Origin of the sequence: Grimontia sp. SpTr1 (genome assembly GCF_947387585.1) — a bacterium.
GTDB classification, from domain to species: Bacteria; Pseudomonadota; Gammaproteobacteria; order Enterobacterales; family Vibrionaceae; genus Enterovibrio; species Enterovibrio indicus.
Genome location: NZ_CANDOD010000004.1, coordinates 115344 through 173014, shown reverse-complemented (window position 1 = coordinate 173014; position 57671 = coordinate 115344). Strand labels below are relative to the sequence as shown.

Annotated in this window: 54 protein-coding genes (2 of these 54 cut by a window edge); 36 read left to right on the top strand and 18 right to left on the bottom strand. The window is 48.3% G+C overall.

Annotated features, from left to right (window positions below; genetic code table 11):
• The 3 genes from QL223_RS09315 to mltC all read left to right on the top strand — a co-directional run.
• Window positions 1-3541, top strand: the 3' portion of a protein-coding gene (locus QL223_RS09315; RefSeq protein WP_281544564.1) for an EAL domain-containing protein. It extends 227 nt beyond the left edge of the window; 3541 of the gene's 3768 nt are visible here — the last part of the coding sequence; its start codon lies beyond the left edge, outside the window; its stop codon occupies window positions 3539-3541.
• 101 nt (window positions 3542-3642) lie between these two features.
• Window positions 3643-4830, top strand: a complete 1188-nt coding sequence (gene lhgO, locus QL223_RS09310; RefSeq protein WP_281544563.1) for an L-2-hydroxyglutarate oxidase — start codon at window positions 3643-3645, stop codon at window positions 4828-4830.
• A 198-nt stretch (window positions 4831-5028) separates the two neighbouring features.
• Window positions 5029-6144 carry a membrane-bound lytic murein transglycosylase MltC gene (gene mltC, locus QL223_RS09305; RefSeq protein ID WP_281544562.1) on the top strand — a complete coding sequence of 372 codons (1116 nt, stop codon included), beginning with the start codon at window positions 5029-5031 and terminating at the stop codon, window positions 6142-6144.
• Window positions 6145-6187: 43 nt separating this feature from the next.
• Here the strand turns inward: mltC and QL223_RS09300 are convergent, their stop codons facing one another.
• The 5 genes from QL223_RS09300 to QL223_RS09280 all read right to left on the bottom strand — a co-directional run bounded on the left by QL223_RS09300 (window position 6188) and on the right by QL223_RS09280 (window position 11170).
• Entirely contained in the window at window positions 6188-6538 is a 351-nt protein-coding gene (locus QL223_RS09300) for a rhodanese-like domain-containing protein (RefSeq protein WP_281544561.1), read from the bottom strand.
• Window positions 6539-6559: 21 nt separating this feature from the next.
• Complete coding sequence (locus tag QL223_RS09295; RefSeq protein ID WP_281544598.1) at window positions 6560-7036, bottom strand: peptide-methionine (S)-S-oxide reductase; 477 nt, start codon at window positions 7034-7036, stop codon at window positions 6560-6562.
• Window positions 7037-7081: 45 nt separating this feature from the next.
• Window positions 7082-7396, bottom strand: a complete 315-nt coding sequence (locus QL223_RS09290; RefSeq protein WP_002536663.1) for an antibiotic biosynthesis monooxygenase — start codon at window positions 7394-7396, stop codon at window positions 7082-7084.
• Window positions 7397-7628: 232 nt separating this feature from the next.
• Window positions 7629-10127 (bottom strand): EAL domain-containing protein, encoded by a 2499-nt coding sequence (locus QL223_RS09285; RefSeq protein ID WP_002536662.1) that lies wholly within the window; start codon window positions 10125-10127, stop codon window positions 7629-7631.
• Window positions 10127-11170 (bottom strand): substrate-binding domain-containing protein, encoded by a 1044-nt coding sequence (locus tag QL223_RS09280; protein ID WP_002536660.1) that lies wholly within the window; start codon window positions 11168-11170, stop codon window positions 10127-10129. Before QL223_RS09280 ends, QL223_RS09285 begins: the two co-directional genes overlap by 1 nt.
• A 211-nt stretch (window positions 11171-11381) precedes the next feature.
• On the opposite strand from QL223_RS09280, the gene QL223_RS09275 reads away from it, so the two are divergent.
• The gene (locus QL223_RS09275) at window positions 11382-12419 is read left to right on the top strand and encodes a substrate-binding domain-containing protein (protein WP_046303829.1); all 1038 of its coding nucleotides are present in this window, start codon (window positions 11382-11384) and stop codon (window positions 12417-12419) included.
• 248 nt (window positions 12420-12667) lie between these two features.
• On the opposite strand, the gene QL223_RS09270 is transcribed toward QL223_RS09275, so the two are convergent.
• The 4 genes from QL223_RS09270 to QL223_RS09255 form a co-directional block, all read right to left on the bottom strand.
• Window positions 12668-13873 (bottom strand): ATP-binding protein, encoded by a 1206-nt coding sequence (locus QL223_RS09270; RefSeq protein WP_281544560.1) that lies wholly within the window; start codon window positions 13871-13873, stop codon window positions 12668-12670.
• On the bottom strand, window positions 13870-14565 hold the full coding sequence (locus tag QL223_RS09265) for a response regulator transcription factor (RefSeq protein WP_281544559.1): 696 nt from the start codon (window positions 14563-14565) through the stop codon (window positions 13870-13872). Before QL223_RS09265 ends, QL223_RS09270 begins: the two co-directional genes overlap by 4 nt.
• A 32-nt stretch (window positions 14566-14597) precedes the next feature.
• A complete protein-coding gene (locus QL223_RS09260; protein ID WP_002536654.1) occupies window positions 14598-14861 on the bottom strand; it encodes a hypothetical protein in 264 nt (87 codons plus the stop codon).
• An 84-nt stretch (window positions 14862-14945) separates the two neighbouring features.
• A complete protein-coding gene (locus QL223_RS09255; protein WP_002536652.1) occupies window positions 14946-15491 on the bottom strand; it encodes a PepSY domain-containing protein in 546 nt (181 codons plus the stop codon).
• A 212-nt stretch (window positions 15492-15703) separates the two neighbouring features.
• Here QL223_RS09255 and QL223_RS09250 point away from each other — a divergent pair, with 212 nt between their 5' ends.
• The 3 genes from QL223_RS09250 to QL223_RS09240 are packed head-to-tail and all read left to right on the top strand — an operon-like array spanning window position 15704 to window position 17293.
• Entirely contained in the window at window positions 15704-15934 is a 231-nt protein-coding gene (locus QL223_RS09250) for a hypothetical protein (protein WP_002536650.1), read from the top strand.
• A 3-nt stretch (window positions 15935-15937) separates the two neighbouring features.
• Window positions 15938-16750, top strand: coding sequence for a transglutaminase domain-containing protein (locus QL223_RS09245; RefSeq protein ID WP_281544558.1), 813 nt, complete (start codon window positions 15938-15940; stop codon window positions 16748-16750).
• Window positions 16751-16786: 36 nt separating this feature from the next.
• Window positions 16787-17293, top strand: a complete 507-nt coding sequence (locus QL223_RS09240; RefSeq protein ID WP_281544557.1) for a GNAT family N-acetyltransferase — start codon at window positions 16787-16789, stop codon at window positions 17291-17293.
• Window positions 17294-17341: 48 nt separating this feature from the next.
• Here QL223_RS09240 and QL223_RS09235 read toward each other — a convergent pair whose 3' ends face one another.
• Window positions 17342-19549 (bottom strand): esterase-like activity of phytase family protein, encoded by a 2208-nt coding sequence (locus QL223_RS09235; RefSeq protein WP_281544556.1) that lies wholly within the window; start codon window positions 19547-19549, stop codon window positions 17342-17344.
• 251 nt (window positions 19550-19800) lie between these two features.
• On the opposite strand from QL223_RS09235, the gene QL223_RS09230 reads away from it, so the two are divergent.
• On the top strand, window positions 19801-20277 hold the full coding sequence (locus tag QL223_RS09230; RefSeq protein ID WP_281544555.1) for a DUF3291 domain-containing protein: 477 nt from the start codon (window positions 19801-19803) through the stop codon (window positions 20275-20277).
• Between the two features lie 167 nt (window positions 20278-20444).
• Window positions 20445-20798: a VOC family protein gene (locus tag QL223_RS09225; RefSeq protein WP_002536639.1), complete on the top strand. Its 354-nt coding sequence runs from the start codon at window positions 20445-20447 to the stop codon at window positions 20796-20798.
• 28 nt (window positions 20799-20826) lie between these two features.
• On the opposite strand, the gene QL223_RS09220 is transcribed toward QL223_RS09225, so the two are convergent.
• Entirely contained in the window at window positions 20827-21414 is a 588-nt protein-coding gene (locus QL223_RS09220) for an acyl-homoserine-lactone synthase (RefSeq protein WP_002536638.1), read from the bottom strand.
• A gap of 296 nt (window positions 21415-21710) precedes the next feature.
• Between QL223_RS09220 and QL223_RS09215 the strand changes: the two genes are divergently transcribed.
• Both QL223_RS09215 and QL223_RS09210 read left to right on the top strand, forming a co-directional pair.
• A complete protein-coding gene (locus tag QL223_RS09215; RefSeq protein ID WP_281544554.1) occupies window positions 21711-22682 on the top strand; it encodes a hypothetical protein in 972 nt (323 codons plus the stop codon).
• Between the two features lie 376 nt (window positions 22683-23058).
• The gene (locus QL223_RS09210; protein ID WP_062663363.1) at window positions 23059-23799 is read left to right on the top strand and encodes a LuxR family transcriptional regulator; all 741 of its coding nucleotides are present in this window, start codon (window positions 23059-23061) and stop codon (window positions 23797-23799) included.
• Between the two features lie 98 nt (window positions 23800-23897).
• Here the strand turns inward: QL223_RS09210 and QL223_RS09205 are convergent, their stop codons facing one another.
• Together QL223_RS09205 and QL223_RS09200 are read right to left on the bottom strand one after the other, a co-directional pair.
• Window positions 23898-25211, bottom strand: a complete 1314-nt coding sequence (locus tag QL223_RS09205) for an amino acid decarboxylase (RefSeq protein ID WP_281544553.1) — start codon at window positions 25209-25211, stop codon at window positions 23898-23900.
• A 14-nt stretch (window positions 25212-25225) separates the two neighbouring features.
• Complete coding sequence (locus tag QL223_RS09200; RefSeq protein WP_002536626.1) at window positions 25226-25594, bottom strand: hypothetical protein; 369 nt, start codon at window positions 25592-25594, stop codon at window positions 25226-25228.
• A gap of 142 nt (window positions 25595-25736) precedes the next feature.
• Between QL223_RS09200 and QL223_RS09195 the strand changes: the two genes are divergently transcribed.
• From QL223_RS09195 to QL223_RS09105, 19 genes are all read left to right on the top strand, one after another.
• Window positions 25737-26684 carry a hypothetical protein gene (locus QL223_RS09195; protein WP_281544552.1) on the top strand — a complete coding sequence of 316 codons (948 nt, stop codon included), beginning with the start codon at window positions 25737-25739 and terminating at the stop codon, window positions 26682-26684.
• Window positions 26677-28230: an AMP-binding protein gene (locus QL223_RS09190; protein WP_281544551.1), complete on the top strand. Its 1554-nt coding sequence runs from the start codon at window positions 26677-26679 to the stop codon at window positions 28228-28230. The genes QL223_RS09195 and QL223_RS09190 overlap by 8 nt, the downstream gene beginning before the upstream one ends.
• On the top strand, window positions 28227-29216 hold the full coding sequence (locus tag QL223_RS09185; RefSeq protein WP_281544550.1) for a 3-oxoacyl-[acyl-carrier-protein] synthase III C-terminal domain-containing protein: 990 nt from the start codon (window positions 28227-28229) through the stop codon (window positions 29214-29216). Before QL223_RS09190 ends, QL223_RS09185 begins: the two co-directional genes overlap by 4 nt.
• The gene (locus tag QL223_RS09180) at window positions 29197-30732 is read left to right on the top strand and encodes an AMP-binding protein (RefSeq protein ID WP_281544549.1); all 1536 of its coding nucleotides are present in this window, start codon (window positions 29197-29199) and stop codon (window positions 30730-30732) included. Before QL223_RS09185 ends, QL223_RS09180 begins: the two co-directional genes overlap by 20 nt.
• Window positions 30725-31615, top strand: a complete 891-nt coding sequence (locus QL223_RS09175) for an alpha/beta hydrolase (RefSeq protein ID WP_152442348.1) — start codon at window positions 30725-30727, stop codon at window positions 31613-31615. Before QL223_RS09180 ends, QL223_RS09175 begins: the two co-directional genes overlap by 8 nt.
• A complete protein-coding gene (locus tag QL223_RS09170) occupies window positions 31612-32562 on the top strand; it encodes a transglutaminase domain-containing protein (protein WP_002536616.1) in 951 nt (316 codons plus the stop codon). The genes QL223_RS09175 and QL223_RS09170 overlap by 4 nt, the downstream gene beginning before the upstream one ends.
• Entirely contained in the window at window positions 32543-33502 is a 960-nt protein-coding gene (locus QL223_RS09165; RefSeq protein ID WP_281544548.1) for a 3-oxoacyl-[acyl-carrier-protein] synthase III C-terminal domain-containing protein, read from the top strand. The genes QL223_RS09170 and QL223_RS09165 overlap by 20 nt, the downstream gene beginning before the upstream one ends.
• Window positions 33503-33510: 8 nt before the next feature.
• Window positions 33511-34470, top strand: coding sequence for an alpha/beta hydrolase (locus tag QL223_RS09160; RefSeq protein WP_281544547.1), 960 nt, complete (start codon window positions 33511-33513; stop codon window positions 34468-34470).
• Between the two features lie 226 nt (window positions 34471-34696).
• Window positions 34697-34966 (top strand): phosphopantetheine-binding protein, encoded by a 270-nt coding sequence (locus QL223_RS09155; RefSeq protein WP_002536610.1) that lies wholly within the window; start codon window positions 34697-34699, stop codon window positions 34964-34966.
• 137 nt (window positions 34967-35103) lie between these two features.
• A complete protein-coding gene (locus QL223_RS09150) occupies window positions 35104-35859 on the top strand; it encodes a hypothetical protein (protein ID WP_239643943.1) in 756 nt (251 codons plus the stop codon).
• Window positions 35859-36461 carry a hypothetical protein gene (locus tag QL223_RS09145; protein WP_281544546.1) on the top strand — a complete coding sequence of 201 codons (603 nt, stop codon included), beginning with the start codon at window positions 35859-35861 and terminating at the stop codon, window positions 36459-36461. The genes QL223_RS09150 and QL223_RS09145 overlap by 1 nt, the downstream gene beginning before the upstream one ends.
• Complete coding sequence (locus QL223_RS09140) at window positions 36458-37570, top strand: acyl-CoA dehydrogenase family protein (RefSeq protein WP_002536605.1); 1113 nt, start codon at window positions 36458-36460, stop codon at window positions 37568-37570. The genes QL223_RS09145 and QL223_RS09140 overlap by 4 nt, the downstream gene beginning before the upstream one ends.
• On the top strand, window positions 37567-38880 hold the full coding sequence (locus QL223_RS09135) for an MATE family efflux transporter (protein WP_281544545.1): 1314 nt from the start codon (window positions 37567-37569) through the stop codon (window positions 38878-38880). The genes QL223_RS09140 and QL223_RS09135 overlap by 4 nt, the downstream gene beginning before the upstream one ends.
• Window positions 38877-40466, top strand: coding sequence for a class I adenylate-forming enzyme family protein (locus QL223_RS09130; protein ID WP_002536602.1), 1590 nt, complete (start codon window positions 38877-38879; stop codon window positions 40464-40466). The genes QL223_RS09135 and QL223_RS09130 overlap by 4 nt, the downstream gene beginning before the upstream one ends.
• Window positions 40463-41578 carry a hypothetical protein gene (locus QL223_RS09125; protein ID WP_002536600.1) on the top strand — a complete coding sequence of 372 codons (1116 nt, stop codon included), beginning with the start codon at window positions 40463-40465 and terminating at the stop codon, window positions 41576-41578. The genes QL223_RS09130 and QL223_RS09125 overlap by 4 nt, the downstream gene beginning before the upstream one ends.
• Entirely contained in the window at window positions 41575-44772 is a 3198-nt protein-coding gene (locus QL223_RS09120) for an efflux RND transporter permease subunit (protein ID WP_281544544.1), read from the top strand. Before QL223_RS09125 ends, QL223_RS09120 begins: the two co-directional genes overlap by 4 nt.
• Before the next feature lie 261 nt (window positions 44773-45033).
• The gene (locus tag QL223_RS09115) at window positions 45034-45849 is read left to right on the top strand and encodes a helix-turn-helix domain-containing protein (protein WP_002536597.1); all 816 of its coding nucleotides are present in this window, start codon (window positions 45034-45036) and stop codon (window positions 45847-45849) included.
• Window positions 45850-45897: 48 nt separating this feature from the next.
• Entirely contained in the window at window positions 45898-46296 is a 399-nt protein-coding gene (locus QL223_RS09110) for a VOC family protein (RefSeq protein ID WP_281544543.1), read from the top strand.
• Between the two features lie 226 nt (window positions 46297-46522).
• Window positions 46523-46699: a DEAD/DEAH box helicase gene (locus QL223_RS09105; RefSeq protein WP_002536593.1), complete on the top strand. Its 177-nt coding sequence runs from the start codon at window positions 46523-46525 to the stop codon at window positions 46697-46699.
• Between the two features lie 4 nt (window positions 46700-46703).
• Here the strand turns inward: QL223_RS09105 and QL223_RS09100 are convergent, their stop codons facing one another.
• Genes QL223_RS09100 through QL223_RS09080 form a run of 5 tightly spaced genes read right to left on the bottom strand, consistent with a single transcriptional unit; the run spans window position 46704 to window position 51081 of the window.
• The gene (locus QL223_RS09100) at window positions 46704-47333 is read right to left on the bottom strand and encodes a bifunctional 4-hydroxy-2-oxoglutarate aldolase/2-dehydro-3-deoxy-phosphogluconate aldolase (protein ID WP_002536591.1); all 630 of its coding nucleotides are present in this window, start codon (window positions 47331-47333) and stop codon (window positions 46704-46706) included.
• A 25-nt stretch (window positions 47334-47358) separates the two neighbouring features.
• Complete coding sequence (locus QL223_RS09095; RefSeq protein WP_281544542.1) at window positions 47359-48312, bottom strand: sugar kinase; 954 nt, start codon at window positions 48310-48312, stop codon at window positions 47359-47361.
• A gap of 20 nt (window positions 48313-48332) precedes the next feature.
• Window positions 48333-48725: a RidA family protein gene (locus QL223_RS09090; RefSeq protein ID WP_002536588.1), complete on the bottom strand. Its 393-nt coding sequence runs from the start codon at window positions 48723-48725 to the stop codon at window positions 48333-48335.
• The gene (locus QL223_RS09085; protein WP_281544541.1) at window positions 48722-50197 is read right to left on the bottom strand and encodes a D-aminoacylase; all 1476 of its coding nucleotides are present in this window, start codon (window positions 50195-50197) and stop codon (window positions 48722-48724) included. The genes QL223_RS09090 and QL223_RS09085 overlap by 4 nt, the downstream gene beginning before the upstream one ends.
• A gap of 20 nt (window positions 50198-50217) precedes the next feature.
• The gene (locus tag QL223_RS09080; RefSeq protein ID WP_281544540.1) at window positions 50218-51081 is read right to left on the bottom strand and encodes a MurR/RpiR family transcriptional regulator; all 864 of its coding nucleotides are present in this window, start codon (window positions 51079-51081) and stop codon (window positions 50218-50220) included.
• 165 nt (window positions 51082-51246) lie between these two features.
• Between QL223_RS09080 and QL223_RS09075 the strand changes: the two genes are divergently transcribed.
• The 6 genes from QL223_RS09075 to QL223_RS09050 form a co-directional block, all read left to right on the top strand.
• Window positions 51247-52524 carry an amino acid deaminase gene (locus QL223_RS09075; protein ID WP_281544539.1) on the top strand — a complete coding sequence of 426 codons (1278 nt, stop codon included), beginning with the start codon at window positions 51247-51249 and terminating at the stop codon, window positions 52522-52524.
• Window positions 52525-52979: 455 nt separating this feature from the next.
• Window positions 52980-53522: a TRAP transporter small permease gene (locus QL223_RS09070; protein ID WP_281544538.1), complete on the top strand. Its 543-nt coding sequence runs from the start codon at window positions 52980-52982 to the stop codon at window positions 53520-53522.
• Entirely contained in the window at window positions 53522-54796 is a 1275-nt protein-coding gene (locus QL223_RS09065; protein ID WP_281544537.1) for a TRAP transporter large permease, read from the top strand. The genes QL223_RS09070 and QL223_RS09065 overlap by 1 nt, the downstream gene beginning before the upstream one ends.
• 71 nt (window positions 54797-54867) lie before the next feature.
• Window positions 54868-55920: a DctP family TRAP transporter solute-binding subunit gene (locus QL223_RS09060; RefSeq protein WP_002536580.1), complete on the top strand. Its 1053-nt coding sequence runs from the start codon at window positions 54868-54870 to the stop codon at window positions 55918-55920.
• Between the two features lie 150 nt (window positions 55921-56070).
• Entirely contained in the window at window positions 56071-57309 is a 1239-nt protein-coding gene (locus QL223_RS09055) for a DEAD/DEAH box helicase (RefSeq protein ID WP_281544536.1), read from the top strand.
• A 195-nt stretch (window positions 57310-57504) separates the two neighbouring features.
• On the top strand, window positions 57505-57671 hold the beginning of the coding sequence (locus QL223_RS09050; RefSeq protein WP_039849623.1) for a GNAT family N-acetyltransferase. The gene runs 289 nt beyond the window's last position; only the first 167 of its 456 coding nucleotides appear in the window; its start codon is at window positions 57505-57507; its stop codon lies off the right edge, out of view.

Here is a 57671-nt window from a genome sequence, read left to right as displayed (position 1 = left end):
TTTTGTTGCCATCTTACTTTCCAATATTATTTTCGGTGATGACCCTCTACAAAGTATTCAACTCTCAGCCGCAAACAGCACGACCATCATTCTTGGCAGCCTGTCTCTGGTGCTGATAAGTCGATACGCTGAACCTTTCCTTTCTCTTAAAGCGTTTAGCTTTTTTGTTTTATTTACGGTCATCCTAGTGCCGATTTCGGGCGCGGTGCTCGGTGGTTGGGTACTCAATCGAGAATTATCCATTCCTTTTGAAGTCGTTGCTCCGGCTTGGTATCTGGGAGATGTTATCGGTTTTCTCGCCATCACCCCATTGATCTATACCTTGCTGCAGCGAGATAAAGAGCTGCCTTCCAGCATTTATCGACCCACGACCGTCCTCACTATCTTCGCTATCGCAGCGCTTTCTGGGTGGCTGCTCACCCATGTCGCTTTCCCGTTCATTGCTATCGCTATCGCGTTAACATTGGCTGGTGCTGTCTTAGATAGACTCTCAGCGTTTTTTACCGCCTTTGTCGTATCAGTTACCTTGGATTTGCTCTTGGTTAACCCGGGAGAGAATTTATCGCTCTCAGTTGAACCTTCCAACCCAACCGCTCTGCTTCTTCCCATCAGTGGAGCTATGTTACTGGGTGCCATTCTAGCGGTGAAATCAGCACGTCTACTGCACATTCAAAAAATGAGTGATGAGCGCGCAGAGTTGTTTTCAAACGCCATGCAGTCTTCTGTCATCGGTACAGTAATGGTGCAGCCTGATGGCAAAATGAGTAATGCGAATCGAAGCTTCATTGACCTGATTGGCTACACTGGGGAAGAGTTGGAAAACAAAACCTTCCGCCAGTTAGTTTTTCACCGCGACAAAGACACCGCAAATGAAAAGCTCCAACTCCTTGCTCAAAGTAAAATCAGTAACTTCCAAGCAGAAGTCCGCCTGACCCGTAAAAACAAGCAAGTCGTTTGGACACGTATTGCCGTTTCAATCATCCGGGACAAATGGACGGGTAACACCCAGCAATACATCTATCAAGTGCAGGATATTGATAAAGACCGGCGCTTTGATGACGAGCGGAAAATGTGGTCCAAGAAATTTGAATTCGCCCTCGGCATTAACCATACCGCCGTCTATGAAATGGAGTGCCACACTAAATACCTGCAACTTTCCGAAAATTCCGAGCAAGCCATTGGCATTAAAGCCACTGAAGTGAAACGCCTTTACGAATGGATGTCCCGTATTCACCCTGAAGACCTGCGCGAATACCAGCATACGTTAACCCAAAACGGGGGACACTCAGGGGCCATCGAATACCGCTTGTTGGATGATAATGAGCGATATCGCTGGGTAAGGGACAACTGTCAACCTATTGAATATGACAGCCACGGCATGACGACCAAAGTGATTGGTACCATTACCGACATTGATGACGAAAGAGCGTTGTCCCTGCAAGAAGCCATGGCAGCCAAACAAACAGAGTTGGTCGGTCAGGTGTGTGATTTTGGCCTGTGGGAATACACGCCTGAAACAGAACAGCTCTATTGGAACGAAGAAATGTACGCCTTGTTTGAGCTGCACAATGGCGAGCATATGACGACATCTCTTTGGCGGGAAAAAGTACTGCCTTCAGACCGCCATCAGCTTGATTCTATGTTCAACATCACCCGTATGAACAACGATCAACTCAGTTTCAACATCCAGGTACAAAACGCGCATGGACATGTGGTGTACCATCATATTTTGGCCAGGGTCATTCACTCTGAATCGGGATCCCGTTTGGTCGGGCTATGTCAGGAAACAACCTTAATCCAGCGGGAAAACGCACAACTCGAACGTGAAAACCTTTTGCTGGCCACGGCAGCGGAATCCGTCACAGATGGCATCGTCGCGCTGGATTCCCTGCTTCGGATAACCTTTATCAACCGCCATGCTTCGGTCTTCACTGGCTTCTCCCCAGAAGAGCTGGTTGGTACTAACATCGACGAACAGTTCAATATCTTTGATCGCCAGAACCAATACACCTTTGCGCACCTACTCTCGGCCTACCACCAAGACTTCCGTTTGAGGGGCACCTTTACCCTGCAAACTGAACATAATCAGGAGAAGTTGGTATATTTAGAAGCGACCCCTGTCATCCTCGATGGCGCAGCACCCAGCGGCTGGGTGCTGACTTTCCACTATCAAACAGCGACGGTAGAAGAGAGAATTGCAGGGCTGGAAGAGAAGTCAGCGATAGATACGCTCACGAAGTTGCCAAACCAACGCGCGTTTGAACATAGATTACAAAGCCACATCGACAGCTTAAAGGGCACAGAGCCGCATGCACTGGCGGTGATAGAAATCAGTGGGCTCGACATTCTGACAGATGCCTTCGGCGAGCAAATCCGTGATCAGCTCATTAAATCGGCGGCACTTTTAATCAAGGCGCTGGGTAATAAACAGTGCGTTGCCAGAATCAGTGATACCCAATTTGGCATGCTGCTGGAACATGAATCCGTCGAACACGCTCGTTCCTCTCTGGTCACATTGGCAGAAAAAATTGGCGCGTTGAAGTACCAGCAAGGTGACTTTTCCTATCCATTAGGATGCTCAATGGGGTTGACTGCAGCAGACGACCCGAACAACACACCATTCCAGCTCATCTATCAAGCGCAGGTGGCATTGGAGTCGATCTCTGAGGGCAGTCAGCACGCTATTTCAATCTTTGATGCATCCTTGCTTAAGGACGGCATTTCTTTCCGTCGCGACTTTTTGCTGCAGCGTATTGATACCGCCATCTCTACGAATTCATTCAGTCTTTTAAGCATGCCTATCGTTCCTACCAATCAGGAAGATCAAACCTGGCATGAGCTGCTAGTCAGGCTGATCACGGAAGATGGCGATCTCTTGTTACCCGCGGAATTCCTGGCCGCCGCAGAACCTACTGGCCGATTGATCAGCATTGAGCGCTGGGTCTTCAATGAAGTGCTGGTCACGCAAGCGTCTGCACTGGCGCAAACCGGCATGTCGGTCGCGGTAAACATCTCTTCAGGGGCTTTCTACAACGACAGTTTCATGAGCTATTGTCTGGGTTTGGTCAAGAAAAGCGCCTTGCCTGCCCAACAAGTTTGTATCGAAGTAAAAGAGAGCACCCTCTTGATTGATACCGTGCGATCACAACAGATTGTTTCTTCGTTAAGAAAACTGGGTTGTGAAGTCGCCGTTGACAGTTTCGGTGCCGAGTTGACGTCGTTCGGGTATCTGCGCAAGTTCAATATCAGCCTGCTCAAAATTGATGGCAGCATTATCTCCATGATGAAATCGAGCAAGGTCGACAGGCGTATCGTTGAATCCATCAAACAAGTCAGCGACTCGCTCAAAGTCAAAACCGCAGCACAGAAAGTCAATTCTGATGAAGACCTACGCCAGGTGATGGAAGTTGGACTGGATTACACACAAGGCTACATATACGGTGAACCTGTTCCCCTCGCCAGGATCATTTCTTCCTCCAAAGTGGGGCTGGGGAATACACACGCGAAAGAAGGTTTAAGCAAAAGAAAGACAGCGGGTTAACAACCTATCCCCGTCACAGACTCACCGCACATATCTTCCCATCGCTGTCGATTTATCATTCAATCATCACTCTCACGAGCGTCTTTAGCAGGGACTGACACATGGTGAATTGTGATTATTTGATCATCGGCGCGGGTATCGTCGGCCTCAGTGTGGCCAATGAGCTCCAAGAACGTGAGCCCAACGCCAGGGTCGTGGTTGTCGAAAAAGAAACCCAACCCGCCAGTCACCAAACCGGACGCAACAGCGGTGTTATCCATGCCGGTGTCTACTACACGCCCGGCAGTATGAAAGCCCGCTTTTGCAAAGAAGGAAATCAGGCCATCAAAGCCTTCTGTACCGAGCACCATATCCCTTTCGAAGAGTGCGGCAAGCTGCTGGTCGCCACCAGCGAGATTGAGCTTCAGCGCATGGAAGCATTAAAAATCCGGGCGGCTGACAACGAACTGGAATTCGATGTGCTGGACGCCGCACAGCTTAGGGAAAAAGAGCCAAATATCAGTGGGCTTGGTGCCATCTTTGTCCCTTCAACAGGCATCGTCAGCTACCGCCAAATCTGCGAAAAACTCGGAAGTATGATCAAGGAGAGAGGTGGCGATGTGTTCTACGGTCATCCCGTTGAATATATTCAGGAATCTAAAGATGCCGTGACCGTGGTGGCAGGTGAGCAAACTTTCCATACCGGCAAACTGATTTCCTGCGCAGGCATCATGTCAGACCGCATTGTGCGTATGCTGGGTGAAACGCCCGATTTCCAAATGGTGCCGTTTCGGGGCGATTACTACCAGTTGGCGACTGAACACAATGCCATTATCAGCAGCCTGATTTATCCGATTCCTGATCCCGCCTTGCCATTTCTTGGTGTCCACCTGACCAAGATGATTGACGGCTCAGTCACCGTTGGTCCGAATGCGGTGTTGAGTCTTGCCCGTGAAGGATACTCTCGCTTTTCTTTCTCTCCGGCTGACGTGGTTGAAATGCTGCAATACGCAGGCTTTTACAAAGTGATTCGCCGCAACTTCAAATCGGCGATGAAAGAGCTGAGGAACGGGTTCTGGAAACCGGGATACTTAAAAGAAGTGCAGAAGTATTGCCCATCCCTGACCAATCAGGATTTACTTTCTTACCCTTCCGGTATTCGTGCTCAGGCAGTCTACCAAAATGGTGATCTGGTTGATGATTTCCTGTTCCACAAGACCGAGCATGCCTTGGTGGTTTGCAACGCCCCCTCACCAGCAGCGACATCCTGTTTTCCTATCGCGAAACATATCGTCAAACAACTCAACTAAACCTGCTCAAAAAGCGCGCTAACACCTTGTGTGTTAGCGCAAAATTTCTTTCTTTAATTTCATCTACACCGACAAATCTCTTTTCTTTTTTAAAGCTCAGGCATAGCATCATCGCCTAAATCCTGTAGGACGTATCAAACAGGTTTTCACACCCGTTTGTTCACTAACAAAAAACAACAAAGAACAGCCATCTTCACTATGAAAAAAGCCATTCTTCTGCTGTCAGCGACTCTGCTTGCTGGCTGCTCGGCAGCGCCCGAAACCCCGGATTGCAACTGCGATAACACACCGCCACCAGTGACCAGCCAACCCGTGTCTGATGCCAACAAAAAGGCAATCAACGCCCTGTTCGCTTACATTGCTAAAGAAGCGAAAAAGCAATGGGGCGACGATGAGTATGTCGAGTCCAGCAAACACCGCTATGTGAAGTATCTGGACGGTTACCAAACCCGTGCGCACATCGACTTTGAGGCAGGTAAGATCTACGTTTCGACCGTTGCCCAACGCCAGCCGATGGAGAAGCTGCAAAAAGCCATCGTTCAAACGGTATTAATGCCTGCTGATCCGAAGCACGTCGAGCAGTTTACGGACAAAGATATTGAGCTCACCGGAAAGCCATTTTTCCTCGGTCAGATTGTCGATCAGGAAGGCAAATCAATTGAATGGGAATGGCGTGCAAACCGCTTTGCGGATTACCTCATCAACAACAAGCTGCAAAGTAAACCCATCAAACGTGGCAAAGCTTATTACGTGCAGATTGATATGGTGAAAGACCATTTGGAGCAGCGTGAATACCAGTATGCACACTATGTTCGCGACGCCTCAAAGCGTTACGACATTCCAGAAGATCTGATTTACGCGGTAATCAAAACCGAGAGCAGCTTTAACCCTTATGCAGTCAGCCATGCGGGCGCATACGGCTTGATGCAGGTGATCCCGAAAACAGCAGGCGCGGATGTGTTTAATCTGGTGAAGAAAAAGCCGGGAATGCCGACCAAGGAGTACCTGTTCGATCCCGCAAATAACATCGACACAGGCACGGCGTATCTGCACATTCTGAAAACCCGTTATCTGCGTGATGTAAAGAATGCGTCATCCAAGCACTTCAGCATGATTTCCGCCTACAACGGCGGCACAGGCGGTGTTCTGGCGACCTTCCATAACGATCGCAAACAGGCGATGGTAGAGCTTAACCGCAAGTCTCCGCGTCAGGTCTATGATGCCCTGACTACCCGACACCCGAAAGACGAGGCGAGACGCTACCTACAGAAGGTGCTCTACTTCCAAAAAGACTTTAACGAAGGGAAAATCTAGGCCGGTACGTTAGGGACTGTATAACAGAAAAACGCGAAGTCAGTTACTTCGCGTTTTTCATCTCTTCGAATCCACCTGCATTGTGAAGATTGGTGAAGCCTTTGCTCAGCAGGTATTGATACGCCGCACCTGAGCGAACACCACTTCGGCAATACAATACCAGCGGTGTGTCTTTATCTAAACTCTGGATGTGTTTATCCAATTCCGTCACCGGGTAATTCACCGCGCCACTCAGGTGGCCATCATCGAATTCACCCGGAATACGAACATCCACCACCATCGCGCCCTGCTCAATCATTTCCCAACCATACTCGGCGCGCTCCGTTGCCGAAGCCACAGGCGGCACCAGCAAGGCGCTACAAAGTGTCAGGGTTAATGCGATTGTTCTGTTCATTCCTTCATCCTTGGCTTTAATCTATTTCTTCTTATATTTATGCAATAAATCCAGAGGGATATGGCAATAGTCATCAGGAAAACGGGTCAGCCTGTCTTGATGCTCATCATCACTCGGCACATAGTTACTCAGAGGCAATACTTCCACTGCAATCTTTTCCGCATCTTCCCTGGCCGCAATGAATTCGCGGGCAATAGTCAAATGCTCTGGATGGTTGCTGTATATGCCTGTGCGGTATTTCTCGCCGACATCTTCGCCTTGCTGGTTCACACTGTGCGGATCGATGATTTCAAAGAAATATCCCATCAGCGTCATGACAGAGACCGTGGAAGGGTCGAATTGTGTTCGCACACATTCGGCATAACCATCATAAGGTGTGGCCGTTGAATCGCTGGTGCCGTTAGCCCTTCCCGCTTCAGTGGATATCACACCTGGCAAGTGGCGCATAAACTCTTGCACGCCCCACAGGCAGCCACCTGCAAAGTAGATCTCTTCCAACGGTTTTTCTGGCGAAGCTTTTTTCATTGTTAATGAGTATCTTGTTTATTGGTTTAAACGACTTTCAACTACTTCATAGTGAGACACGTGAAAGTCAGGTTTCAGTTCATACTTTTCATCTTCCGGGTACAAACGGGCAATGCCGATATCTTCACCCGCAAAGGCCTTAATGCACTCCAGATCTTTCCAGTAGCTGATTAAAGTGATTTCTGAATTTCCATCCATCTCGCGCTTGAAGATCTGCGCCCCCTGAAAGCCCTCAGTCTCAGACGTTTCTTTCACTCCGGTTTCATAAAGATAAGCGATAAAACCCTCTTCATGATGCTTTGGGCACCGCGCTTTCCATTCCCTTGCGATCATCTCAAACTCCTTGTTACTCGCTGAACTTTGAAAACCTTAACACGGTAAAATCCCACTTGGTGAAATTTGTCCGCTAGTCCTCATACATCTTCATCCTCTCCAACGAAAAACAGCCCTTGAAGGGCTGTTTTATGAATCATGTTTATCGGTTGGAATCGAGAGAAAAAGCTACCTCATAACAATGTACAGAGTGATACTATTCGGCCGCTCAATACCCGCCAATAGCAAGGCTTTATGTCACGGATTTCAGCCTGATAACGTCACTCTGACTGGCCTTGCGCTTATTTTCTTCCAAGTAGTCAAGCCAACCATCAACGGGCAGCGGTTTGGCAAAATAGTAGCCTTGAGCCGAAGCACACCCAAGCTGACGCAATGTATCGACATGCGGTCGAGTTTCTGCCCCTTCTGCCACCACGGATAAATCCAGCACTTTAGCCAGTTGGAGAATCGCTTTGGTGATTTCATAGTCCGACGATGATGAGTGAACGTCTTTGATGAAGCTGCGGTCGAGCTTGATGTAATCGGCGGACAGATTCTTAAGCACAGAGAGCGAGGAGTAACCCGTACCGAAGTCATCAATCGCGATTTTGTAGCCTTTGGCGTGCAGGGTTTCGATTGTCCTGACGCAGGTTTCAAAGTCCCGCATCATGTCGCGTTCCGTGATTTCCAAAATCAGCTGACTCGGCTCGCAATCTGTCTTATCGAGGATTTTTTGCAGTTGCTCTGCCAAATCTGTCATGTAGAACATTCTTGCGGAGAAGTTAACGGAGATAAGGATACTTGACGTGTCGATACCCGCGTTTTTCCACTCTGTGACCAATCTGGCTACCTTGCTAAACACCCATTTGTCGATGTCGACAACCAGATCAGATTTCTCTGCGACTTCCATGAAAGCAGACGGCGGAAGCAAGCCCAGTTTAGGATGCTTCCACCGCACCAAAGCTTCTGCACCAACAATATTGCCGGATGCTAAGTTCACTTTGGGTTGGAAAAAAACAGTCAGTTCATCTCGACGAACCGCATGGTTTAAACCGCGGTTGGTTTCGATGATGTCGTTCACTTCTGTGGTCATTTCATCCGTATAAATACGGTAACTGTCGCGACCATTGCGTTTCGCGTAATACATCGCTGTATCTGCATTCCGGATCAGTGTTTCACCATCATGTCCGTGGTCAGGGAACTCACAGATACCGATACTGGTTGATACAAAAATTGTATTTTTTTCAATGTAGTAAGGCTGCTTAATTGCCTTATTAATTCGCTGCGCGATGAGCTTCCCTTGCTCTAAGTGAGTGTTAGGAATGAGGATCATAAACTCATCACCCCCCATGCGCGCGACAAAGCCGGAATCACCAATCAATCTGGTCAATTTCTCCGCCACGTTAACCAGCAAATTGTCTCCCGCGGCATGTCCCAGGGAGTCATTAATGGTTTTGAATTCATCAATATCCAGATAAAGAAGCAGGAATTTGGTGCCATTCTCCTTGGAGTCAGCGATTTGGTTACGCAGCTCTTTCGTCGCGAGTAATCTATTCGCCAGGCGGGTCAACGGGTCATGATGGGCAAGAAAGTCGAAGTTTTTTTTCTCTTCGGTAATGGCCTGATAAGCCTCAGACAATCTCGCTGCCATGTTGTTGTAGGCATTCTCAATATGCCCCCACTCATCCGTACGTCCCAAATCAATGGGCCGTTTGGTTCCATGGGAAACCAAGCGATCGAATCCATCTTTAAGATCGTCCAAAGGCTTCTGGATATGTCTGCTGACAACGTGATTAACCAGCAGTACAGAGAACAAAAATGCCAACAGACTAATGATGATAGCGTTGAAGCGAGACTCAGTGATCACATCTTCTAACTGGGTGGTGAGCTGTAAGGTTTGCTCCTGCACACGGGATTCCGTGCTTTCCACCATTTCAAGCAAACCTGCCTGAGCCTGAACAAGTGCCGCCATCACAATCCAACGCTGGTCCAGGTTGGCGCGGATTTTCCTGAGCGTCGCATGGTATCGCTCTAAGGTCCGCTTAATTGCGATTTTCTGCGTTCGGACTGCCATGGTGGATATGTCCACGTTTTCCAGATGAAGCTGAAGAATATCCAGCTCCTTTTCAGCCTCTATGAGCAGCACTTTTTCGGTTTCGGGCGTAATGCGGCTATGAATATCCCCCAACATTTTGCCAACCATCAGAAATGACTCACGAAGCATGGCGATAATATCGAGCTCGTTGTTGTAGATAGTCACCTCTTCTTCGCCGAGGTGTTCTAACTTGCTCGCTGCCACTGCCACCTCAAGCGCGTCGAGTTGATCGGCCAAGGTCGCATCAATGGTTTTGGTCTGTTTTAGGATCCGGTTCAGCGCCAGAGAGCTGCCGAGAAAGCGGTGGAAGTTGTCGATGAACGCATCTATTTGATAGGAAAAATCCTGATTCGTAGAGAGATCTCTTAGCCTTTGCAGTTGGAAATCAATGTTAAACGCTTCTTCAGAGAGCGCAGTTTCACTGTACAGGAAGGTTTGTTCCAATAGCTTGACCCGTGAGGTCAATGCAAAGACGCGACGACTGATTTCGGAGTTCACAATCAGCTCAGAAACGTGACGGGAAGTTTCTGTTTTCAGCGTGGATTCGACATAGAACAGGGAACGAATGACGATCAGAACAGCGAAGCTCACCATCAGGAGAGAGATGAGGCTTGAGATGATAAGCCTTTGGGTAATGCTGGTATTGTTCAGATTCATCATGGCTTCCATATCTTGAGGTAGGCATCGCGGTAGCCATTTTTCGGGTCGTACACACCACGTTCTTGCTTGCCAATCAATTCACTTACATTATCTGGTGTCACCATGTGTACAGGCGCGGAATATCCACTCGGGGGAAGTTGGTTGAATGCGCGGTTCAGTTCATCCGTGATCTGCCAACCATGCAAGTAGAGAGGCTCTGGAACTGTTGCTAACTGGAAGCTGCCATTATTGATGCGCTTATAGGCCGCACGGCTTCCGTCACCGGCAGAGATGTTCTGCGGTATATGAATTTGCTGTTCAACGTTTGTTTCTAGCGAAGGGATAACATAGTCAATATAGAGGTCGTTGATGGCGAGGATGTGCGTAATATCTGCGCCATATTTCTTCCAAAGGCCTTCAAACGTTACTGGCATCTGCTCGGCAATTTTATCCAGCGGCAGCGCGTTGACCTCCAAAACTTCACAGTTTGCACAACGCCGGATGGTGTCCGCCATGGCGTTCGCTTTGATGGTGGCAATTTTATAGTTGGGGTCTGTGAATATCAGGGTTTTTGCACGCCCTTTGGAGTTGACGATAGCCAGCATGGCGGCAATCTCCGCAACAGCGAGCGGATCTGTAGTGACGTTCATGAAAAGACCCAGTTCGCTGTTCCCACCTGCTAACTCGGTTGCATGCCAACCAATCACCACGATCCCTTGGCTCTTGGCTATCTTAAGAACGTCTTTGTGATGCTGGGCGTCGATGCCACCGAGCACAATCGCATCCGGTTTGAAACTGATGGCTTTCTTGATGGCTGCTCCTTGTCGAACCTCTGAGCCAAACCCATCAATAAACCTAAGGTGCCAGTCGATATTGGAAATGGCTTCAGACATCCCTTTCCCAACGCCGTACACCCCACCATTTCTCAAGTCAGAAGCAACGAAAATAATGTTTTTGTCGCTCACGATACTTGGGCCGGTCGTAGGGCCACGCCAGACAGCATTCTCAGATATCGCTCTTCTCACTTTTTCCTGCGCATAAGCAACGTAGTACGCTGTCATCGTTTCGGCAGAACACGTTGTAGCGAAGAAAAAGATGATAAAAGTCTTGAATCGGGAAAAAATATAAGCACTCAAAGAATGAAACCAGTCCGATTTATAATTCTCATGTATCATTAATAAGCATGTTAATAGAGTTTTTCCAGTTGGTAAACCACAAGGAAGGAAAATGAAAAGAAGTATAGTGGCAGGCCTGGTTTTTGCTTTATGGGTGATGTCTTTTTCAGTTTCATCTAAAGAAAACCTAAATAACTCGAATAATGAAAAACTTAAAACATTTCAGAAAACCGTTAGTGAACCACCATTACCGACGAATATAGAAAAATTAAGCAAACCTATGCGTATTGCAGTTATTTACCCGAGTGCAGACATCTCTGATTTTTGGGTGAAAAATTTCAAAGCGATGACCAAACGCTTACTGGACTTAAAACTACCCTATGAGGTTCATGAGTACCCCTCAAAGCAAATCGAGCACTCATTGCAATCGCAATATACAGATCAAGTGCTTAATGCTGAGCCGCCGTATGACTTCGTGATTTTCGGCCCTTCCGAGCTGGACTTACAGGCGGACAACATCCAGAAACTCTCGGCGTCGGACAAGTTCAAAACCTTCATTTGGGCGTTCCATACCCCAGACAGCACATGGACCCATCAGCCTGACGCCTGGTTCGACTTTTCGAGTGCCATGGGCGCTGATGTACTTTGCGACCATGTGATAAAGCACGTGGGCAAAGAGGTGGAATTTGCTGCCAACCGAGGTATTCCTGGCATTACAGATACCCAACGTTCTCAAGGGTTTATCGACTGCGTACAGCGGAAAGGTAACTGGCGCAATATCTACGAACACTTTGGCCAATATCAGAAACTCGGAGGGGCTGACGGTGTGCGATTGGTACTCAATAATTTTCCCGAAGTATCGATGATACACAATGCCAATACCGCCATGACCATGGGGGCTGTCGAAGCGCTTGGTGAAGCAGACAGATTGTCTGACATTTATGTGACGGGCTGGGGTGGCACCGCAAAAGAGATCGAAAAAATTCGGGCGGGTGAGTTAGATGCGACGCCAATGCGGATGAGCGATGATCTGGGTGTGGCCACCGCTGAAGCCATTAAATTTCACCTCGAAGGCAGGGCTTCTGAAGTGCCTTTAATTTACCTCGGACGCATCACCGTTGTTCATAACCAAATGAAAGAAAGCGAATTAAACCGCCTAACCAGAGAAGCATTTCGTTATTCTGGCATTGAGTAGAACATATCAACAATCGACACCTTCAATTCTCACAAGTGAGAATTGAAGGTGTCGTAGAAATAAATGAGACCCGGATTAAACAATCGCCAAAGAAATATCCAATTGAATTACTTTGATTAAATAAAAGAAAAATGAAATCTGTTTCATAAAAAAAGAAAGGTGACAGTTTAAGAATTATTATTCCCGAACCTATACACCTCCCACTTTCTTTATTAATAAAAACAATCTAATAGTGCGTTTAATTAACCCTAGCGAACCGGGATAGCTACCCTGACGCCCAACCCCGGTTCTGCATCAAACAGCTCAATATGGCCGTAATGCAAACCAGCCACGGCTTTTGCCAAGGACAACCCTAGACCAAGGCCACCATCGGTGCGGCTTTTGTCGACACGGTATAAACGCTCGAACACGCGCTCTTTTTCTTCATCAGAGATGCCGGGGCCATTATCGCTCACTTCGAGCCACACATTGCCGTTTTCCGGATTTTCACCGCAGCGAAGCTGGATTTGACTACCCGCTGGACAATAACGCAGCGCGTTCTCAATCAAGTTAGCTACCTGCTGGATAAGCAGCTCTCGATCGCCTTGAATCATCAGTGGTGAGTCAGGCTTCTCTACCGTCAGCGTCATCTCTGCATCTTCGGCGACATCGACGTAAATCTCAGCCACCGTCTCGATGACATTATTCAGGTCAAGCGCCATAAAGCGGCTTCGGCGTGCACCGGACTCAATCTGGGATATCCGCAGCAATGCATCAAAAATAGAGGCCAAACGCTGCGAATCTTCCAGTGCTCTATCTAGTTCCTCGATAAAAGCGTCATCGAGGTTTGGCTCAACACGATCGGCGTCTTCCCGCAGTGTCAGCAGGTTATGGCGCAAGCGGGTAATCGGTGTTTTTAGCTCGTGAGCGATGTTGGCAGAGATGTCGCTCATTGCCGCCACCGAGCCTTCCAGCCGTGACAGCATGTCATCGACAGAAACTGAAATGCGCGCCAAATCGTTGTGTGTGTATTTCACGTCGCTCCGAGCGGAAAGATCGCCCTCAGCCGCCGCATTGAGCACGCTTTCGATGCGATTGATGCGTTTTTGGCTGATACGGCTCATCGCAATAACCAAAGCAACGGTGAAAATCGACACCAGTACGCCAGCAAGCACAAAACCAGACGCCAGCACCGCAAGAATCTCGTCATCTTCAATCGGGTCATCATCTACTTTTTTATGGTGACCGGTAGCTAGCTGTTGGGACTCTTTCACTATCTCGCGGTTTTGATCTTTCAGTTCATGCTCGACATAGAAGAAAGTCACGGTTGCCATCAGTACCAGACTGATAATCGACACGCCACCAAACATCAAACCTTGCTGGGTAGCAGAACTTTTCATCCATGACGGCAACACCGACAACAGTTTGCGCTTGGAAAAGTGGCGATGGAAAAAGTCCGTCACTCTGGCTTTCATTTCGCCTCACCGCCTTTTTGTTCAAGCTTGTAGCCCACACCACGGACGGTCTGGATCAGCGTATCGCCAAATGGCTTTTCGAGCTTGTTGCGAAGACGGCTGATGTGGGTTTCCACCACACTGGTTTGCGGGTCGAAATGAATATCCCACACGTGTTCAAGCAGCATGGTACGGGTGATCACTCTCCCAGGGTGGCGGAGGAACAGCTCCAGAATACGGAACTCTTTCGGCTGTAAATCGAGTGGCTGCCCCCGACGGGTGGCGGAATGCTCAAACAGGTTCAGCACCACGTCGCCATAATTGATTTCAGGGCTGGCTTCGGTGGACTTCAACACAGAACGGCGGGAAAGCGCGGTGACGCGAGCCAACAGCTCAGAAAACGCGAAAGGCTTGGTGAGGTAATCATCACCACCCGCTTCCAAACCCTGCACGCGATCGTCTACACCGCCTAGGGCGGTCAGAAAAAGAATCGGCGTGCCAACCTGAGCCGCACGCAGCGCTTTTACCAAAGAGAGGCCATCCAACCCCGGCAACATTCGATCGACAATCGCCACGTCGTAGCTTTCTGCCATACAAAGCGTGAGCGCATGCTTACCATTGTCGGTGACTTCAACCTGATGGCCTGCTTCACGCAGGCCTTTTTCTACAAAACTACTGAGGCTGGTATCGTCCTCGACCAACAACACGCGCATAGCGACTCTCTCTGTTTGAAATAAGTTGCGGCTTACATAGCCGCAATGGGTTCTTCGTCGTTTCTCTTATCTGTTGGGTTGGCAATGTCGTTCGCCATCTTGCGCTGTTGCCATTTTGCCATAATGATGGCGGCAACCCCTGCCATCAAACTGATTCCCAGTGTAACTAGTCCCAGCATAAATAGTAGTGAGAAACTCACAACACCCAGAATTGCCATAGGTGCCTCTTGAACAACACGTTTCACCATCTCTTTTGCGCGTTGCCACATTGATGTGTTTTTGTTTTCGTCGCTCATGTGTACCTCCAATCAGGGACGGCATCGCCCCTACAGATAAATTCGATAATGACGTTTTAGGGTCTGTTGACCTTTGGAGAGGGCTTATTTAGAAGCCATCGCATTGATGCGGGTTTCAACGCGTTTGCCATTTGCATCCAGAAGCTCAACTTCATAAGAAGGCTGGCCACGGTGGTCATCTTGCTCAATGCTCCAGGCTTTACCGCCTACCTGGGTTTCTGCTTGCATCAGCGCTTGTTCCAGTGACAGGTAAGTCCCGTCTTTGATACCTGACAGCCAGATCGCATCTTCTACGTCGTCGTCATCGTGGTGATCGTCATGGTCGCGGCGGGTTTTCGTCAGGATCACTTCTCCTGTCGTCGCGTTCACCACGGTTTTGATTTCTTCGCCGGTTTCACTTGCCAGTTCAATCTCGTATACCGCCTGGCCCATTTCTACGTCGCGTTCAGCTTCTAGCACCACGCCGCCAGTGGCGTTTTTGGCAATCTCAACCGCCTGAACCAGGCTGACTGCATCTTCATTCAGTGACTTTGGTGCGTCACCCGCGTTTGCGGTACCTACCGCCATCATGGCGCTCAGACCCAATACAGCAGAAATAGCAGCAGGTTTAAAAATCATTGTCTTTTTCATGGTGTCATCCTCGTTATTGGTATCGGTGGACAAGGACATTTCCCTGTCGACATGGATACTCTAACCAAAGGGGCTTTCGCCAACTTTTCGCGAACTATACATTTTTGTAAGGTTTGATAAGGCTCGCTTTACCAAGCATTTGCATCGAATAGCTTGATAAAAAACAGTACTATCAACGCAATCGATACTTACCCTATGCAAGGAGTGCAACTATGGGCAGCGAGTTCTTTTTCGCTTCAATTCTTAACCTTTCCATCAACCTCATTTACACCATCATTTCTTTGCTGGTTGGCGTTTACGCCCTGTTGTGGGTGGACAAGAAACTACTGAAGAATGTGGATATAGAAGAGGAAATGAAGAAGGGCAATGTGGCGGTTTCACTTTTTGCATCAACCATCCTCATTTTCGTTGCGGTTATCGTCGCGTTCGGTTTTCGCAGTTAAGCTATGAACCTCAAGTTTTATCTTCCGCTGATGTTGGTGTTGGCCGTGGTTGCCAGCCTGCTTGAAGAGAAAAAGGCCAAACTGCCGGATGTGCCAAGTCACACTGAAAAGCAGATAACCGCTTCCACCAGCGCCTTGACGCCAGCGGATATCGAATTTGATGGAAGCAATGGCTTTCTCACCTTGCTTGAATCAAACCGTAAGGTCTCTCATACGGAAATCGCCCGTTGGCGTGCGTCTTTAAAGGGGAACAACGGGTTTTACACCTACCAGACCAATAACCGCCCTTTTACGGCGCTGGCACCCGATATCAAAGGGAACTTTCACCTGACCCACAGTTACCTAGAAGGCTATCTGCCTTTCAAGGTCGACAACCCTATGTTGCCCATGCTGGTGATCGCCAGAAAGAAAACCTATCAGTATGACCACGAACAATACGGTGGCCTGATGGAAATTTGGCAATCGAGCAAGCAGTCTTACTACTACCCTTCTGGGGATTGTGAGGACCACGCTATCTTGCTGGCAGACTGGTTGATAGAAGCAGGGTATGACGCGCGCGTTGCGGTCGGTACTTATGACGGTGGTGGTCATGCTTGGGTGGTGTTGTTCTTAAATGGCAATGAGTATGTGTTGGAAGCGACCCAAAAACGCGGTTTTGGCCGACAGTATCCACTGGCTTCAACCCAGCCAAATTACCACCCGACAATGATGTTTACCCAAGACCATTTTTGGTTAAACACAGGTTCTGATGTCACCACAGATTATTCATCTAAGCATTGGAAACTGATGAGCCGGTTCACTGAGCAGCCTTTTTAACAATTTACAATGTAAACAAGGACACTTACCCGCTAGATGGAAACGGTTTCGCTATCACCTCTCAGCCTAAATGATTGCCAAGCATTGCTGGATTTCGAGTGCCGCAACAAAACGTGGTTTGAGCAATTCATACCGCCAAGGCCCTCAGGCTATTTCAATCTGGTTGGGCTCACCGATGCCACTCGTGAACTGGTAGAAAACCAAAGAACTGAAACCCATCTTATGTATGTGATTTACGATGGCGACAAAATCGTTGCCAGAGCCAATATTCATACCATTTACGACGACCATGTTGAGATTGGCTATCGCGTTTGTCATGAATATTTGGGCAAAGGTATCGCCAAGCGCGCATTACTGGCATTGGTGGAAGTATGTCGTGAGCAACTTGAACTGGACTATGTAGTGGGAAAAGTGTCTTCGGGTAACCAAGCCTCTATCAAAGTGCTTGAGAGCGCCGGGTTTGCTTACCAAAGTAAAGCGTTAAACGCGACGTTGATTCAGGGACAGCACCACGATTTGTTGAGCTACCAGTTAATCCTTTAAAACAAACCGCCGGAATTGCGCCGGCGGTTTGTTTTTTAGGTCGTTGGATTACGGACGCAAGGTCGCAAAATCCAGCGCCTTTCCATCTTTGGATAGCGGGAAGAAGAAGGTCTCACCGCTGCTGTCATCCACACCGTCATTGTCGGTGACAGCAAACGCTTTACCGTCTTTAGTGATCGCAAAGCCTTCAATTTTATCCGTCACGAAACCACCCTGCGCTTTCAGATCTGGAATGAAATCGTATACCACTTCTTTGCTAACCAGTGGTAGTTCACTGCCCAATGCGGCGGGTTTGGCATCAGTCAGTAACACGCGGGTCAGTTGCTTCACTTTCGCCGCGTCACCAATTTGGTTATCACGTTCTATGATGTAAAGCGCACCTTCGTAGACAGTAATTTCAGACAAACCTACCCAGCCATTTTCCGCTGGCTCTGTGGGGTAGCGCACCGCTTTCCACTCACCAGATTTGGTGTTGTATTGCACCAGCTTTACGGTGTTTTCAGGGTCATCTTTCCAGCTACGCTGAATCGCAATCCAGAGGTTGTCGCCTACACGGGTGATGCCTTCTGAACCGTAGCGTTTTTCCACAGCCAGCAATTCAGCTGGGAATTCGACCGTTTCTACGATGTTGCCATTGGCATCAGTGCGATACAGAGCGTGTGGGATCTCTTTGTCAGTGCGCCCTTCAGACGCTAACCAGAAACCACCTTTGCCATCTGTAGTAATCCCTTCCAAGTCCAGTTTCTTCGCTGGTTTGCCGTCTTTCATCACAGGAATACGCGTTGTGATTTTGGCTGGCATGGAAGAAGCATCGACCACAAAAATCGAAGGCTGCGCTTTATAGAAACTGTCGTTCACGGCGTACAGGGTGTTTTCGTTGCTTGGATCCGCTACCAGACCTGACAACGCCCCCCAACCAATGGGCTTGCCATCAACCATCACAGATTCAATTTGTGGGTAAGAGGGTTCTTCGCTGCCAATCTGATAAAGCATCACATGAGCACGCACGCCGCCATCTTCAATCAGATCTTTCTCGTTGGCCGTCGCCAGCAGACCACGCTGTGGAATCGCAACGGCAGATTCCGGTGCAATGCCAGAAGGCAACAGCTGAACAAACTCCGGCGCTTTACCTGTGTCGCGGTATACGCCGACGACAGAACCACGCTCAGACAACACGAAAATGTATTGCTGACCGTTATACGTGCCGACTTCCAAGCCTTCCGGCTCTGCGCCTTTGTTACCAGAGCGTTTTTCCGGGTAGTGACCCGCCATTGCGATGCGGTATTCCAGATCAAGGCCCGACTCAAACAGCACGTCGCCTTGCTTGTTAAAGATGGTAAAGCCGCGCGAACCGCCTTCGTAGTCACCTTCATTGGCAATGACAAAGCGCTCGTCATCCAGCCATTTCACCGCATCGGGTTCACGCTTACGGTTCTTCTGGGTGCCATCAAAGGTCAGTGCACGTTCTTCATCCAAGTCGACGTTTTCCAGGTCAACAGCACCGGCAGGGAAGTGTGCTATCACTTCTCCTTGTTTGCCATCCACAATCACCAAGTGGTTGTTCTCTTGCAGGGTAACCACGATTTCACCAAGGCTGTTGATATCCACAAACTCTGGCTCTGGATCTTCTGGCGCGATGTTGGCTAAGCCTGTCATCGCTACTTTTTTCTGAGCCTCACAAGCAAGCTTGCCGTTTCTAACAGGAACCAGCGCAAGGTGGCCGGCTGGGAATTGTGGAAGCACACCATCGTTCAGGTCTTCATCACGCTCATTTTCAATCGCCACAGCGACGAAGCTGCCATCTTTTGCCACGGCAACAGAGTCCGGCTGGCCACCAAGTTCGCACTTTTCTATACGAACACCTGTGGTCAGATTTCGCTGTTCAAGATAGCCAGACGGCTGAGTGTAACTTTCTGAGGTATTCACGCCAGTGACAAAAGTATCACCCAGAACGTCAATCGAGGTTGGCTCACCATTCAGTGAAACAAAGCCTTTCCCTGTTGGTTTTTTCGGGTTGGTGATATCCAGCATCCCCACGCCTTTCAACGGGCTATCGGTGTAAACCAGTGTGTTGCCGTCTTCACTGACAGCAATGATTTCCGCTGAGGTTTCGTGACTTTTTTCTACGCCCGGTGGGATGTTGTTTGCCGTCGATACCGCGCTAATACGCTGGAATGAAGATTGCTCTGCGGCATGCAAACCCGCGCTGACTGACAGTGCCAACACAGAAACGAGTAGGTTGCGCTGCTTACGCATGGGGAAACTCCTTTATAGACCTATCACCAAATTCTGGGACGCTACCTTTACGACTTTAGGTTTCACTTCAATGACGCTCGCATGGCAATTAGGTGATAGAGGTGAAATTTTGTTCAATACCCGCATTTCCATGTCTGGTAACTTCCACATCACTCCATGAGTGAGACGCACTCCTCGCATCGTCTTAGGGTGACTTTACCCCTCTAACGATTCGTGGGAGGTTGATGAACAGACAAATTAGGGAGAATGGAATGCACCTAGCCGAGCTAAATATTTCGTTTGCAAAAGCCAATATCGACGACCCACTTTTGAAGGACTTTGTCGATAACATTCCCTCAGTCAATGCGACAGCGGAATCGTCCCGCGGGTATGTGTGGCGCTTCAAAGACTCCTACAGCAAGGTGCTCAGCTACCGCCTGTTTGGTAACCCTAATACCCTGATTAACCTCTCTGTTTGGGCGTCCGCCGATGCACTCAAACAGTTCATGTTCAAAACCCACCATGTGGACATCATGAAGCGCCGCAATGAATGGTTTGAAAAACCAAGCTCACACAACTTTGTGATGTGGTGGATTCCGGAAGGACATATCCCTTCGCTGGAAGAAGCAAAAAAGAGGCTGGAACATTTACGCGAACACGGCGAGTCAGAATATGCCTTCACTTTTCGTCAATTCTTCGAACCTTCAGATTCAGGTGCAACAAAGGAAACAACTCAAAGCCGAATGTAACCCACTTCACCGCATGGCATTTTGATTCCGTTTTAAGACAGTTTGTTTTCAGGAAGTTGCCTTTGATCTCAAAGCGATCAACGTCCTTCATTTAGGATAACTTCAATCATCTTGAATGGCTGCGCGGCCGGACATGGTCGCGTTCCTGACGACCTTGGAGTGCGCCAATGAACCAACACGGTAAACTGAACTACGTTGAATTTCCCGCCCGCGACCTGTTAGCCACCAAATCCTTTTTCTCTGAAGCTTTCGGCTGGACCTTCACCGATTACGGCCCTGATTACACCGCCTTTTCTGACGAAGGTTTGGATGGCGGATTCTTCCGCGCGGAGATGTGCTCAGAGACCTCAAACGGCGGGGCACTATTGGTGTTTTACAGTGAGTCTTTGGAGCAGACAGAAATCAATGTGAAGCAGACTGGTGGCAAGATTGTAAAGCCGATTTTCGAATTCCCAGGTGGCAGACGTTTTCATTTTACCGAGCCCAGTGGAAACGAGTTTGCGGTTTGGTCAGATAGATAACGAGGAGGGGGCAAGCCCCCTTCTGTAATCAATTTAGATTGAAGTTCAAAGACTCGTCCACATCCAACCAAAGTGCTACTGAACGTTCTTTTCCTACCTGAAGAGACTTGCCTTCTCCCATTCTACGCATATTTAACCCTAAAGAACGTAACATGCGCTCACACCCCACAGTAGTTACAAAGACATAGGCACGGATGTCATTTTGTTTGGCAAAGTCATAAAAAGATCGAATCAAAGTGAGTGCATGATTGCCAAACCAGCCATTGCTTGCTTCCGTGTAGCTCTCCCGCGCCGTTGTAAATCGCGAAATTTCCCATACGCCCTCTTCCTCAGGAGCGGCTTCACCCTGGAGTAATTGCGGAAACACATCTTTTAGCATGTAGCTCTGCTGTGTTGGTAACGCTCTCCAACATCCCACAATTTTTCCTTCCTCATCTTTTAGTGCGATATGGCTGGCACCGGAACGATCAAAATCGTCAGACTCCATTTTCTGATTAGATTTTACTTCCCACCCCAGACGTTCCAAGAAACTGCGATGACGTAGGCGATAAATATCGTTAAGCACGGATTGATTGGAAAAACGTGTTTCTGGAGTCAGAGTAATTAGCTGGTTCATGGTCTCATCCTTTAGCCGTTGGCATTGTTTTGAACGAACGTTGCTGAACGAGTTAAAGGCTATTGCAGAGCATTTCTTTAGATAAGCTGTCTAAAATAGCAGTCATTTTATGAGCATCAATAAATACATGAAAAATAAATAAGTTGAATGGGCCTTGTATAATTTCCTATCACATATAACAGGGAGATTATTTGCAATAGTTTGCTTATTGTGGATGTGGGTGTCGTTTATCTATCAAACGGGCGTTTAATTTTCACTTAATTGGCGTCTGTGTTTCGACATTGAAGGAAATTAACTTGGACAACTCAGATAACAGTAATCTCATGACATTACAAAATGTTGATTCAACCTTGAATTCCAATGTGATGCCGGATGAACTCGTCATTACAATAAACAAGGCAAAATCTCTCTCTAACCGGAATGGCATTGCCTGGATGCTCTTTCAGAAAAACCAACTAATACAAAGCCACACTGGCTTTTTGGGCGACCCGGTATTCAACACCCCGAAGAAGCCCCTTAAATCCTCTTCGACGCAAAGACTTTATATTTCCTCACCTCCTCATCGATTCTCTTACAGCAAGAGTGAGTTAAACGCTTTTATTCAAGAACTTAATGTTGAAACCGTTTGCTACCCGACACTATCTCCCACTCTGAGCAATTTATTGGGGGTAGAAGCCTTTAAGCATGATGACATCACTCTCATCCAACCTGAATTGGATGCGACTAATGAGTCGCTCTTCTTCGGGCCTGCCACCATTCAAAGCCAGCAAAGACCATGGACAACGTGCTTTGTTTCTATGAATGCGATGGGCCAAGGAGTGGCTTATGAGCATTTTCTATCTGGCTTTGGTGCGAAAAGTACTTTGTATCACGCACTCACGAAAGACACGATTGTGGCTGTTGAGAAAACACTCTATCAGGTTGACGCCCATCTAGACGTCATAAAAGACAAATGCTGTGCGATAGAAATAGAGAGTGTTGAAGCGTTCAGAGCCTTGCAGAGTAAGCTGGCTTCTGCCGGTCAAAGTGTCCTGGTTGTACTTTGTGGATACCCTTTTTTTTGCCAGTTGGCCAATGCCAACGTCATCGACGAAAGCAACCTATACGTTGCTTTGACAGGTGTTCCTTCCTTTGCTGAATACCCCGCTTCAACCAATCATCCCGAACCTAAGATACCCAGCTTATGGCATTGGAAAGTCATTTCTACTCAAGGCTTTGACTCTGGTGTACTAGTGAAAATGCGTAGGGAGATCGGAATAGAGAGTTGAAGTGAAAAAGCATTTAATTAGTGCGATCAACTCTATGACTGAGAATGGAATTCAAGAGTACGACATTAAATATTAAAGAAAAAATCACATTGTATGCATGTTGCTAAATTTATTCGTTTCTTCAACTCAATTTATCATTCTCGCTTTGGTGAATTTAGTCTCACCTTACTCTTTCCTGCCTAATTTACTGTCTACTAATTTGTCAATTAGATAACTACAGTGCTAAGGTCATTCATGCTGTAAGCCAGCAAAAGATAATAGAAAGACAAATAAGAGGGTAGTTTCTGGCCATCGACTGAGCGGTGTTCAGCTTTTTCTATTTGTCTAAATATTTTTTTACTCAGGCTACGCATTATGGAAAGAGAAAACGGCAATCATGGACACTCAACAGCTGTATGCCATCATCAATAAGCTAGGTGACATCAAAAATACACAAGAACTAGAAACGATCTGCGAAGAGTTTTGCGAACTGGTAGAAATACCCTTTTATTTATTTGGCGTGATTGAGCAAATATCCCTCCACGCTCCTGTCATTCATGTATTGAGTAATTACCCTAAACCCTGGTTAGATATTTATTTTAAGCAAAACAGTCAACGGGTTGACCCTGTTGTCAGCTACATCATGACCCAACAGTCTCCCATCCGTTGGGATTCCCTTGTCCAACGTGAAGAATTTCAAGATCCCAAACAACAGGAACTGATGCGTGCCGCCAAAGAGCACGGACTCCATAATGGGTTTACCGTTCCTATCAAGTCAGCGTCGGGTGATTTTGTCCTTCTGAGCATGGCAATAGGGGATGAAGATAACCATTGTGACAAACTGAACGCCGCTATTCCTTTCGCGCACACCTTGGCAACACACCTCCTTGAGTGTTACATGCTGCTGAAAGTGAAGGAGAAAGGGAAAGGTGAAGCCACACTAACTCAACGGGAGACTGACTGTCTTTTCTGGGCAAGTGAAGGTAAGACGGCATGGGAAATATCAAAGATCATCGATGTATCTGAACGCACCGTATTGTTCCACCTCAACAACTGTACCAAGAAACTTGACGCATCCAACCGTCAACATGCGGTTGCACTGGCTATCAAAAAAGGACTGCTGAAGCCCAACTTATGACCAGGAACTATTGACCCTAAGAAACGACGGTAGAATTTAAGCAAAAGAGAAGTTGATAATTTCTCTTTTGCTTACTTTTGCTTCGTTGCGACGCGACTTCAAACAGCCTCCAACTGACTGTAAGTGCTGGGCTGAGGCTCATTTCTTTTCGCCTCAATGACGTATCGTCGCTTCATTTCTTCAATAGAGTCTTGCTTGCCGATTTGAACAATGTCCGTCCCTGTAGCCATGTACTCAGCGGGAAATCCGTGACCAATAAACAGGCCAGGCGAACTGGTAATCGCATAAGCACCCACTTGATGGATAACCAAATAGTCGCCCGCAGTGAGCGGTTCAGAAACATACTTATCGGCAATGATGTCTGACGGTGTGCAAAGTGGGCCAACAAGGGTATACACCTCACCGTTAACATCCCGCTCAGGAAGCGGTAATTCGGACAGAATATTGAGGTTTTCGGGGTCTACTTTACTGATGAAGTAAGGCTTTCGCATCAAGTTCGCAAAGGCTGTAGCACCGTGGAACAAGTTGTAGCCACCATCACAAATGGCATAGGTTTTATTCATGGATTGCTTGATTGACTTCACCTGTACAACAGCTTTCCCCGCCTCTCCAACAATAAAGCGGCCACTTTCAAAGAAAAGACGCCTTACTCCCGTCCTTTTCACCAGAGCATGTTGTAGGTTCAAAAGCTCTTCCTGAATCGCTTCAAGACACAAAGACTGTTCGCCCTTGTAATAGGGAATCCCAAACCCTCCCCCAACATTGAGCCACTCCAGCTTGAGCCTAAACCGCTCAGGAAGCGCTGCCAGATATTCGCAAAGCGAAGAAAAGTTGGCGAGAAAACTATCCGGATCAAGCACACGTGTTGTGGCGTAAACATGCACACCATGGATATGAATCTGACGCTCACGTGCTAGTGACAGGACACCTTCAAGCTCTGATTCGGCGATACCAAACTGAGACGCCGCACCTCCCATCTTCATTGAGCCACCCGAAATATCAATATCAGGATTAAGTCGCAACAGAATGGCCGTGTCTGACTGATGTTCCTTTCGTAGCGCCGCCAATTCCAGCAATTCTTCAATACTTTCAACAGCCACAAAAGCAATGTTGTTCTTCACGCACATCGTCAGTAGCCGTGTTGATTTGTAGGGGCCAACACAGCCGATATTCTCGGGGTTTACCCCACTGGAAAGAGCAACATCCAACTCAAATGCACTGCTCACATCACAGCCCATCCCCTCCTCCACGATGGTATTAACCAAAGCTGGATTTGGATTGGCTTTCAGAGAATATAAAACGGTAGAAACATCCGGCAACACCGCCCGCTTTAACCGCTGACACTGATGTTGGATTGTCGACTGCGAATACACATAGAACGGTGTTTGCGGTACAGAAAATTGTTGAGACATCACACGCCATCCTCTTATGGGTTTTTGAACTCTGTATATGTGAGACAGCGTGGCGCAGGGGCATGGTGCACCATATCCACAGCTTCAACTTCATCACTGTTCATGTTGATGGTGATGAGACTCAACACGTTATGGCAAGCCTTCTCAGCACGAAGGCTCATATAGACAAAATACTCCAGATACTCCTGATTCCGCTCTTCGCGCAAGAATTTAAAGTGATTGATTTCATCACTTTCCTCAAAAACCCAAGGGCTGCCAGAGAGCTCATGGCCGTTAATCAACGTGCGAATTTCCGCTTGGCTGAAGTCTGATTTGGCGAAGGTCAGGGGCGATACCAACATCACTGCCGCCATGATCAATGCGTGCAACATCTTCCGAAACATATTTCCTCCATTTCGTTTGTCGGGAAGCTTCATTAACCATGTCACAGCTTTCTCTGGGGGCTAACTGTCAGAACTGACAGCTGGGTGAATGGGGATAGAGGGACAACAATGATAGCCATAAGTCAGCAAACGGATTGGCATTATGACCCACTTAAATTATTGGTCGGACACTGCAGAGCTCAGGGAGCCCGTTGAAACGACGCTTTCAGAGCTCGGCTATGACAACGGCTACGTCGGCATCATCAAGAAGATATTCCGGATAAGCCAAACGCCGGTGTCTCGCAAATCACCCTCTCAGTACCTGTTTCAGGATGATTTTTGCCACCAGCCGGCACTGAAAGGCTCAACCTACCTTGCCTATACACATACTGGCCAAGAGGTTTATCCCTTCGGCCAATCGTGCCTTCGTAAGTTAAACCGTGTTAGTGAAGGTAAAGGCGCTTTGTTTGGCTCGACGGCCAGTAATTGTGCCTCGACATTTAAAGTGATCGACCTTTATCGTCGCCGGCAGCAAGAAAGCAAACAGGTCATAGTCACTTGCGACACGGGCTTTACTTCTATCCTAAAAGACATTCCCGGCTCTACCGTCACAGGCGATGCTAGAAGCGCGGTCAGTCTTGATGCCACATCCGGCAACTACCAATTTGTCGACTATCAATCACAGGTTTACCCCGCCCATTTCGGAGGAGCCTGGGAAGAGTCTGATAGCCACTCTGTTTACGAGAAAACTTATAAAGACCGTATCGTCGCTCTGATCGAATCGGCATTGGCAGCCATCAATACAAATCCGGAAGCGCGAATTGCAGTCGTGCCGCATAACGTCAATGTGTACACCTGGAATGCTATTGAAAAGAAGCTAGCTAACCCTCAACTGACATTCTTCACCGGTGGCGTCTCTGACCATGGCCACTGTTACGGCAGCGACGCGTTCATCAACCTTAAGCTGTTGGAACAACTCACCGTCTCCGATGACGCGGATTTTGCTCACGCACCTGATTTCTTTCTCTGCGTTACCGCAGGAGTTGGCGGCTTTTTCTCCAGCGTCACCTTAAAGCGCAATGAAGCCGATAAGGAATCTTTCCATGACTGATATCACCCCAAACACCACACCTCTGCGCCAAACTATCGAGGATAATCTGGCGCATTATGGTGATGCTGCAGCAGTACGTTTTCGACACTTGGAGATCAGCTACCGCCAACTTCTGGATCTGTCGACAGCGTTGAAGGTATTGCTTGAAGAAGCGGGCCACTTGAAACCTAACGTGCCTGTTATCACTTGCTCCCGTTCACCCTTTTTCAGCAATCTATTTAACCTTTTGATGGGAATTGAAGGCATTACCTACGAGCCCATTTCACTGAACGAGCCTTTTGAACGTGCAGAAGCAAAAGCAGGGAAATGGCAGGAGTTTTTGCTGCTTACCGACGCAGAAACTGCATCAGAGCTGTCTGCCATTTCTGAGCGTGCCGCACTGACACTGGTTTGTGATACGGACTTCAACTACACAACAAAGGAACGGCCAGATAACACGGGTAAAAACCCTTTCCAGCTAGAGGATTGTGTTTACATCCTGTCCACTTCCGGTTCCACTGGGGTACCTAAATCTGTGCCGATAAAAAGCGACAATCTGCAGGCATACCTCAGTGCCGCGACACGCTTTTTCAACACCCATCGAACCGATCGTTTTTCAGTCATTCACGATGTTTGTTTCGACTTCAACATTCATGAGCTCTATGTACCTATCCACAATCACGCCTGTTTATGTGTTGCGGAGAAGTCGGATCTTCTCAGTCCAGCTACCGTTGAGAATTTTGTCGATAAACACCAAATTAGCTTCTGGTCGTGTGTCCCTTCATTTATCAACCATCTGAATCAGTTAAAAAAATTCGGCAATCATCGCTTCAACAGCATTCGTAAAACAATGATCTGCGGTGAAGCATTCCCAATGGTCATTCAGCAAGCATGGCGAGACCTTGCACCTAACAGCCGTATTTTTAATCTCTACGGCCCAACAGAATGCACTGTATCGGTATCAGGGAAAGAGGTCACCCACCCAAGTGATGATGACGTGCTAAATGGCGTTCTCACGATAGGTAACGCCTGGGATAACACGACATTCTATGTCCTGAGTGAAGGTCATATTTCAGAGGAAGGACATGGCGAACTGCTTGTTGGTGGTGCCCAGGTTTTCGATGGTTATTTCCGTGATGGTAAGCTCTGCCGTGACAAACTGGTAGAAGAACCGCAGTCAGGACAACTTCTATACCGCACCGGTGACATTGTCGAGCTCTCACCCGGCAAGCCTAACCACTACCTGGGCCGCGCAGATGATCAGTTACAGATCCGCGGTCATCGCATACAGAAGAATGAAATTCTACACCTGATTAGACAAGCCATACCTTGTTCAAACCTCGCGGTCGTGGAGAAAAACTCTACTAACGGCACCACCGTTGGCATCGTCTTGTTTATTTCAGGCGAGGGATTGAATGAAGTCGACATCCGGCATCAACTCGCAACTGTGTTACCCAGTTATGCCCTGCCACTCAAAATCAATATCGGTCCGATCCCACTCAATAAAAATATGAAGGTAGACCACAAATCTCTCTTCCAGCAGGTCAACGCAGAGGTGGTGTCATGACATCTGTAACGATACCGTCTAAAGCGCTCTCTATCGATGCAATCCGGGTGATTCGTCCAGAGCATAGATTGGTGCTGATTGAAGAACATGAAGCCGTGCATTGCTCATCATTCAATGCCCATATCCTGAAAAAGATGATGGGAATAGAGTCCGTCAATGTGTTGCCAGAAGGCACATCGACCGACGATATTCTGCTACCTCTGGTTTCTCGCAGCGAATCGGTTAACCCGTCACTGCTGCGAAGTGCGAATACGGGCGCGAGACGCACGCGCTTTGGGCTTTCATTAGACCGAAAATTAGCTCGCATCCACAACCTGACCCCTTTGGGTTCGGGCAATGCCAATCGCTGTGTATCACTGTTCAAGCAGCTTGATCTCCTGTTCCGAACACAGTCGGAACATCAGGTTGCCATTCACAACGGAGAATTGGCTTTTAGTAAAGAAATGCGGATCACTCGCGGACTCTCTGTTCAGGGGGACAGCAGTACCAGTTTGTTTTTGACCCAGACAGACACGCCAAAAATTCGCGTCAGTAGTGTGCATATGCACTACGACAGACGTTTTTCCCGCGGTATCTGGGGCGAAGGTTCAGAAACTAAAGTCTACGAAGACAGCTATCGCAGCAATATGCATCAGGTCATCCACTCTGCGCTTGAAAGAGCAGGCGTCACGCTGGAGGAGGTCGACCATATCCTGCCTCACAACATCAATATCAAGTCATGGCGCTTTCTCTGCCAATCGCTCGATGTAGCGGAAGAGAAGCTCTTTGCGCGCAATATCCAGACCGAGGGGCACTGCTTCTGCAATGACATGGTGATCAACCTGAGTGACGCGATTGAAAAACATCGTCTTGCCGGCACAAACCCGACAGCCTCCACGCCGCTAAGGTTTCTGGCCGTTGCCGCAGGTGCCGGGGGAATGTTTGGCGCATGCGTGTTGGAAGTAGTTCAGCTAGAGGGATTTCTTAATGAGAGACAAGCTATTTAATATCATGGTCGATGCTGGCAAACGAAAAGCCGTCATCGACCAGGGAAAAACGTACCGCTATCACGAGCTGCTTCATGATGTCGAAGCCTTAAAGAATAAGCTCGTAGAAGCCAAGGGCGAACATCAGCACGGCACCCATATCATTATGTCCGCCCAACGCGCTTACCAGAGCATCGCTCTGTACGTTTTCAGCGTGGTTTACGGCTATACCCTGGTGCCAGTGACGGCGGAGATTGATAACCGATCTCTGGCGAGATTGCTCCGGGAATTACCTGTCGCTTTTTTCTATACCGACAATCCGGATTCACGCTTGCTTGAAGAAGCCACAGCCCATGGCTGTCCCACACTGGTATCACAAGAAGGGCAGCATCTGAATCAGGCGCGCTTCGAAGCGGGAGACGATGCGTTCCACAGGACCGCTCAATCATTTTCTTCGCCTTCGCTGAATAACCGCGAGTTATACCTGATTTTCACCTCAGGCAGCACCGGTAACCCGAAAGGGGTGAGTGTAGAGACTCAAAATCTACTCAATTATCTTGAAGCAACACGTGAGGAGTTCGGTATTCAGGCTGACGATGTATTCAGCCATATTTCTCCACTGAGTTTTGATTTCAGCATTCACGAAATCTTTCTTGCACTGTTCAACCAAAGTGCGATTGCCGTGCTTCGTGAAAATGATAAGTTCAACTTTTCCGGCTATCTCAAAGCCAATGGCGTCAGTGTGTGGGCATCGGTTCCATCAACCGTTTCATATCTACAGAAAACACGTCAGCTGCAGCCCGACCAATATCCAGACCTGCGCCTCGCTTTTGTAGGTGGTGAGCCAGTGCAACCCGCCCTGCTAAAAGCACTGAAAGATGCAGCACCGAATTGTGTTATTTACAGCTATTACGGCCCGACAGAATGCACCGTTGCCATGATGGCATGTCGGTTTGAAGCAGATACCCACTACCCGCAGCATATGCCGCTAGGTAAACCTTTCGGTGGTCACCAACTGTTAGTGCAACCCACTCCAGACAGTGAGCTTCAACCGTTTGGCACAGGTGAAGCGTATATTGCCGGCCCTCAAGTGCTAAAAAACTATTGGAAGAACCCTGAGCAAACCGCATTGCGATTCGCGTTCAGTCCAGAGCATGGAAACCTCTTCCGTACGGGGGACATTATCCGCATCGAGGATGATGGAAACCATGTATTCATAGCCCGTCAGGATGATGACATCAAAATCGGTGGGTATCGTTTTAATACCGCTGCCTGTCAGTCATTCGTCAAAGAACAATCGCGTGCCGAAGAAGTGGTCGTGATGCCATTTACTCAGGGGGAAGCTGGCACATTTGAGCGTCTGCTTGTGGTCACGGTGAACGCTGAGATCTCCGAATCAGCGTTGGCACGCATCTTCCGCGACCAGTATGACAACTATGTTCAGCCCCACTTCGTGAATGTTACTTCTCTTCCTCAGAACAGAAATGGAAAGCTCGACAAAAAAGCACTCATTAAACAGGTGACTTGCCATGCTTGATACGCTCATAACACCCCGCCAAACAAGAGTAAATACACAGACACCAACCGACGTTGCTATGTTCAATAACCTGGTGACGCTCGAAGGCAGGCCAACAAATCTGGCAATTTGGTGTCCGTTAAGTGAACTTGCAAATCCGCCTGAGCGTCAACAAAACGCACGATACTACTTGAGCCATCTGGGGAGCGCAGTGAAAACGCGTTGCGTTGAAGCGAAGCCGGATGTGGAAGTTGAGAAATTCTGCCTGATGCTTCCCGGCTTCAATGGAGGTCCTTTTGATTGCTTCCATCTTGCCGAAAAGCTAGCAAAACAAGGCTATTGGGTATTGTCGGCAGGTTGCTATATCAACCCAAACCTAAAGCCAAGCGAAGACCCAGATAAAGTCGCTTCTGCATTGGCGGATGCTTATCCCGAATACAGTGCCATGCTGCGCGCATTTTCGCTGCTAACAGGCGTGGTGCTCTCAGAAGAGCGCATTAATCGTATTCGTTATGTGTCTTTTTCCGCCGGTATATATCCGCTAATCCGCGCTATTTCTGCCGGGAATTGCCCAGGCTGGCAACATGAGCTCTTGCTGATGGCGCCCGGCTTATCAGCCACCCGAGGCCTCAATGGCACACTCAGCGATGCACCAATCAGCAATATTCAATTGATACATTCAGAGCAAGATAGCCACCCCACTTTTGGCAGCCCATTAGCTTATCTTGAACTGTTTGAGCGCAACAAAACCACCTTGCACCTGCTTTCAGAAGGCGAGCACTACGATTTCATCCACCTTCCCCGGCAAGCTAGCCATACCGAAGCGCAATCTCAGCATGAACAGACGGTGAAAAACGAATGCCTGACTGTTCTCGACGAATTACTACAGGGAGAAAGACCATGACAGCAAACGCAGCACAATCTGCCATGATGGATATCGCCAGAATTTACTCTACCCATACTCCTTACACGGAATTTGACGCTTGGCAGCAATTCGCACCCGCCTATGGAGAAGACATTCTTTCTGATCCACAAGCTGCCATTGATCTTGCCAACGAGTTGGTCGCTCACTACAACCACTCTGAATTTCACGAGATGGGGCCAGAGCGCGAAAACGACCTATCACTTCGCGCCGTTAATGAAATCATTAAGCGCTACGCTGAGCTGAACCCTGATCCTAATACCCCTCAATCTCCTGTCGGCGGTCGCTGCCGGGATCTCGCACTGCTAATTTGCAGCCAATTCCGCGCTCAAGGTGTGCCTGCGCGTCTTCGTTACGGCTTCACTCATATGTACTACGACACCAAACGCGCGCTGGCTGATCATGTGGTTGTGGAGTATTACGACGGTGAGTCTTGGAAACTGCTCGAACCGAGAGGAAGTTCGCGCTTGATGCAGCATCAGGACTTAGGAATTAACCCGGTCAATGTCGACCCTGCCAAGTTTATTTCAGGCCCCAGAGCCTGGCACAAAATCCGCACCAAAAAACTCAGAGCGGAGTGGTTCAGTGGCAGCACACCCAATGCACAGATGGGGCTTTGGTACGTGCGCAAAATCATGTTGTTTGATCTGGCAAGTTTATGTCGCTACGAGGCTGATGTCTTTGACCTATGGGGTTATCTCACCGACTCCAAGCCAGGTGTCATGCCCAAATTTAAGCCACATCTCCAAGCGCTGGATGATATTGCAGCGGTTGATTTCCTGAATGAAGAAGCGTTCCTTGATTGCTATCGATTACTTGTTGAAGACGAACGTTTCCTCCCGGATGGCGATATCAGTGTCTCCCCTACATTGGGTAAACGCGCTACTTTATCAATAAGGAAAGACGACTATGTTTTATATCAGTCGTAACGTTACAGCACCGGCACCCGCTACACTCAATGTTGCGGCTGACCACGATGCCCTGTTTCTCAGTGCCTCGTCAGCAAAAGTATTCAGCCAATGGTATGGCTTTGGCGAAATCCCCTATTACGACAGGACGCCATGCACCGAGTACTACGCACGGGCACTTTCAATCTATGCCCAAGCAAGCGCTGACGATGCACCCGATTTCGATGCAGTGGTACACAATCACACTGGCGCATTATGTGGGGTATTCGCTGAGCGCGTTATGTTGAAAAGCAGCCGCGCCTCTCTGACAAACAAAGACGTAGGGAGCCGTTGGTTGGGTTTTTCGTCGTCCGCTACCAAGTGCGCTACCCCCATGCAGCTTATGCAGTACTTCGAGCGGAATGTCTCGTTGAACAACATTCTTCTTGTCACGGGAGATATTGCAGACAACGAAGATTTGCGTGTTAACCCCGTCGCGCTGAGTTCCGACACTATCAATCTCGTGAAACTTACCCGTACCGAAAGCGACATTGCCGTTGTGGCGGTTTCAACCCTGTTTGATGGTGAGTTCTCCGGTGGTATCTATCTCGAGACCAATGATGGGCTTCAGCAAAAATATAACGAACACTACCAACTGAATGTTGCCAAGGTCGTCGGTCGTTGCTTGGATAAAGCTAACCTTTCGCTCGAGCAGGTTGATGTGATTCTGCCACACAATGTGAATGTGCAAACGTGGAAGAAGCTCACCGCGAAACTCGGAGTCGGCATGGAGAAAGTCTACTCGCGCAATATTTCCCGACTTGGCCACTGCTTTGGCGGTGATGTCTTCGTCAATCTTGGTGATTTCTATGACGGGATGAAAGCCGGACAAACGGCGCATTGCCTCGCAGTCGCTGCAGGTATTGGGGCGTCGTTTGGGGCAACGGTATTCACCATTACCAAAGGAAAGGACACTGAATGAGGGGCAAGATGAGCATTTTCATTGCGATTGTCGCAATCGTCATTGTCGGCGTAGCGTTTTCGATTTATCAGCTTTCTAAACAGCAAAATGATATAACACTTGAGAAAGGACTTAATGTTTCAACTTTTGGTGTTGAAGATCCAAAAGGGCAAACCTCACTCACCGCCAAATTGTGGCGATTACCAGAGTCCGAAGAGACCCCAAAAGGCGTTATTCTCGTCTCCCACGGTTTTTCAGCCAATGCAGACTCATTGCAACGATACGCGGCCAATCTTGCTCAAGCAGGATACGTGGTTGCCGCCGTTTCACATCAAGACTTGAAGGGGCTCAGGAGTGGTCAGCTTTCCAATGACCCTATGGTGGCCAGGCAAAGGCATTTGAAACTTCTGTTAGAGAACTTGTATCTCAATGATGCAAATCTAAAGCAGCTACCCGTTGGCATACTCGGTTACTCGCTGGGAGGCTATGCCGCACTCACCAGCACTCACTTTCGAGCTCTGCTTGATAAACAGGAAAATTACTGTGCATCGCTTTCGCCGGGTGACAATGTGCTGATTTGTAACCCAAGGTTCAGTCAACGTATAAGCGCACTTTCTGCAGAGCCAGAGTTAACACCCACCCCATCAATACCCGCAAAAGCCATCGCTCTCTTTGCACCCGCGTATACCGAATTGATTAATTTGGATAAATCTGCAGATGCACCCGCTATATTCCTCGCCAATGGCATCAAAGATGAGTTCATTTCAGTCGGTCAGATGGATGATCTGGCACGGCAACATAGTTATGTTAAAGAGCATCAAGAACTCATGGAAGCGGGTCACTATGCCTATTTACCGACATGCTCTTGGCCGTTTAACTATTTCATTGAAAGTTGCCGGGATCCCATTCCCATTGACAGAGCGCAATTTCAGAACACACTGATAAAAAATGTCATTAATTTTTTTGACGACAATCTTGCTATAAAATAATCATCATTCTTTTATTAAGCACCCTAATGGGTGCTTTTTTATTACCTGTTAGATCTAACACAGTTTAATTCCAAACCTAGAACAACCTATAAAATTCAACCTAATAAAAGAACTTACACTCATCACTGTAAAAAGTATCAGGTTATAAATCATCCATTTTGCGCTTAAATGGTTTTGTACTGAATAATTAATTTCCCGTACACAACCAGGACAAATGGAGTTCAAAATGGAAAGACAAGACGCATACAATCAAATGGTCACTATTCTCAAATCAACTATCACAGTACCGGAAGATATTCAACTCACGGAAAATACCAGTCTTCGTGATGACCTGGGAATGGATTCACTAGGCTCCCTGACATTCCTGATGGAATTGGAAGAATCTATTGATGGTTTTTCTATTAATCCAGAAAGTTTAGAGGAGCGCCACTTTAGTTCAATCGGCGCCATGGTGGATTACATCGTAGATAACGTTGCACTCGAAACGGCTGCTTAATTATGTATATCAATTACTGTGAACACTTCCCTATGTCAGAAAGGCATCTTAGTCAGACGCCACGAGATCGGTATGTCACCTATTTTAAAGACCTACACCGAATCTCTGATAAGCCTCTGTCTGAAGAGACTTTTCTGATGGGTGACCAGTATAGCTATACCAATATTATTGATAATGTGCTGGACAAGGGATTGCCATTTGAGCAATTCCCTGATGTCTCAGACGTCACCTTTAGCTATTGGACACCGGAATGGGATCCAGACTATTCTGCCTTCGCGACATATTTCCTCTGGAAGAGCAATCTCGATGCCGAAATTCTCGATGTCTGCGATGTGGGATCTATTGCTACAACTACCGCGCTTCACATTCTGTTTAATACTGATGAAAAGTCAGATCTCAGGAAGAAAATATTGGTAGGTATGGAACAAACTTCCGTACCCCGTTTTCTCCCAGACAATAATCTCATGCCAAATCATTCAAGTGGTTCGGCATTATTTGTTAGTCAGGCAGATAATACCAGCGCGCTATTTAAGGTTTTGGATTCTCAGTATTTAAATGAAAATACGATTTATTCAGAAACCTTCGCATTATCCAACATGATTACTAATTTGTTGGCTAACCACCAGTTGAGTACGTCAGACTGTGTGTTATTCCTGCAACGGAATAGTGCTGCTTTTAAGCAAATTGACTATCTAACTGATAGAGGGGAGCTCTCCAAAGATCTATTAGATAATGCCTATTACCTTACCAATGAATATTCCGTCAACACCTTACCGAAGTTGATATCGGAATATCAAAATAATCCTGAATCATTTCGACATGGAATTTGGCTATTTGTTGATGAAGATGCCGAATCGTTGAATACAACTCTTACTTTGCTGAGGCCGTTGTAATGTATTGTCTCGACTTCGAAAACCAATGCGCTGCTGTTGAATATCAGCATCAGGAAAATATCACTGGCGTCATCGTCTCCAAGCTTTCACTGGCAAACCATAGCTATGTGATTCTGGACACGCAGGGCTCATCCTTCGACACCTCTGTTTCACTAAATACATGGGAGCTAGAAAACCTGGTATCACTGAAGCACTTCAGTGTTGTGAAGCTGCCGAAAACCAACAAGTCACTCCCGTCCCACCTGGAGGAACAAAGCTGGGAGGCTTTCACTCAAGAAGCAGTGAGCCTTTTTCATCAAGACTCTCTCGATAACTTCCGCCACCTGATCAAACGTCTAAAAACCAAAAAAGTCGGAGAAACCTCTCTGATCGACATCGAAAACGTCAGCCTGTCTGTGGCTGATTACCATCGTTTTCTTTTTCAGCTTGAAATGGTGGCGGATTCACTTCCTGAAACCCTCTCACCGCTCGCTGACCGCACCATGCTTGCATCTAACATCATTTCCAACCTTCAGGGTGGCATTTCCATTCTGGCAGGGGCAAGTGTGGAACAACACCTGCAGTTCGCGCTGCTGCTGAATGATCTGGAGTACTGGCGATGATGAATTTAGACAGATATCAAGCGACCTATGGCGAGAAATACGCCGACCATATTGAATGGTTGCGTGAAATATCAACAGCGGTAGACAGCTATCAAGATGTTCTGACAGGAGCCGATTTCCGTAATCCGGCGCTGGATAAACTCCTGCTGAGTAGTTTTTCCATGACCACGGAAGAGCGTGTCCGCATGTTCGAACAGCTTTCGTATGGAGACCCGGGTTCGCTGCTGTTTTCTCCCGGCCCAAGTCTATCAGGCGTCATTTTAAATGAAGCGGGCTCTGACGAGCAGAAAGCGCAGTTTTATGACTACCTGAAAGCCCATGATTGCCGAACGTTTTTTGCTGTCACAGAACCCAACAAAGGCAGTGATGCAGGGCGACTGGAATCGCGTCTGGAAAACGACGTCTTAAACGGTGAAAAGTGGCTTATCGGAAACGGGGCCCGCGGTGAAATGGGGGTCGTGTTGTTCAAAACCGGCAGCAGCCCGCTCGCAACTCGCGCGGCGTTACTGACCAAAGAGATGATCAATAGTGGTCATCTAGAACGTCGCTTACTCAAACAACACTGTATGCGCGGAGCGCGTCTGTCATACCTGACTTTCAACAACATGCCCATACCCCGTGAGAATCTGTTGGGCGAACATCTTCACCCTTGTGAACGTGGATTGTTCTCAATGATCCGCACCTTTAACAAAATGCGCCCCTGTGTCGTCGGACTGAGTATTGGCTACGCGCAGGCAGTCATTGATCTGCTGCTTGAACATGGTGAAGAGGTCGGTATTCCACTGGAAACCTGCCGTCACTTCAACACCACCTTGGCCAGCATGCGCGAAATGAACATTGCGGCAGCACGCACTGCCGATAAAGAACCGGACAACACGGCATATTCATCAATGGCAAAAATTGAGCTGGATGATTTCGTGAAACAAATCCGTCCGTTTCTGTTCACGCACTATCAGAAACTTCAGTCAGATCGCTTTACTCACGTTCGCAAGTTTATGCGGGATAGCTATGGCGTGGACTTCATGGAAGGTACACATGTTATCCAGAAACACAATCTGGTGAACATCCTTAAGCGCAATGACTATCAAAGCCCATGGAGAGGACTATGAAACAGATCGTCTCAACCCTCTCCATCTTTGCCTCCTCGTCATCGACTTTCGTCACGCAATTGTTGGCGGTGTGGATTATCTGCCAGGAAGACCAGCGGGCGCTGTTGATCCTGACGGTCTTTATGCCGTTCGGTTTTACCCTGTCTTCCCTGTCAGATGCGTTGAGGGCGGGGGCACTCCCTGTGGTATCCAGTCACGAGGATACAAAGTCGAACGAGGTTCATGGAGCACTCGCTACCCTGTTGGCGATGGCTGTGGGTGTGTTTGGCGTATTGTCAGCGATAGCATGGGGAGCCCTTCCTATGCTTCGTCCCTACTTTGACTTGCCAATTGTCACCTACCTCGATTTTGTCGATTTGCTGACAGCAATGGCAGGGGCATTCCTGCTCATTACCTTCTCTTCCGTTCTCACGACCTGTCTGTTCGCAAAAGAGAAAAACGCTACCGCCACCAGCATTGTCGTTATCGCCAATGTGCTGCAACTGAGCTTGATTTACCTCTTTGCCAAGCAAGGTCACGGCGTTATGTCGATGCCCTACGCAGCAGTGTGCTCAACCATTGCGTCGATGGCGATTACGTTAACGCTATCACCTACACTGCGCGAATTACTGGCTCCCCGAGTGATGCATTACTTCGATGCGATGCGGTCTCAATTCAAGCAGTTACTCACCATTGTTGTACCCATTTTCTCGAGTTATCTGCTGCTGATTACCTGGTTGTTCTACATCACCTACGTGCTGCTTCAATACAGTGATGCTGCTGCTTCTGCATTCCCGCTTTACTCCCGCGTGCAGAACATCATCATCATGCTGTCTATTGCCGTCGGCGTCAGTCAGGCAATCCGCTTCAACAAGCACTCAGCGGAATATGATTACAGCATGCTGAAAAACAGTGTGACGCAGTTTGTCACTCACTCACTGCTTTATCAGATCCCGGTACTGCTGGCGGTATTCATTTTCAGTGAGCAGATTGCGCAATGGCTGATCAATGAGCCCAGCGTTGCTGCTGAGTGTGCCGAATATCTCCGCATCATTGCACCCGCACTTCTGGTGCTTTCTACCTACGTCGGCATGACAGTGTTCATGGAGCAAACGTTCCGCTCCCGCCGTGCCTTTATCTACAACTTCCTCTATCTCGGCGGCGAAGTTGTACTGATAGAACTGGTGCGCCCTTACTGCACCACCAGCACCGAACTATACACCTTACTCGCTGTAGCGTTCTTCGCGTCTGCCATCTTCATCCTGTTTGAGATCGGACGTTCTCGCTATGAATACCATTTGATGCAAAAAATGCAGAGTGTGACCTTATGAAAACGACGCTGTACCACCAATTGATCGATATCCAGCAACGCTATCCGAACAAGATTTGTTTGAGTGATTCGCAACACGACTGGACGTTTACCACCCTTCGGGAAAAAGCCGATGACTATGCCAACGCGCTATCAGCACTCGGATTGGGATTGGGTGACAGATTGCTGTACGTCGCCGGTCGCGGTATCAACACCATGCCGCTTCTACTGGCTGCCAACAAGCTCGGCGTATTATTTGCCAATATTGACGCGCGTGCTGACAAGGTGAAAAACCAGTCGATTATCGACCAGTACGAAGCCGACCTTTTGCTCATCGCCCCTGAGCATGCTCAAAACGCTCAGTATCAGTTTGGTTACTATCGTGATGCCGAAACAGAAGCGTTCAATGCGCAAGCCTGGCTTCGCAATGACCGCGCAACCGGTGTTAATGACACTCAGGTTTCTTCGCAACAACGTCAGCGTGCCCCGGTAGCCACCGACATTGGCCTGGTGTTCTTCACTTCCGGTTCAACTGGCCGTTCGAAAGGCGTAGCGCTGAGCTATGGCAATGTCAGTTTTGCCGCCCAGTCGATCACCGAGTATCTGGAAGTCGACAGTGATGATGTGATTTACAATGCGTTGCCATTGAACTTTGACTACGGTTTTTATCAGATCCTTTTCCCACTGTTCACAGGTTGCCGCACTTACCTGACCTCTTCGTTCATGATCCCCCAGAAAAATCTGATGGAGATCCAGAAGATATCCGCCACACACTTCCCTATCGTTCCCTCCATGGCCCGTCTCATCAAGCAGTTTGGCAGCAAGAGTCAGTTCGAGTCTGTCACCACAATCACTAACACAGGTGAAGCTATCCACCGTGGAGAAGTCGATTACATGCAGGCTGTTTTTCCAAACTGCCGCTTCTTCTCTATGTATGGCCTGACTGAGTGCAAACGCACCACTTGGCTTCACCCTGATGAATATGCCAACAAACCGGAAAGTGTTGGCGTTGCCATTCCCGGCACACGCATCGAGATCTTAGATGATAACAACCAACCCGTTCCCTATGGTGAAGAAGGTCAGATTGTGGTGTCTGGCCCGCACGTCATGACGGAATACCTCGACAATCCTGAAGCAACGCGCAAAGCCATCTTCTTTGATGAAAATGACCGCCAGAAGAAACTCGCCACCGGTGATTATGGCCGTATGGATAGCGATGGTTACCTGTATCTCAGCGGGCGTAAAGATGAAGTGTTCAAGATTGATGGTTTGAAGTACTCCTGCAAAGAACATGAGCAGTGGTTGAAGTCTCAACCTGAAATCCGAGATGCCTGTATTTTGGTGGATGCAAAATCCCTCGACATTACTGCATTTATCGTCGAAGAAATCGGCAAAACCTTATCCGACGAAGCAGTGCGTGAACGTCTGCAGAAACGCTCAGCCCTCTCTTCCCACTTGCCAAAACGGATTGAGCGCTTGATTGACATTCCTATCAACGACAACGGAAAGCACAACAAGCAATACCTCAAGCAAGGTAAATACGAGGGCCTGCGTATGCCAGAGCCTGTATCCCGTGAACCACAACGACAGGTAGCGGAAACACTATGAACAATAAACTCGCCCTTTTTCTTCCTTTGTTGGTGCTGGCCTCTACCGCTTCTGATGCGCTGGCTGGTGTAAAAAAGAAAACCTCGGAGACGGAGATACCTGCTGGCTTCCAACTTAAAACAGTTGAAAGTCTGACAGTTCGTCAGCAACAACGTCACAAGGTTTATCAATCGTCATGCATGATTGCGCCCCAACACATCTATCACATCGCACCAAAAGTGGAAGGCGAAGTGATTTATGTGCGCAAAGGCGGACACCAGGTGAAAAAGGGCGAGTTATTGTTAGAAATCGAAAATGAGTCGGTTCGCTACGCCTATCAAGTCGCGAAGAACAATCTGCGCTTGGCGGCACTCAACCTCAAGCGTTACCGCTCGCTTAGTGTGAAGCAATCCAGACAAGAGATGGACCAACTCCAACTGGAAGTGGATAACCTCCGGGCAGAGGTGGACTACCAAACCGCTTTATTTAAATCCTTCAAGTTTTATGCGCCGGAAGATGGTGTGTTCGAAACGCCAAGCGTAAAAATGCACGACCGAGTGGTACCTGGCGTATCTGTTCTTACGTTTTACAGCAACAGTTCGTTCGAGTTTACGTCCCGTATCCCGCTGCACATTTTCTCGTCGTTGGCCTTGGAAAACGAAATTCCACTTCAATCCGTTGACGATAGAAGACAGATGGCAATGGCCAACTACAGCCACTTCGAGCCGGAAGACAATGGCGAGTTTGTGAAGCTTTACGGCAATGTCAGCCATACATATGAAGGTAATGACAACGTCAAAGCAATGTCCAACCGTTCACTATTCCAGCGCTGCACAGCCAGCCTGCCCTTCTACCAGTCTGAGCAAGGGATTTTCCTCGAGAACAAATATGTTCATCTCGATTACAAGGGATTTTATGTTTTCAAACTCAAAGGTCGACGTGTCAACAAGGCTTATGTTCAGGTGCATTGGTATGACGATGGCATATTAGAAGTGGAAAGCGGTTTAAGCGCAGGTGATCGCATTGCGACAGCGGGCTCTTTTAAGCTACTCGATAACGAACTTGTGCGCGTAAAACCTCAGCCCAAAGCTGACAACAATGACACTCAACAACTAGTGGGGATGGTTCGATGAAGGCGCAATCACCGCTACAACGGTATTTTGACTCAAAGATGGGTTACATCATTTTGATGTTGCTCATCACCCTCTGTGGTTTGGCAGCGCTGAAGTTCGCCACTCTCACCTCTTTCCCTTACTCGCGCAGCAGCAGTATTTTTGTCTCTGCGCAGTTTTTCGATAAGCCTGCCAAATACATCGCCACACACGTTGCCAGCGATATTGAAGATATTTTTGCATCCCAGGACGGGCTCGAATACACCCGTCTAACGGTTGGAAACAACACCCTTCGCGTCACCGGAAAGTTCGACAAGAGCGTGGATATTGATGCCGTTGCAAGAGACATCAGTAATGCGCTGACGAACAGTACTATGGTTCAAAACAATCTGGATGAGCTGACCTCTGGCCTCGATGAAGGCGATTATGCACCTGACCTGGGTTACGTGTTTACTTCTTCATCTCGCTCAGATGCACTGGTGAGCCGACTGCTGGAAACTGAAATCACACCTATCCTCCGCAGCTTGCCAGGTATCCAGTCTGTTGCCTTGTATGGCCCAAGTGATGCCATTTACATCGATATCGATCAGGACAAACTCAATGCATCTGGCCTCGCTTTAAATCAGGTTTATGACGCAGTACGCAATGCGTTTTCCCAGCCTGCCAGCTATCTGGTTGATGGCGAGAATTACGAGATTTTCCATCATAAAGAGGTAAACAACGGCATTCAGAAGATGGCGACACTGCGTATTGAAGACAGCCATTCTGAAGGAATTCATACCCTCTCTGATATCGCCAATTTCCGTGTAGATAACGAGTACACAAGGGTTAAGGCACAATTCAATGATAAAGATGGCGTTGTACTTCTGGCGACTTTTGATGGAAGAGACAACCCGCTCTCTGTCGCCGGTGACGTGAAGCAAATGATCACCACATTCTTGCAGAACGAGCCTGATTTAAAGGTACAGGAAATCATGGACAGCACGGTGATGCTTTACGGCTCTATTAAGGAGACGTTGATATCCATTATCCTTTCCGTCGTCGTCACTTGTTTGATTGTGTATTTCACTACACGTTCCGCAGCATCAGCCCTTGCTATTTCGCTTTCCATTCCTCTTTCATTGCTGCTGGCCTTCGCTTTCTTTTCAGTGTCACTGGATTCAATAAACCTCATTACGATCACTGCATTGATTATCGCTATCGGTTTGGTGGTTGATGACTCTATTGTGGTCACAGACTATCTTCAAAATCAGGGGTCAGACAAAACGAGAGCGGGGAACCGTCAACTTAACAATCTCAGAGCCATCATGATGGTGTTGGTCGCCATCACCCTCACACTGGTTGTTGTCTACTTGCCTTACATCTTCTCCAGTGCAGATTACAGTGTTGTCAGCAAGGAGTTTGGTTTGTCCATTTCAATTGCACTACTCTGCTCGCTGTTTGTTTCTGTGCTGGTCACTCCCAAGCTCTTGCCCTCCCGATTCGTCCGAAACGAAAATGGAAAGTCTGCGCCTTACCAAAACCCGGTCATGCGCAGTTATCGTCATTCACTCGTTTGGTTTGCGGAAAGCCGCGGTTTTCGTGCGACGATGGCCTTTGCATTGCTAGGTATTCTGGCCTTCGGTTACCTTTCTTGGCAGAACACAAACAATGAAGTCGCGCCGCCAGAAGACAAGCGCTTACTGATGGTACTGAGCGAAGTGAGTCCAAATGCGACATCTATCGAGGTGCAGCAGCAAGCGAACGCCCTGACCGAGAAAGTACTAAGTCTGCCTTGGGTTGAATCGACAAACTATGTCACAGGTGTGCCAGACAGCAACATGATCACTCACTACGTGCGTCTGAAAGAGCCTGAGTACGAAACATCTTCTGAGGGCTTGTTCGGAGATTTGAATAGTCTCCTTCAACAATTCAGCGAGAATCCTCAGAGAAACAATATGTTGGTCAAACAATCAGAGAGTCTGGCGTCACTGCTGGCATCTGAAACACTCAGCCGCTCGTTTGTCATACTTCCGACAGACATACCCGGTGCTTCAACTTTTCCGATTGATATTGCCGTGATGGGGAGTGACACCGAAGAGATTTTGGAAAAAGTAGAGAAGGCGCTTGGTGAGGCTCGGGCGACGGGTCTCTACGAGTTTCTTATCCATGACGCCAAGTACGTTTCTAACCAGTTCAATATCGAAACGCTTGTAGATACATCAACGTATGGCAGTGCCGAAAATCGCTACTTTGCTTCATTAATTGCCGCCTTTGCTCAGCCCAATTACATAGGAAAAACACCCCACGCTAACGACAATGTGAAAGTCTATCTTGGTATTTCCGAGTCAAGCTATAACCGAGCCGCGCCAATGCCTCAAATGACTTGGGTTGATGACTACACACTGTATGACGATGGCAGCCGCCAAATTATGAAGAGTGCCATTCAACGGGTCGAGCCTTCTTTCGAGCCAAGAGACATCAATAAAACCAATGGATTACCTAGCGTTCAAATTCGCGGGATAACCTTGTCGGGTGCAAATAAATACGAAGCCATCGAGACCCTGAAAAACATTCTGATTTCGAAAGGAGTCCCCGAGCACAACATTACGTTGTTAGGTTCGAGTCGCTCAATTTCTAAATCGGTCACAGAACACGTTCAGATCACCCTGTTCTCTCTGATTCTGATTTTCCTTCTCCTCACCGTGCTGTTTGATTCACTGGTAGCTCCGATCATCATCATGGTTTCCACCGTACCTATCACCTACTTCTCAGGTTATATTGCCCTCGACTTGTTCGGGCTTAGTGACAACATCTACACCCGCCTGTCTATTTTGACCGCTGTGGGTTTGTCGTCCAAGCAAGCCGTGATCATGGTGTATGAAGTACTCAGGCTGGCAAAGGAGAATGGACAAGAAGCCTCCATGAAAGAAGCCATCATTCAGGGATGTGCAAAGCGCTTCAATGCGGTGTTTATGACCTCATTCTCACTGATCCTCGGCGTGCTCCCACTAATATTTCAGTTCAATTTTGGCGCCGTCGCGAAATACAATATCGCCGTGGTCATTGTGTTCTGTATGACCATCTCATTCATCACCGTTCTCTATTTCGTTCCTCTGGTTATGTTGAGCTTGCCAAAAATTTTGTACCGAGGTCTTCTGTTTCGAAAATCCACAAAGCAGGAGGGGGATGCCGAGGTTTCTCTTACCCAGCAAGCAATAAAAACAGTAAGTTAAGTACTAAAGAAAAATGGGTACCAATAAAATTAGTTGAGCACCAGCTATCAGCTGGTGCTTTGGTTTCACTCGAATTCCCATCGTCTATGCTTATCAAGCAAGAGTTTCAATGGATTGAATCACTATTGCAGCACCTTCCGGGTTATCGAGCGCAATCTCCCACATTATTGATGAAACGGAAGTAAGTCAGGACAAAGCAGCCCCAACCTAAATGCCTGTGATATAAAAAGTGAAGCACATTCATAACAGAGGCAGCGAGTATTGCTTGATATCGACTATCAACCTGCACAAGGGTCTGTCACTCTTCAAAACGCTTATAAAGCCTATGTGCCTCCTCCTCCTCTGAGTCACTGGATACATAGCTTTTGGCAGTTAGATGTTCCCTTCGGCGAGCATTTCTATCGAAGCATGCCCGACAATTGCGTCGACTGGATCATTAATGTTGGAGATATCGACGACAACGTCATCGTCTCGCCCTTTCTTTCCTCAATCGAGTTCCCGCTCTCTGGGCCTGTCAGTTACTTTGGTATCAGATTTCGCGTACTGGCAAATCAAGGTCTCATTCCGCACCCTATCGGGGAGTGGGATGCAGTAACACCTGATACGCGATCCCTCGAACTCGTGTCGCCATCAGTTTTCATGGAGGTGTTTGAAGGTCTTCAACGCACTACCTCGTTTAATGAAAGATGCAAATATGTTGGAACGGCTTTGCTGAGAGAGGTGAAGTACCCTTCGATAGACCGACGCTTGGTTAGCTTCATCCGCTATTGCCTCCACAATACTGAATCTGTTATTCAACTTTCGGATAAGCAATGCGCCGAGTTTGGCGTTTCCGCTAGACAGCTAAGGCGGCTGACACAACTTCATTTGGGGATGTCCCCAAAGTCTTTCTCTAGTGTTTTGAGATTTCAGAAAACAGTTAAACAGCTGACTCAAGAAAACCAAGGCGCATCATCCTGGGCGGCACACTATTACGACCAATCCCACTTTATCCGCGAGTTCAAAAGGTTCTCTGGCCTAACACCACAAGAATTTAAGCGAATGTCCGTTTTATACAATCGTCGGAATCGCCGATAACACATACTCACTTCTGTTCAACACACATTCGTTTTCAGGAGAGAAACTATGATAGAAATTAATGCCATGTTCCCGGTGATGGTGACTTCAGAGCTCGAAGCCGTTAAGCGTTTTTATGAAACCGTTTTTGGGTTCAATGCTGTATTTTATGACGACACATTTTACCTGCATCTTGTCTCCCCTAGCTCTGGCGTTCAGCTTGGCTTTCTAATGCCTGAACATGCCAGCCAACCGACGTTTCTTCATCCTATTATGAATCCGGAAGGATACGTCGTATCTCTGGAAGTCCAAGATGCAGCGAAAGCATATGCGGCCGCGAAAGAGCTGAATTTGCCCATTGCAATGACGCTTAAAGAGGAGATATGGGGGCAAATCCACTTTATGGTTGAAGACCCAGCAGGGATCCGATTGGATATCGTTCAGCATGTACATATGGAAGGCCAATAACGCAGTTGAAAGTGAATGCTTTGAGCGATGATCACTATCTAGCCAAGCGAAATGCAATCTAGCCAGACCGTTTACAGGAATAGCAAAAAGCAGGTATCTCCACTTTTTTCGGTACCTGCTTTTCTCTTCCCCTCCTACCGCGTGACAAAATCAAACAGCTTTTCGTACAATTTCTGGCGACTCACTGTTAGACTTCGCCACCTTTCCAATCTCATTGTGACTGCCCATGACTTTTTCATCGTTGAATCTCTCTCCTGCTTTACTTGCTGCGCTACCTGAAGCGCTCTCGTCCCCAACCCTGATTCAGGAAAAAGCCATTCCAGTCACTTTGAAAGGCAGCGATGTGATTGCCCTTGCACAAACAGGTAGCAGCAAGACGCTGGCATTTTTGAGCGTTACATAGCAGCTTACTCAACCAAAGCAACAGCTTCACTGATTAGCCTACCGAGTCCATCCCAATCGCCCTCTTTCATCAGCGACCCTGGTACCATCCAGGTTCCACCGCAACAAACCACGCGGTCAATACTTAGATAATCTTTGACGTTTTTGGGGCTGATCCCACCTGTTGGCATCATCTGAATATCACGGTAAGGCGCTAACAGCGCTTTCACCATCGCAACACCCCCTGAGGCTTCGGCAGGGAAAAACTTCACAAAGTTCATTCCCAGTTCCAGTGCCTGTTCAATTTGGCTTGGGTTGTTGACCCCTGACACCATAGGAAGACCAATCTCCTGACAGTGTTTCACCGTATTCGGGTTTAAGCCCGGTGCAACCGCAAACATGGCGCCCGCGGCCAGCGCGTCATCCGCCTGTTTTGTGGTAAGCACAGTGCCTGCGCCCACCAGCAAATCTGGCTGGCTTTCACGCATAATTTTGATGGCTTCGGCTGCCACATCAGTGCGGAAGGTGACTTCGGCTACCGGAAGGCCATTTTCTACCAGCGCTTTTGCTAAAGGCTCCGCATGTTTGATGTCATCAATTTGAATAACCGGTACGACTTTATATTTCGCCAGTTCATTAAAGATTGTTGTGCTCACAGGTGGGCTCCTGAAAATGTCCTGTTTATGTTGATTCGAATACTGATGTATCTGGCATGGCGGATTTTTCTATCACCGCACCGGGATACTGAATGACTGTAGCGGCTAATTTGTGTGCCAGCGCGACCCGTCTCTGGATTGGCCATTGCTTGATATATCCTGCCAGATAGCCAGCAGCAAATGAGTCTCCCGCCGCACAGGTATCAACCACACGCTCGACGCTTTCACCCGCAATGGAAAACTGCTGGGGTTCTGCGCTCTGCAAATCCGTCACGACTGAGCAGGGTTCAGCGCCACGCTTGATCACCACTTCCTGACAGCCAAAAGCTTGGCAGCGGGTTGCTATGTCCTGATCCCCCCAAACCGCTTCGTCATCATCTTGAGTGATCAGCGCCAGATCGGTTACACGCAAACACTCGCCATACCAGTCCTGAACTTCTCCACACTGCCAAAGCCGGGGGCGATAGTTGTTATCAAACACTATGGTTGCACCCTGACGCCGGGCTTCGTGGATGAGTGACAGAAGTTTATTTCGACCTTCAATGGGTAGAATAGCAACGCTGATACCGCTGAAGTACAGCAGGTCCAACCCTTCACCTTTGATGATTTTCTCAAGCGGAGAAATATCTTCAAAATAGCGTTTAGCAGCACTGTCACTGCGCCAATAGTGAAACGTACGTTCACCCTGAGGGTCTGTTTCCACGAGATATAAACCCGGCATTTTTCCGGGTAGACGTGAAACCAGTCCGGTCGCAATCCCTTCACTCTGCCAGTTTTGCTGCATCTCATCGCTAATGGCGTCTTCACCGAGTGCAGTAGCGTAGCTGACTGTCACTTGATCCTTTGACAATAGGCGGCTTAGGTAGAGCGCAGTATTGAGGGTATCGCCGCCGTAGGATCGCGAAAGTGGCTCCCCACTGAGCTCCACCATACATTCACCCACCAGTGCAACGTGATAACTTTGCTTATTCATTTCCATTGACTCGGCACGGTATCAGGTCAGGCGCGATCTGCTCGGTAGCAGGTCACATCGACTTCGACTTTCACATCTACCACCAGATCACACACCATACAGATACGTGCAGGAGGATGTTCACCAAAGAACTCTCTAAAGACTTTATTGAAAGACTGGAAATAGCGCGAGTCTGTCAGTACCACTTTCACGTGCACCACATCAGCCAGTGTGTAACCCGCCTCTTCCATGATGTCGACACAGTTCTGAATAGCCAAACGGGATTGGTCAACAATACCGCCTTCCACCACTTCGCCATCTATCATCGGGGTTTGGCCGGACACATAAAGAAAACCACCCGCTTCAGTCGCGCGGGAAAAAGGCAGATGTTGCCCACCAGTACCCGTGCCGCCTTCTGCGCCATATCTTTTAATTGTCATGAATTCATCTCCATTATTTGGTTGTTAGCGGGTTCGGTAATTTTGCGCCGCAGAAAACGGCCATGTCGTCCCTGAACCCCTGTTGATAGTTGGTAACTGATTTTTCCGTTGACCCAGACAGTCTGAATGCCTTTTGCAACCTGCTTGGGTTGATGAAAATTGGCGGTATCAATAATTTCGTCCGGGTTGAATAACACCAAATCAGCAAAGTAACCCACTTTGATTTCGCCACGTTTGGTGAGATTGAAACGCTGCGCTGACAAGCTTGTCATTTTGTGAATGGCCGTCGAGAGCGGAAACAGTTTCCGCTCTCGGCAGTAATAGCCAAGAACTCTGGGAAACGCCCCCCACAATCGAGGGTGAGGGTGAGGATCATTTGGCAGCCCATCCGAACCAATCATGGTGAGAGGGTACTGAAGAACGCGTTCCACATCTTGAGCATCCATGTTGTGGTATACCGCGCCTGCAGGCTGAAGCTTCTTGGCAGTTTCCATCAGGCTGAGATTGAGATCATCAGCAATGTGGGAGAGCATCTGCCCTGCCAATTCAGGATGAGGATCAGACCAGGTGATAAAGATGGGATATTCATCAGTCACCTGCTTTAAATCAAGCGTGGAGGAGCTGGCCGTGTAGGGATAACAGTCACAGCCGACATCCTGTGATTGGCGAGCCTTATCCATTTTTTTCAGGACTTCAACGGTGCGTCCCCAGTTGCCAGCGCCTGCACACTTAAGGTGAGAAATCACCACTGGGACTTTGGCTGCCATGCCAACACGGAAAGCTTCATCCATGGCATCCAAAATACCTTCAAACTCAGTGCGCAGGTGAGTCGTGTAGATAGCATTGAACCGCGAAAGCTCTTGCGTTAACGCCAGTACTTCGCTTTCTTCACAGCTCTTGGCACTGGCATAGGCAAGGCCAGTGCTTAACCCCAGGGCTCCTTCCTCAAGCGCTTGCTCAAGCGCTTTTCTCATCGCCTCAATTTCCTCTGTTGTGGCGGTACGGTAAAGGTCATCCATCACGTTGTTTCGCAACGTGGTATGTCCCACTAATGCCGCCACGTTCACCGCAGGTTGGGCGTGATTAACTGCCTCAACATAGCTGGCAAACGTTGGATACTTGAAGTCTTTTTGTTCCCCGAGCAGATTCATCGGATCGGGTGGTGCTGCTTTCAGTACTGCCGGAGATGCACTGATCCCGCAGTTGCCCACAATCGTTGTCGTCACACCCTGAGAGATCTTGGGCACACACTCAGGCATACGGATCACATTGGTGTCATCATGCGTATGCACATCAATAAAGCCGGGACTGAGTACCAGACCGCGAGCATTGACGATCACGTCTGCGTTGGAAGTATCAAGCTGGCCTATCGCCACAATTTCATCATCAATGATCGCCACGTCAGCCACATAAGGAGGCTGGTTCTGGCCATCAATGATCGTCGCACCCTTAATTACACTGTCGTATCTCATAGTGGTCTCATTGTTTGGCCTCAGTCTCCCAAAGGTTGCCTGTCTCCGCCGCCCCGGTAAGAATCTAACGCCAGTTTTAGTCTTCTGAGCTTGTCACGCGAACGTCGTTTGTGAGTGACGGCCAACTGCATGGAAATCACGTCCACCAGCGCCAACATCGCGTAACGGGAAGCCGAAGGTTTATAAATAAAATCCGTTTCCTGAGTCGTAATCGGCAACACCAAATCGCCTATCTCTGCCAGTGGCGAATCCGCCTGGGTGATAGCAATCACCTTGAGGTCGTATTTTTTAGCTAACTGCGCGGCATCCAGAATGCCGGGCGTATACCCCGTCGTTGACATGATCACCATGACATCACTGCTGTCTGCTGTTGCCGCCACCATGCGCGTCAGCAATCCATCGTGATAGGCGGTAATGGCATAACCCAAACGAAAAAGTCTGTGCTGTAGTTCCTGGGAAATCATGGTGGAGCCGCCACCCATGCCAACACTGATGATCTGTCTGGCTCCGTGCAGCCAGTTCACGGCTTTCTCGATGTCTTTTTCATCCAGCAGCTTACGATTAGCATCCATCGACTGTTTCACGGACTCATAAACCCCCTGAATCCCAGTCTGCTCCACCGGATCAATGATGAACCTTTGACCAACAGCAAGGGACTGAGCCAGCTTCATCTTCAAATCACGCACGTTTTTGCAGCCAACAGCCTTGGCAAAGCGAGTAATGGTGGCTTCGCTGACCTGCGCTTCTTCTGCCAGTTCGGTGATGCTTGCGCTCGCCGCACCCGCCAGATTATCCATAACGCACTTAGCCACTTTCTTTTCAGCATCTCGCAAAGCGTCAAAGCGCTGTGATATCTGCGAAAGGATGTCTACTTCCATCGTCATTCCGATTACCTCGAGCAATATCCTAGCGATTGGCACGTGTCGAGAAAGTGATTACACGCACAATAACATCGCATTTGTTTGATAGTTTCCAACATGGAGAAAATTATATATCATCCAAAACCCACGCACCACCATAGCTCAACGGCATGTTAAGAGGATGAGGTTATGTCGGAAATAAAGAGTTTTTTTGATAGTTATTATCACACCTTGGACACGCTCTCTTTTGAAAAAGGGGCAAAAGGCGTTCCATTGAGGACAAAGCCTGAAGGCAAATACTCCCTCTTTACCGACATTCCTTTACCCGCTGCTGTCGTTTCAGAAACAGCCATCACGCACAATGCCCATTGGATGCAGCGCTTTGCCAATCAAAGCGAGGTATTGCTCGCCCCGCACGGCAAAACCACGATGTCTCCCCAGCTGTTTAAGGCCCAAATAGAACAGGGGGCATGGGGGCTGACACTCGCCACCCCCGCTCAGGCACAAGTGGCTGCGGAAGCGGGAGCCAAGCGAATTATTCTGGCTAATCAAATCGTTGGATTAGCAAACATCAATGCCGTGTTGGATATCATCGAACACTATCGCATTGAGATATATCCGTGTATCGACAGCCAATATCTGGCAGAACAGTGGCAGTCGGCTGCGAATGCCAGAAATCTGCAGGTCACAATGTTGGTGGAATTAGGTGTACCAGGTGGCCGTTGTGGATGCCGCACCCACGAGCAGGTAAAAGCGTTGGCAGAATACATCGCCCACTCTTCCCATCTTCAGTTTGCGGGTATTGAGTTTTATGAAGGTGTGATTCATGCAGAACATGAAAGCGATGATGTAGAACCTGCAGTCAGGGAGTTTATATCTGGGGCAGTGACACTAGCAGAATCCCTCATTCCCCTTTCTGCGCTTGATAAGCCTATTGTGACCGGTGCAGGGTCGGCGTGGTATGACGTGGTAGCAGAAGCGTTTACCGGGAAGACAAGGCTGACGACCATTATTCGTCCTGGCTGTTATCTCATCCATGATGATGGGATCTATCTGGAGGCCCAAAACGCCGTCATGGAAAGGGCTCAACGGGACGGAAGCACAGCCTGTCGTTTGGATGGGGATTTGGTTTCCGCACTGACCCTGTATGCCCACGTCATTTCAGTACCAGAGAAAGATAAAGCTATTATCGGGTTAGGTAAGCGCGACGTTGCGTTTGATGCCGGTCTACCTAGAGCAATAAGACTTTATCGGGATGGTCAACCACTGCCTCTCCCTGAGCTCACATCGACAGATATTATGGATCAACACCTCTTCCTCGAAGTCATGCAGGAAGACACGCTACAAGTTGGGGATATATTGGTATTTTCGACCTCCCACCCTTGCCTCACCTTCGACAAATGGCGATATATTGGTGTGGAAACGGAGCCTGACACGATAACTAAGTGGATAACCACTTACTTCTGATATATCGATAACTTACCCATTCGCCAGCTAACAACGGGCTCTGCATATTACGCAGAGTCCGATTGGACAAAGCCAGACAGCATCTGGCTGATCATCTCTCCCCATCAATTATCGGCCGATCAAAAGAACAACGAAGATCACATTTTCGCAGGAAATTCCCCTTAATTCGGCCATGTTATTTTTCGACGCCGGCAGCGCTTTCTTCCCCTTCATCGCTTTAAATTCCATCACTTCGACGATGTTACTTTTTCAGGTTACAAGCAGGCGAAAAAGCCATGAAACAACATAAAAATTAATAAAAACAATCAACTAACATTGCCCACCACCATTTATGTTAGAAACTATCACACATTAATATTTTTGCGATGTACATCACGGCTAAAAACACATTCCAGCATTAAGGTTTTGTTCACTTAGCAATCAACAGTGCCTTCTTTCATGAATAGGGACGCATCATGAAAACCCCTGAATCACTACTTCGAACTATCACAGCCATCAAAGGCCGCTTATATAAAATCAACCAATTTGTCGTCGCTGTTCTCATGATCATACTGATTCTGGATGTCTGGCTCGGCGTGCTGGATCGTTACTGGTTGAAACTCCAGCTTGGGTGGGTGGAAGAGCTCGCCCGTTACATTATGATTTGGGCCATTTTGATGGCAGTTCCCTGTTGCACCGCCAACCGCGAACACATGGGGCTGACTTTTATTGCCGACCGGCTTCCTGACAGGTTGAGGCTTATCCTTCAGGTCACCTTGAGCGCGCTAACCGCCTCCTTTTTTGCCTACATCTGCTATCTGGGCATTACCTTTGCGGAAAAAGGCGCAAGCCAGCTTTCAACGGTATTCGGTATGCCTATGGCCTATGCCTACGCCGCAATTCCCGTCACGTTTGCGCTTGCTGCACTCCAGGCATTTCTGGTGTTTTTAGAAGACCTCTTCGCTGTCTTATCAGGTGAATACCAAACGTCACATCTACCACAGCAGGAGGATATCTAATGGTCGCTTCACTCTTTTTTTTCCTGATGTTTTTGGGTGCTCCGATTGCAATCGCTCTGGGCGTTGCAGGCCTTGTAGGTATGTACGAGATTGGTGGCTCACACTTCACCTCGCTGGCACCCAGCAAGATTTTCAATGGATTAAATATTTTCCCTTTTCTCGCCATGCCATTTTTCATTCTGGCGGGAGAGATCATGAACCACACCGGCATCACCAGCCGTCTGGTATTTTTGGCGCAGGCATTGGTGGGACACTTTAGGGGCGGGCTGGCACATTCGAATATGTTGGCCTCGGTCTTTTTCTCAGGGATAACAGGCTCAGCCACAGCAGACGCTGCTGCTTTTGGGCGCACACTGGTTCCTGCAATGGAAAAGGAAGGCTATACCAAAGATTACGCCTGTGCCGTTACTGCAGCGGGCTCCATTATTGGTCCCACCATTCCACCGTCTGGCATTATGGTCGTCTATGGCTCACTGATGGGTGTGTCGATCGGTGGCCTGTTTGCAACCGGCATCCTGCCCGGGCTCTTGGTATGTTTCGTCTGTATGGCGATCATTGCTTCCATGGGTAAGCGCAAAGGCTTACCGAAAAATCAGCAACGCGCCTCTTTGAGGCAGGTACTGGTGCTGTTTCGTCAATCCGCCCTCGCTTTATTGATGCCTGTGATTATTCTGGGTGGCATTGTTTTCGGTATCGTGACCCCAACAGAAGCCGCCTCTATCGCCGTGGCTTATGCGCTCATCATCGGCACCTTTGTCTATCGCAATCTCTCCTTGAATGCCTTCTATCACATGATAGTGCGAACCGCCCAAATCTCTGGGGTGATTTACCTCATCATTGGTTCGGCTTCCATTTTGGGGTGGTGGCTGAGCTTCAACCAAATTCCACAGATGATTGCAGATTTCTTCATCTCTCTCTCTGACAATCCAAATGTCATCCTGGCGCTGATCATCCTGCTGCTGCTAACCATCGGCATGCTGATGGATATCAACGTCATGCTGGTTATCCTTGCGCCAATTCTGGTTCCATTAACGATGGAAATTGGTCTGGATCCACTTCACGCGGGCATCATCTTTGTCCTCGCACTTAATGTCTCTTTAATGACCCCACCGATAGGTGCCTGTCTGTTTGTCCTGTCCTCAGTGACAGGGGCAAAGATTGAAGGGATTTCCAAAGAGTTAATGCCGTTTCTCATCGGCCAACTGCTCTTACTGTTCTTTATCGCTTATTCACCCGACGTGGTGCTGTACATACCCAGATTGCTTGGCTACTAGCCCTCGCAACCATTCAATGGGTTTTCGTTTCTACGAATGCTCATGGAAGCAAACATAACAATGGAGTGATTATGAAACACATCAACAAATCTCTTGTCGCCGCAGCACTTGCTGCCAGCCTTCTGTCCGCACCGTTTGCCATGGCAGAAAAGGTGCTCCGTATCGGGCATGACAATAAAGCGGACATCATGGAAAACCCGGCACACGCATTCACTGGCGTATTTAAAAACATTGTTGAAACTGCCACCAATGGTGAAATCAAAGTGCAGGTTTTCCCTAGTAACCAGCTAGGTTCTGCAAAAGAGCACATCCAGATGGTGCGTGATGGTCAATTGCAGGGCACGTTAGCGCCTGTCGGGCCTCTCGCTGGTTACTACCCACGTATCGGTGTACTTGACGTACCTTTTGCATTCTCAAGCAACGCAGCCACCTATGAAGTGTTTGACGGCAAGTTCGGCCAAACACTGGCGAGAGATATTGAAGGTGAGCTGAAAGACGTCAAAGTACTAGGCTTCCCTGATACCGGCGGCTTCTTTTCCGTCACCAACTCCAAGCGCCCTCTTGAGTCACTGGAGGATTTTAAAGGGTTACGTATCCGTACTATGACCTTGCCGACCCACCAGAAGATCATTCAGTCTTTGGGTGCAGAAGCTTATCCACTGGCTTGGGGTGAAGTTTACTCCTCACTGCAAACCGGCGTGATTGATGGTCAAATGAACCCAATCCCGACAGTGTCATTTGCCAAATTCAATGAAGTGCAGGGTTACCTGACGCTCACCAATCACCTGTTTGCCCCATACACCTTTATGATCAACAAAGATTTCTATGACGGACTCACACCGGAGCAACAGGCCATTGTGTCTGATGCGGTAGAAATTGCCCTGAGCTCAAACCGGGGACTGGCGAGACTGATTGAAGCCTCCAATGACCGTGGTCTGGATGGCCTGAAAGCGAAAATGAAAGTGAATGCCTTGAGTGATGATCAACGTCAGGCTATGCGCAATGCGACCCAGCCAGGCGTGATTGAATACATTAAAGAAACCCATGGCGATAAAGGCACTGAACTCCTAGAACTGTTCCTCGCCGAAGTTGATAAAGCCAACCAGAGCGTCTATCTGCAATAGCATGACCACAAAGCAGGCATACTCACTTCTTCCGATGCCTGCTTTTCTCTTTTCCCACTGTCTGTGCAAAAAAATCAAACCGCTTTTCGTACAATTTTCATAGACTGGCTGGTAGACTTCGCCACCTTTTCCATCACATTGTGACTGCCCATGACTTTTTCATCGTTGAACCTCTCTCCTGCTTTGCTGGCTGCACTGCCTGAAGCGCTCTCTTCCCCAACCCTGATTCAGGAAAAAGCCATTCCAGTCACACTGAAAGGCAGCGATGTGATTGCACTAGCGCAAACAGGTAGCGGCAAGACGCTGGCATTCAGTCTGCCAATGCTTGATCGCACCAATCCAAGCCAGAAAGACATTCAGGCTTTGGTGCTGGTTCCAACACGCGAACTGGCCGCTCAGGTCATCAAAGCGATTGATGAAATAGCCACACCCATGGGCATCAAGACCGTGATGCTTTGTGGCGGCGTCGCGCCTGAAAACCAGCTCAAAGAGCTGGCGGACAAACCACAACTTATCGTGGCAACGCCAGGTCGCCTGCTTGATTTCATCGACAAAGAAGAAGTCTCGCTCCACGCCTTGAAGCTCTGGGCGCTTGATGAAGCAGACCGTCTGTTGGAAATGGGTTTCTGGCCTGACGTTCAGCGCCTGATTTCTGCGCTGCCAGCGAAGCGACAAACTCTCCTGTTTTCAGCCACTATGCCGCAAGCACTGGAGTCTGCCGCCGCGTCTATGCTCTTTAAGCCTGTGCGAATAGAAGCACACCAGAAAAACAGTGTGGTGGAAGAGATTGAAGAACGCCTTTATCTCGTCAACAAAGGCAGTAAAGCGCAGGCGTTGATTTCGCTGATCAAACAACATGGCTGGAAGCAGGTATTGGTGTTTGTCGGTGAACGCGGTAATGCCGATGCTCTGGCGAAGAAACTCACCAAAGCTGGAATGTCAGTGGCGGCGCTTCATGGCGATAAAGATCAAACGGCACGCGAACAAACTCTGGCCGCTTTTAAAGCCAAGAAAGTGAACGTTCTGGTTTCTACTGACCTGCTTTCCCGCGGCATTCATATCGACGCGCTGCCTGTGGTGATCAATGCTGATTTACCACCGAACGCGCCTGTCTATGTTCACCGCGTTGGCCGTACCGCCCGTGCTGGCGAAAATGGTCTGGCGCTCTCTTTGGTTTGCCATGGCGAAACTGATGCCCTGAACGCTATTCGCAAATTAACAGGAAGACCATTGGAACTGCTTTCGCTTGAAGGATTCCCAGTGACTGACCAACCTGCAACAGAAGGCATCAACAGCGAGCGCAAACGTCCGCCTCGCGACAAGAAAGCCAACCGTCGCAGCAACAGCAAGCGCTCCATCAAACAATTCAAACCGAAAACGCGGAGCTAGATTTGCTTCCACGTCTATCCCCAAGCAGATAGTACGGTCTTAAACAGAAAGCACTCACTTAGTCGCATTTTGGCACGCCATCTCACAGAGCACCGATAAAACGGTGCTATAAAGCCCCTTCCTTCCATGCTGGCAAGACTACAAAAAGTGTTTTTGTGCGGCACCTCGGCATTAATTGGAAACTTGATAAAACACATGATAGTTCGGGAATATTCGGAAAACGATTGGTCTCGCCTTTGCGAGATTCATGACTTGGCTCGCCTGGATGAGCTTCGAGGGGCATCACTTGAAGATGCTTTCATACCACTGGAAATCGCTGCAAAAAACGAAGACCTCTTTGATTATCGCCTACTGGTTGCAGA

Excerpts from the sequence above, each read along its gene's own strand:
- lhgO (WP_281544563.1), top strand. The coding sequence starts at position 3,643 with ATGGTGAATTGTGATTATTTGATCATCGGCGCGGGTATCGTCGGCCTC.
- mltC (WP_281544562.1), top strand. The coding sequence starts at position 5,029 with ATGAAAAAAGCCATTCTTCTGCTGTCAGCGACTCTGCTTGCTGGCTGC.
- QL223_RS09300 (WP_281544561.1), bottom strand. The coding sequence starts at position 6,538 with ATGAACAGAACAATCGCATTAACCCTGACACTTTGTAGCGCCTTGCTG.
- QL223_RS09290 (WP_002536663.1), bottom strand. The coding sequence starts at position 7,396 with ATGATCGCAAGGGAATGGAAAGCGCGGTGCCCAAAGCATCATGAAGAG.
- QL223_RS09285 (WP_002536662.1), bottom strand. The coding sequence starts at position 10,127 with ATGAATCTGAACAATACCAGCATTACCCAAAGGCTTATCATCTCAAGC.
- QL223_RS09280 (WP_002536660.1), bottom strand. The coding sequence starts at position 11,170 with ATGACAGCGTACTACGTTGCTTATGCGCAGGAAAAAGTGAGAAGAGCG.
- QL223_RS09275 (WP_046303829.1), top strand. The coding sequence starts at position 11,382 with ATGTCTTTTTCAGTTTCATCTAAAGAAAACCTAAATAACTCGAATAAT.
- QL223_RS09270 (WP_281544560.1), bottom strand. The coding sequence starts at position 13,873 with ATGAAAGCCAGAGTGACGGACTTTTTCCATCGCCACTTTTCCAAGCGC.
- QL223_RS09265 (WP_281544559.1), bottom strand. The coding sequence starts at position 14,565 with ATGCGCGTGTTGTTGGTCGAGGACGATACCAGCCTCAGTAGTTTTGTA.
- QL223_RS09260 (WP_002536654.1), bottom strand. The coding sequence starts at position 14,861 with ATGAGCGACGAAAACAAAAACACATCAATGTGGCAACGCGCAAAAGAG.
- QL223_RS09255 (WP_002536652.1), bottom strand. The coding sequence starts at position 15,491 with ATGAAAAAGACAATGATTTTTAAACCTGCTGCTATTTCTGCTGTATTG.
- QL223_RS09250 (WP_002536650.1), top strand. The coding sequence starts at position 15,704 with ATGGGCAGCGAGTTCTTTTTCGCTTCAATTCTTAACCTTTCCATCAAC.
- QL223_RS09245 (WP_281544558.1), top strand. The coding sequence starts at position 15,938 with ATGAACCTCAAGTTTTATCTTCCGCTGATGTTGGTGTTGGCCGTGGTT.
- QL223_RS09240 (WP_281544557.1), top strand. The coding sequence starts at position 16,787 with ATGGAAACGGTTTCGCTATCACCTCTCAGCCTAAATGATTGCCAAGCA.
- QL223_RS09235 (WP_281544556.1), bottom strand. The coding sequence starts at position 19,549 with ATGCGTAAGCAGCGCAACCTACTCGTTTCTGTGTTGGCACTGTCAGTC.
- QL223_RS09230 (WP_281544555.1), top strand. The coding sequence starts at position 19,801 with ATGCACCTAGCCGAGCTAAATATTTCGTTTGCAAAAGCCAATATCGAC.
- QL223_RS09225 (WP_002536639.1), top strand. The coding sequence starts at position 20,445 with ATGAACCAACACGGTAAACTGAACTACGTTGAATTTCCCGCCCGCGAC.
- QL223_RS09220 (WP_002536638.1), bottom strand. The coding sequence starts at position 21,414 with ATGAACCAGCTAATTACTCTGACTCCAGAAACACGTTTTTCCAATCAA.
- QL223_RS09210 (WP_062663363.1), top strand. The coding sequence starts at position 23,059 with ATGGACACTCAACAGCTGTATGCCATCATCAATAAGCTAGGTGACATC.
- QL223_RS09205 (WP_281544553.1), bottom strand. The coding sequence starts at position 25,211 with ATGTCTCAACAATTTTCTGTACCGCAAACACCGTTCTATGTGTATTCG.
- QL223_RS09200 (WP_002536626.1), bottom strand. The coding sequence starts at position 25,594 with ATGTTTCGGAAGATGTTGCACGCATTGATCATGGCGGCAGTGATGTTG.
- QL223_RS09195 (WP_281544552.1), top strand. The coding sequence starts at position 25,737 with ATGACCCACTTAAATTATTGGTCGGACACTGCAGAGCTCAGGGAGCCC.
- QL223_RS09190 (WP_281544551.1), top strand. The coding sequence starts at position 26,677 with ATGACTGATATCACCCCAAACACCACACCTCTGCGCCAAACTATCGAG.
- QL223_RS09185 (WP_281544550.1), top strand. The coding sequence starts at position 28,227 with ATGACATCTGTAACGATACCGTCTAAAGCGCTCTCTATCGATGCAATC.
- QL223_RS09180 (WP_281544549.1), top strand. The coding sequence starts at position 29,197 with ATGAGAGACAAGCTATTTAATATCATGGTCGATGCTGGCAAACGAAAA.
- QL223_RS09175 (WP_152442348.1), top strand. The coding sequence starts at position 30,725 with ATGCTTGATACGCTCATAACACCCCGCCAAACAAGAGTAAATACACAG.
- QL223_RS09170 (WP_002536616.1), top strand. The coding sequence starts at position 31,612 with ATGACAGCAAACGCAGCACAATCTGCCATGATGGATATCGCCAGAATT.
- QL223_RS09165 (WP_281544548.1), top strand. The coding sequence starts at position 32,543 with ATGTTTTATATCAGTCGTAACGTTACAGCACCGGCACCCGCTACACTC.
- QL223_RS09160 (WP_281544547.1), top strand. The coding sequence starts at position 33,511 with ATGAGCATTTTCATTGCGATTGTCGCAATCGTCATTGTCGGCGTAGCG.
- QL223_RS09155 (WP_002536610.1), top strand. The coding sequence starts at position 34,697 with ATGGAAAGACAAGACGCATACAATCAAATGGTCACTATTCTCAAATCA.
- QL223_RS09150 (WP_239643943.1), top strand. The coding sequence starts at position 35,104 with ATGGGTGACCAGTATAGCTATACCAATATTATTGATAATGTGCTGGAC.
- QL223_RS09145 (WP_281544546.1), top strand. The coding sequence starts at position 35,859 with ATGTATTGTCTCGACTTCGAAAACCAATGCGCTGCTGTTGAATATCAG.
- QL223_RS09140 (WP_002536605.1), top strand. The coding sequence starts at position 36,458 with ATGATGAATTTAGACAGATATCAAGCGACCTATGGCGAGAAATACGCC.
- QL223_RS09135 (WP_281544545.1), top strand. The coding sequence starts at position 37,567 with ATGAAACAGATCGTCTCAACCCTCTCCATCTTTGCCTCCTCGTCATCG.
- QL223_RS09130 (WP_002536602.1), top strand. The coding sequence starts at position 38,877 with ATGAAAACGACGCTGTACCACCAATTGATCGATATCCAGCAACGCTAT.
- QL223_RS09125 (WP_002536600.1), top strand. The coding sequence starts at position 40,463 with ATGAACAATAAACTCGCCCTTTTTCTTCCTTTGTTGGTGCTGGCCTCT.
- QL223_RS09120 (WP_281544544.1), top strand. The coding sequence starts at position 41,575 with ATGAAGGCGCAATCACCGCTACAACGGTATTTTGACTCAAAGATGGGT.
- QL223_RS09110 (WP_281544543.1), top strand. The coding sequence starts at position 45,898 with ATGATAGAAATTAATGCCATGTTCCCGGTGATGGTGACTTCAGAGCTC.
- QL223_RS09105 (WP_002536593.1), top strand. The coding sequence starts at position 46,523 with ATGACTTTTTCATCGTTGAATCTCTCTCCTGCTTTACTTGCTGCGCTA.
- QL223_RS09095 (WP_281544542.1), bottom strand. The coding sequence starts at position 48,312 with ATGGAAATGAATAAGCAAAGTTATCACGTTGCACTGGTGGGTGAATGT.
- QL223_RS09090 (WP_002536588.1), bottom strand. The coding sequence starts at position 48,725 with ATGACAATTAAAAGATATGGCGCAGAAGGCGGCACGGGTACTGGTGGG.
- QL223_RS09085 (WP_281544541.1), bottom strand. The coding sequence starts at position 50,197 with ATGAGATACGACAGTGTAATTAAGGGTGCGACGATCATTGATGGCCAG.
- QL223_RS09080 (WP_281544540.1), bottom strand. The coding sequence starts at position 51,081 with ATGACGATGGAAGTAGACATCCTTTCGCAGATATCACAGCGCTTTGAC.
- QL223_RS09075 (WP_281544539.1), top strand. The coding sequence starts at position 51,247 with ATGTCGGAAATAAAGAGTTTTTTTGATAGTTATTATCACACCTTGGAC.
- QL223_RS09070 (WP_281544538.1), top strand. The coding sequence starts at position 52,980 with ATGAAAACCCCTGAATCACTACTTCGAACTATCACAGCCATCAAAGGC.
- QL223_RS09065 (WP_281544537.1), top strand. The coding sequence starts at position 53,522 with ATGGTCGCTTCACTCTTTTTTTTCCTGATGTTTTTGGGTGCTCCGATT.
- QL223_RS09060 (WP_002536580.1), top strand. The coding sequence starts at position 54,868 with ATGAAACACATCAACAAATCTCTTGTCGCCGCAGCACTTGCTGCCAGC.
- QL223_RS09055 (WP_281544536.1), top strand. The coding sequence starts at position 56,071 with ATGACTTTTTCATCGTTGAACCTCTCTCCTGCTTTGCTGGCTGCACTG.